Here is a 57,671-nt window from a genome sequence, read left to right on the forward strand (position 1 = left end):
CATTAAGGAACAGTTGGGCGATACCTATAAGAAGACATTGAAAGATGCTGACGTTACAGAGAAAGATATTCGTACTTATATGGAGCGTGTGCTGACAGTTTATCAGGATATGCTGCTTAAAGTGACTGATGATGAAGTTGTCAAAGAATTCGAAGCGACTAAAGGCGACTTTACGGTTGCCACACTGCGTCATGTGCTAATTGGTCTGACAGATGCAGACAACAAAGAGCGTACCAGCGAAGAAGCGCTTAAAATAGCGAAAGAAGTTAAGGCGAAGCTGGATGGCGGTGCTGATTTCGCAGCCATCGCTAAGGAATATTCTGACGATACTGGCTCTAAAGAGGCAGGCGGAGAATATAAAGATAAAGCTGTAGGCACTTATGTGGAGGAGTTTAAGAAGGCTGCTCAGACCTTGCCTCTAAATACCATCAGTGATCCTGTAGAAACTTCTTACGGTTACCACATCATCAAGGTGGAGTCCCGTACAGACAAGACTTTTGACCAGTTAACGGATGAGCAAAAAGAAGGCATTAAGAGCTCAATTGTATCCAAGAACCTAGAAACGTTCATGGAAAAGGATCTGGAAGGCATTATTGAGAACATCAATCTGCCAAAAAGCTCTGCTGCCGCCGATGAAACCGGAACAAATAGTGGAACAGAAGCCACTACAGCTCCAAGCGCATCCCCAAGTGCTTCTCCAAGTGCTACAGATGCCGCTGAATAAACATCGGTAAATATGGACAAGCTTACCTTAGAAAAGCCATCTTCACTTAAAGTGAAGATGGCTTTTTATTTCGCAGAAACGGTTGTAGAACTACCTTTATCTTGATGCAGATATTAATACATGTCAGCTTATGTATAAGGATCTGGGAAGAGATGAATACTATGGTCAGATATTACGATAAATCACTGGGATTATCCTTTCCCATAATGGACAGTAGTAAGACCATACTTCTTAAGAAAGCGGGGCACATGTGAAATGAAAGCTACTGGAATTGTTCGCCGTATTGATGACCTCGGACGCGTGGTTATTCCCAAAGAAATTAGACGTACTCTTCGTATTAGAGAAGGAGACCCACTGGAAATATTCGTCGATCGGGACGGTGAAGTCATCCTCAAGAAATATTCTCCGATTGGTGAGTTGGGTGACTTTGCAAAAGAGTACGCGGAGTCATTGTTCGAAGGTACTGGACACATTACGATGATTGCTGATCGTGACACCTTCATTGCCCTTGCAGGCGGCTCCAAAAAAGATTATTTGGAGAAACAGGTAGGAGTGCTGCTGGAGAAAGTCATGGACAGCCGTAAGACTGTGTTAGAAACCAATGAAGGCAGTTATGAAATTGCTAAAGATCATCCGGATTTGGTGTCCTCATATGTAGCCTCACCGATCATTTCCGGTGGAGATCCTATTGGTTGTGTAGTGATGGTGAGCAAGGATGATTCGGCGAAGATGGCGCAAATGGAAATAAAAATGGCCGAAACGGCTGCCGCTTTCCTGGGCAAACAAATGGAGCAGTAATCTTAATTTAGACCCCGCTTTCCTTTTGGTAAGATATACAAAGGGCAAACGGGGTTTTGTCGTTTACACAAAACCGTTTCTACTTGTGGGCATACATACGTTATAATATAGAAATTCATCCCATCAAAGTTGTAGAAGCAGGTATTATATGAAATCTAATACACAAACATCACGATTGCTGCAAGGCGCATTTATCCTTAGTGCCGCGGCCATTATCTCAAAGCTTATTGGCACACTTCAAAAAATTCCGCTGCAAAATCTAGGCGGAGATGCTGTATTTGGTATATACAACACAGTGTATCCCTTGTATACAATGCTGTTAACGGTAGCTATGCTAGGTCTGCCTGCGGCGATCTCCAAATTTGTCGCCGAAGCTTCGGCTGGGAGACGCGATGAAGAAGGCCGCCGGATTCTACTATTATCCGCGCTAATTACAGGCATCAGCGGCTTGATTATCGGCGCCATCACCTATGCAGGTGCACCCATCATTGCCGAATGGGTAGGTAACTCACATGTAATGCCTGCCTTGCGGACAAGCGCCTGGGGTTTGGCAGTTGTCCCTGTCATGTCAGCCATACGCGGGTATTTTCAGGGGCTGCATAATATGGTTCCTACTGCCGTGTCACAGATTGTAGAGCAGTCTGTACGGGTTACAGTGATGATTGTTCTTCTTTTATATCTCACTTCGCAGGGAGCAGGAGCTGAGAGCATCGCTGCTGGCGCGCTGCTTGGTTCTGCCGGAGGGGGAGCTGCAGGGCTTGTAATTATGCTGCTGTACTTGAGACGTCACCACCGGAGGGTAAAACAGGAAGCTGCTGCTGTCGAAAGTCAGCGTGTAAGAGCGCTGGATGCAGGACATGGGCTAGGTTCCAAGCAAGGGTTTATGGGCATTAAAGCAGGTACACTGCTGGCTTATGGAATTCCCGTAATGCTAGGTGCACTGGCTATGCCTCTTATCGGTCTTGTAGATGTATTCACTGTGCCTCGACTGCTGTCGTCTGAAGGAAGTGAAGTAGCTGCGATGGCCCAGTTTGGTGTGTACAATCGGGGTTTGCCACTTGTGCAGATTATAACGATGATTGCCACCTCACTGTCTGTTGTGTTCATTCCAGCTTTGGCGGAAGCGAAGTACAAGGGAGATATGAAGCTGATTGAGACCCGCTGCAGCTTGTCGCTGCGTTGGTTCTGGCTGTTAGGTCTAGCGGCCTCAGCGGGCCTTGCAGTGCTTGCTGAGCCGATTAATATGGCTCTTTACGGCGATACCGCTGGTAGCAGCACAATGACTTGGCTGGCTTTTACCGCTGTTGGCGGTACAGTCAGCATCATCTCTGCTGCGCTCCTGCAGGGCCTCGGCTACGTGCGCGCCCCGGCCCTGCACCTTTTGGCCGCCGCGCTGCTCAAGGCGGCCCTGAACCTGCTGCTGGTTCCGCAGCAGGGCATTACCGGCGCGGCCATCGCTGGCGTGGCTGCGCATTCGTTCGCAGCAGCGCTTAACGTGCTGCTGCTGTACCGCCAGGGCCATCTGCGGCTTCGCCTCGCAGATGCCCTGGCACGGCCCGCGCTGCTCACAGCGGGCCTGGCTCTTGCCGCCGCAGCTGCCAGCTGGGGCACTGGCGCCGCGGCTACGGCCGCTGGCATCGGCGGCGGACGCACCGCCAGCTTGGCGCAGAGCCTGCTCGGGGTGCTCGCAGGCTGCGTTGTCTTTGCCGTAGGCGCGGTGGTGCTGCGGCTGCTCAGCGAAAGCGAGCTTCGCCAGCTTCCGGGCATCGGCCCGTCTCTGGCGGACAAGTTCAAAAAGCTGCGATTATTTCCATAATTAACCCGCTTAAAAGGAGGAACAGATATGAGTGCAACATTAACAGTTGTCGGTCTCGGGTCAGGTAATCCCGATCGGCTGACACTAGGAATTATAAAAAAACTGAAGGCAGCATCCGTTGTCTACGTTCGTACCCAAGAGCATCCAGTCATGGCTGCTCTCACCGAGCTTGAAATCGCCACGCAATCCTTTGATGGACTGTATGAAACATTAGCTTCGTTTCCTGAGGTTTATGCTGCAATTACTTCAAAATTGATTGAAGAGGCTCGCTCCGCCGCAGACGGTACAGATATTGTCTATGCGGTTCCGGGGCACCCCATGGTTGCAGAGTCAGCTGTTTCACAGCTGCGTCAGCGTTGCCCGGAAGAAGGAATAGAACTGCAAATATTAGGCGGGGAGAGTTTTCTGGACGAGGCGTTTGTGCGACTGGGGTTCGACCCTATTGAAGGCTTCCAGTTATTAGATGCTTCAGGCATTCGCAGCGCTCAGCTTCAACCTGAATTGCATACTCTGATTGGCCAGGTTTATGACAGCTTTACAGCTTCGGAGACAAAGTTATGTCTGATGGAGCTGTATCCGCCCGAATATGAAGTGGTGGTGGGTCATGCCCTTGGCGTGGAGAACGAAGAAAACATTGTGACTGTTCCTCTATACGAATTGGACCGGCTTGAGGGTTATGGCAATTTGTCTCTGGTCTATGTACCTGCGAATCGTGAGGAGAAGCTAAGAAATCGTACTTTCGCTCGCTTGCATGAGATTGTCGATATTTTGCGCAGTCCGGACGGTTGTCCGTGGGATCGGGAGCAGACTCATGAATCTTTGCGTAAAAATCTAATCGAAGAAACCTACGAAGTGCTTGAGACGATTGATGAGGATGACCCAGACCATATGAAAGAGGAGCTGGGCGACCTTTTGCTGCAGATCATGCTGCACTCCCAAATGGAAGAGGAGCTGGGCACGTTTAACGTATTTGACGTCATAGAAGGACTGAATGATAAGCTTATCTTCCGCCATCCCCATGTATTTGGTGACAAGAATGCGAATGACGCTGAAGAAGCTCTGATCAATTGGGAGGGCATGAAGGCAGAGGAGAAGCGGCGTAAAGGCGTGAAGCCAGAGGAATTATCCGCCCTCAGTGGGGTTCCGCGTGATTTGCCCGCTCTTATGAAGGCGTACAAGCTTCAGAAAAAAGCATCCAAGGTGGGCTTTGATTGGGACAACGCTACGGATTGCTTAGCTAAGGTTCGTGAAGAAGTAGAAGAGCTGCAAGAAGCCATCGATACTGATGCAGCCGCCGAGGATCAAATCCTGGAGCTGGGCGATCTATTATTTGCTGTTACCAATGTTGCCCGATTTATTGGCGCAGATCCGGAAGAAGCTTTAACCCGGACCAACCGCAAATTTGTGCGTCGGTTTCAGTATATCGAGCAAAGTCTGCGAGCCAAGGGTATGAGTGTAGAAGATAGCAGCTTGGAAGAGATGGAAGAGTTGTGGCAGGAGGCAAAGACTGAGGAACGAAAAGTATAGTAATTTTCTCAGACTATGTACGGTATACGGACCTTAAGATGAGGCAATGCTGTGAAAGTAGCATTCATCTCTGATTTAGATTATGGCGAGTAGTTTAATAGTGCTATAGAATAGATTCTGCGACGATTTCTGAGAAATAACTGTTTCTTTTTTTAAAAAACGACGATTCGTGGCAGGATTTTAAGATGACATCAAGAATATCATAAAGACGAAATGACGGCTTGCCCCATAATATGGCGGTGAATCTCGTTTCATTTATTTTTTCGTATCCTAGGAGGAACTTTAAATTATGAACAAGACAGATTTGGTAAACAACATTTCCGAGAAAAACGGATTGGCAAAAAAAGATGTAGAAGCAGTATTGAACGGATTCTTGGGTGAGATCACAGAAGCTTTGGCAAAAGGCGATAAAGTTCAACTGATCGGTTTCGGTACATTCGAAACTCGTAAACGTGCAGGACGTACTGGTCGCAACCCGCAAACGGGCACAACGATTGAAATTCCAGAATCAACTGTACCGGCATTTAAAGCTGGTAACAAGCTTAAAGAAGCCGTTAACTAATGCGTCTTGACAAATTCCTGAAAGTGTCCCGATTAATCAAGCGCCGTACAGTGGCCAAGGATGTGTCCGAACAAGGCCGGGTGCTGATTAACGGGCGGGAATCTAAGCCAAGTAGTGCAGTTAAGATCGGTGACGAGATTACTGTGCAATTTGGACAAAAGCTTGTAACGGTCAAAGTCGAAAAGCTAGTCGAAACGACACGCAAGGACGAAGCCGCTGGTATGTATACTCTACTTCGGGAAGAGCCTGTTGCCAAAAGCACCGGCTTGGACTGGTAGGAGTAACATAGTTAATAGTAAATAAGAAGGAATAACTTTACATATTGTAGAGTTGTGCCTTCTTTTTTCTTTTTTTATCTCTCTTATTTTAGTGGATTGGAATGTTCTATAACTTCTTCTACTGCCATAGATTAGAGGTAAGAAGGAGGGGTACATGCTATGATCGAGCCAGGAAAGGTAAATAAACAGCATGATCTGCACATGCGCAGTCGTAAACAGCTAGAGTTGACGGGCGTGCAAAATGTGGAGAGCTTTGATAGCGAGGAATTTTTGCTTCGTACAGAACTCGGCCATCTCACCATTCGCGGGAATCATTTACATATCAAAAATTTAAGTCTGGAGAATGGACTGTTGTCCTTGGAGGGCAATGTACATTCCCTGATTTATCTAGATCCCGGATCGCAGGGCAAAAATAAAGGTCTACTCGGTAAGCTATTTAAATGAATCCTGCAGTTCAGTGGCTGACGCTGTTCTACATGATATTGGCCGGGGTGACAATGGGACTGGCCTATGACAGCTACCGGGTGCTGTCGCTCAAGTTCAATTTTCCCAAATGGCTGAATGCCATGCTTGACCTGCTGTATTGGCTTTGTGCTGCTTTGTTTGTTTTTAGAATGCTCTATGCCGGAAATCAGGGGCAATTGCGATTTTATGTCTTTTTAGGTTTATTTCTAGGAATATGGATCTATTTTTTGATCTTCAGTGTTACGGTGCGGCGTTTTGTGTTAATGTTAATTCAATCGGTTCAGTATATGTGCAGATTGCTATGGAGACTTGTGGAGATTCTAATAGGTAAACCTCTTCGCTGGCTTTGGCGCCTTATTATAGGGTTGCTATTGCTGCTAGGTCGTATTCTATTATTCATCCTTAAGCTTCTGCTGCGTCTAACGAAGCCAATTTGGGTATTACCAGTAAGGTGGATTTCTCCATGGTTATCTCGGCTTAAGCATAGCGCCTGGATCGTGAAGATTACTGGATGGATTACCAAATGGCGGAAACGCTGACCTTTGAATTAGGGGGTACGCTGCATGAACAGATTCACTGCGGAAGAGAAAAGTAATCCCAGCAAAAATTCGGCCGCAGGCGCGAAGAGAAGAAGAGTTATGTGGATTCTCTTTGTGGCAGTATTTTTTGGCTGGGCGGGTTATACTTACTTCAATCAAAGTGCGGCAATTACGGACAAGGGCGAGCAACTCGCCAAGAAACAAAAGACTAGTGAGAGTGTCACAGCATCTTTGAATCAACTGAAATATGAAGTGTCCAGACTTAATGATGATGAGTATATTGGCCAATTAGCGCGTAAATGGTACAATATCTATCCTCAAGGGGAAACTCCTATTCGAACAGAGCAATCAGAGCAATAATACTGGCTAAAAGAGGCTTTTACTCTGTTGCCTTGCTTTGCTCTTTACTGTATAATCAAATCACCGCAGACAGGATGACCTTAATATTCGTCTGTATATTTTTAAGGGAGGATCATTTTATTCTATGGCAATTGAAGTGGGCACCAAGTTAGAAGGCAAAGTGACAGGCATCACGCATTTCGGAGCATTTGTGGATCTGTCAGGAGGTGTCACAGGTCTCGTTCACATCTCGGAAATCGCCGATAATTACGTCAAGGATGTTAACGATCATCTGAAGATTAGTGATGTAGTAACCGTCAAGGTGATCAACGTCGATAAGGACGGCAAGATCGGACTTTCCATCAAGCAGGCTGTTGACAAGCCAGCATCGGAAGTACGTCCGCCTAGAGCTCCAAGACCAGAACGTCCTAGCGGCGGAGACCGTTTCGGCGGCGGTGGCGGCAGTGGTGGAGGCGGCGGTGGATTCAATCGTGAACGGGGTGGGCGTCCATTTAAGCCTGCAGCCGGTAAACCTTCATTCGAGGATAAAATGTCGCGATTCCTGAAAGACAGCGAAGAACGGATATCTTCGATTAAGAAGAACACAGAAGGAAAGCGCGGAGGCCGTGGAGCCAAACGCGTATAATCCAATACCTGTACATCATAAATAACCGCAAGGGCATTTCGCCCTTGCGGTTTTTTTGTCGTGTCATATAAACTTGCCGACAGCATCCATGTCATTCTCACATAACTCTAGGGCAATCGCTGGCGAATGACCGCCAGGCTTGCGCCTAAAACTGCACTGGAAACAAGCTTAAGGAGAAGCAACCTACTGCGCCGCAAGGGATCGATCTATTTTTTTAGGAATAATGAACAAAGGCTTTTTTGTCGGAAATTTCTTATGACTGTCCCTCCATTTCTGACAAACTTTCTCAAATGACCCGCTATATAATGAGAACCATAAATTCTTAAACGGGTGGTGTAGGGAAATGAGTAAAAGCAATGTGGTGAATTTGCCAGAGTGGACAAGAGTGGGAAGCGAAGATAAGAAGCAGAGACAAGCCTTAGGCACGCGTATTATAGCTTGGGGTCAGAAGCAGCGATATATTCAGCTTATTACAGCGAAGAAGTGGATGCTTCTGTTAAGCTTTATGGGGTTTCTGCTAGGTAGAGCTATGATTCTGGACGAGCTGTCCCCTTTTGCTGTCGCATATTTTGCCGTCATTGTGTTTATGCGTCGAGACTCTATGTTACCTGTAGCGGGTGCTATTATAGCTGGAAGTCTCTTCACTCCGTTTCCGGGCGCCTTGGTTACTACGGCTGAACTGATTATCTTTTTTCTTGTTTATAGAGGGCTTGAAAGTTTCGAACGAATAGATTTTTCCTATGCACCCCTTATGGTCTTCGTATCTTCGTTTATGGTTGGCCTGTTCAAGATTGTTCTCGGACCGTCTCTTTCCTGGTACCCTTTTATGATGACTACTTTAGATGCTTTACTCGGGTTTGTACTTACGCTTGTGTTCATTCAGGCACTTCCTCTACTAACTTACAAACAAAAGAGCAGATCGCTGAGGAACGAGGAGATTTTATGCCTTATTATTCTGTTAGCCTCCGTAATGACAGGCCTTGTGGGCTGGACACTTAATGGTTGGTCATTAGAACATATATTGTCTCGTTATTTAATTTTGCTCTTTGCTATGGCAGGAGGCGCTCCGCTCGGTGCAGCTGTTGGGGTAGTGACGGGGTTGATCCTCAGTCTGGCTGATATCAGTGCTATCTATCAGATGAGCCTGCTTGCTTTTTCCGGAATGCTAGCGGGAATGATGCAGGGTGGGCGAAAGGGTGCGGTATCTATCGGCATGCTGCTGGGATCAACGATCCTTTCCGTCTATTTTACGGGTCCGGGTGATATGATGGCCTCAACATGGGAGACCTGCGCAGCAGTAGTGCTGTTTCTATTAACGCCTAAGGCGATGATATCAGCGATTGCAAAATATGTACCGGGCACGTCAGATCATAGCCGATCTCAACATGAATATGCCCGCAGGGTCAGGGATCTGACTGCAGAACGGGTCACTCAATTCTCACAGGTATTCCAACAGCTCTCCAGTAGCTTTGGTCAGATTCCACGTGCCGGAGAAGTGGGCAAATCGGATCGTGAAATGGAAGATTTTATGAATACGGTCACAGAAGGCGCCTGCGCTGGCTGCATTCGCCGTACCCACTGCTGGGATGCAAAATTCTATCAGACATATAGATACATGACAGATATGATGACAACTGTTGAGGAATGCCCTGATATTACGGCTGCTCAGCTGCCACCGGAATGGAGCCGTATTTGTGGCAAAACCGGAGAAGTGCTTGAGGTCATGAAGGGACAATATGATCTCTACCAACATGATATGCGGTGGAAAAGACAAATATACGATAGTCGCCAATTTGTTGCTGAGCAGTTGTCAGGCGTGTCACAGGTTATGGAAGACTTGGCCAAGGAAATTAAGCGCGAGGGACAGGCCATGTATCGGCAGGAAGCGCAAATCCGCGAGGCTCTTGAGAAATTGGGACTGTCTATTCATGGCATTGAAATTTTAAGTCTGGACCCAGGACGCGTAGAAATAGAAGTAGTGCACGCTTATAATCGCGGTTTTGATGAATGCCGTAAAATGATTGCCCCACTCCTCTCCGACATTCTGGATGAGAATATTGCTGTCATGAGTGAGACGGCGGTTCATCCCCGGGAAGGACTCTCAATGGTTACCTTTGGTTCAGCCAAAGCCTTTGAGGTAAACACGGGTGTGGCAGTTGTTTCAAAAGGTGGGGATATGCTGTCTGGCGATAGCTTCAGCACCGTAGAGCTTGGAAATGGCACTTTTGCAGTATCCATTAGTGATGGTATGGGGAATGGTGAACGGGCAAGGATGGAGAGCAGTGCCGCACTCGGCATGTTAGAAAAGCTGCTGCAATCCGGAATGGATGAGAAGCTGGCTGTAAAGTCGGTCAACTCAATTCTTTTATTACGCTCCCCTGATGAATTCTATGCTACTGTCGACATGGCTTTAATCGATCAATATTCTGCGCAGACAACGTTTATGAAGATTGCTTCAGCACCAAGCTTCATCCGGAGGGGGAGTGAGGTCATTCCAATAACCTCTAGCAATCTGCCTATAGGAATCATTAAAGATATTGATGTGGATCTAATCAGTATGCAGCTTCGCCCCGGCGATATTTTAATTATGATGACCGATGGTATTTATGATGCGCCTGGATATGCCGTTAATAAGGAGATATGGATGAAACGGATGATCCAAGAGCTTGAGGGTGATGATCCTCAAGATTTAGCGGATAGCCTGTTGGAGAAAGTAATCCGTTATCAGGGCAATGAGATCCTTGATGACATGACTATTGTCGTCAGCCGTCTTGATCATTTCCATCCGGAATGGTCCAGCCTGCATATGCCGGGCATCGGTCGTATGGAGCGCCCGCGTACGGTAAGTTAGTTATTTTAGGTTTAGTAGGTTTTAATGTTGGGCACGCGCGAAGCGTCGTGTTGCTTGTATAGTTTAAGGCACGCGCAAGATATAGTGCTGCTTGGGGGCACGCGCGAAGCGTCGTGTTTCTTGTGAGTTTGTAGCACGCGTAAGGCGTCGTGCTAATGGAGGCAGTCGAGGCGAGTCCGTGATGTGTAACTCGCCGGCCTCTACTATTCTCGTTTCAATGGTCGGCTGACTTGGGACGAAATCTGTAGATCTAAACTGTTTACTAGTGAAGGTATGGAACGGAGAGAAAGTTTGGAGCTGTAGAAGCGGAGCGTTCGCCTTTGTCCTCGGATTCCAACCGCGAGAGGCGGTTCTAATCAAGGAATCTGAGGACAACAGCGATCGAAAGCCCAAACATTTCTCGCAGTTCCCCTATTCACTACCCCCCCTATTTGATCGAAATTCCCACACTTAATATCGACCGTTTGAAATCTCTCATTTCTGGATATGCTAGAAACAGAGGTTCAAACAAAGGGGGAGTTGAGGGTTATGAAGCAAATTATGCTCATTACTGACGGTTGTTCGAATGTAGGAGAAAGTCCGGTGTTGGCAGCGGCGCATGCCCTGCAGGAGGGAATCACCGTAAATGTGGTCGGTGTAGTTGATTATGGTACGATCGGTGAAATCGGCAGCCGGGAGATTGCTGACATTGCCAAGGCCGGGGGAGGCCTTAGCCGAATAGTCGGAACACCACAACTGGCGCAGACGATTCAGATGATGACACGCAAGACCGTGGTTCAGACGATCCAGCAGGCGGTTAATAAAGAGGTAAAAAAGATACTAGGCGACGGCTCACTGGATCAGCTGCCTCCTGTTCAACGTTCACAGGTTGTTACAGTTGTAGATGAACTGACAGAAACAACGCCTCTGCGCATTGCACTTCTTATCGATGCCAGTGCCAGTATGAAGCCTAAACTGGGTGCTGTGGAAGATGCAATCCGCGATTTGGCACTCAGTTTAGAAGCACGGGAAGGCAAGAGTGAGATCGCTGTGTTTCATTTTCCCGGAAATAACAGCAGTGAAGATGCCAAGCTTGACCTGGATTGGACGCATGACATGTCAGGTATTCGTACGCTATTCTCTAAATTACACATGAGAGGCGCAACACCGACTGGCCCAGCTATTTTCAAGGTGCTTGAACATTATCGTTATGATACACTGGATGAACATCGTGGACGCCGACTAAGCGATAACCACGACGAAAGAGAAGGGATGATTGGTGGGTATGTCGTCTAATCCGTCCTATCCTACTGGTACCTTAATTAACGGCAAATGGCGGGGTAACCGTTATGTCGTTGAGCGGATGCTGGGAAGGGGCGCGAACGGAACCGTATATCTTGTGCAAAGAGAAGGCAGACGGGAAAGGTACGCGCTAAAAATCGGATACGATACACTTGAACTTCAATCGGAGATCAATGTACTGACCTCGCTGCAATCGCGACGAAAGCGGAATGAACATCGGGCTCGTCGTGAGAATCCATTGTCTTCTTATTTTTTGGAAGCGGATGATTTTGCGAATGGGGATAATATCCCCTTCTATGTGATGAGGTATGTTGAAGGCAAACCGCTGCATCATTTTTTATCGAAAAACGGTCCCGATTGGTTAGGCCTGGTAGGTCTTGGTCTGCTTGAAAAGCTGCGCACACTGCATGAATGTGGATTTGTGTTCGGTGATTTGAAGCCCGAGAACGTCATGGTATCAAAGTACGGCGAAGTCGAGCTGATCGACTTTGGGGGCACAAGCCCTATTGGTCGTAGCGTGAAGCAGTTTACCGAATGGCATGATCGTGGTTTCTGGAATGCGGGCAGTCGAATCAGCGATGAGGGTTACGATCTTTTCGCATTTGCTGTGCTGTGTCTTCGTTTGCTCAATGAAGAAGGGCTCAAAAAGGCAGCCTTACAGCTGCCGCAGACGAGAAGTGTGGACGAATTATTTAAGCTGGCTAGAAATTTACCCAACAAGAAACTATCCTCCTGGATTTGTATGGCGTTAAAAGGGGGGTTCTCAGGCTCTGCGGATGCTACTGAGGTCTGGCGAAACCATATTTATAACTCGCGCAGAAAGCGCCCGGATAGTATGGACACCCCGCGGTGGTTAAAAAATGCATTCGCATTGTCTTTGTTTTTGCTCGCCTTTACGATTTATTGGGTATTCCGCTTTTGAACTCATACATATAGTTGGAGAGAGAGGGGGGCGCATATGGAGCAAATGAATGGACTGGTGGAGTCTGTATTGGAGTCAGCAGCCGAGCATGAGCTGTGGGCGCCCCATGACACCATTGTAGTCGCAGTTTCCGGCGGCCCGGATTCTGTGGCTCTTTTGCATGTTTTACATGAAATATCTTTAAAATTTATACCGCTTACCTTAATATGTGCTCATGTGAATCATGGATTTAGGCCGGAGTCGAAGGAAGAGGCAGAGCTCGTACGTGGTATGGCTGAAGAATTGGGATTGCCCTTTGAGTTTGCGGAATTCGATATTCCCTCCTTGGCTAAAGAGAGTGGACTTGGTCCTGAGGGTACTGCACGTGAGAAGCGGTATGAATTTCTGATTGATACGGCACACCGATATGGGGCGCGTTCTGTTGCTCTGGCTCATCATGCTGATGATCAGGCAGAAACTGTAATTATGCGTCTATTACGCGGAAGTGGCTTATCTGGACTGTCGGGTATCAAGTGGAAAAGAACAGAAAAAAAGGTGGAACTCATTCGCCCATTCCTACGTATTAACAAAACAGCACTTTTAGGGTTATGCCAAAATGAAGGTTTTACTTATGCTGAGGATGCCACCAATCTGCTGACGAAATACAAGCGGAATGCCATTCGTTTGGAAGTTCTTCCTTTTCTGGAAAAGTATAATGGCAGAGTGAGGCAATCCCTCGTACAGCTTGCGGAAATTGCGGGAGCTGAAGATGAGTATATGGAGACGTCTGCGGCAAAATGCTTTGAAGAGCTAGTTTCGGAAGGGGATGGGAAATACACCTTTAACAGAGCTTCATTTGCTGCCATACCCTCCGCTTTACAACGGCGTTTGATTAAACTAATATTAAATTATCTGTCGGCGGATTTATCTGCCCTTGATTTCCCCAAGATTGAAGCTGTACGTCGGGGAACGCTGCAGAGCTATCCCACCACCTGGAGCTTGGATTTGGGTGGAGGCCTGACTTGTATGCGGCAATATGATAGTATCTTGTTCTCGTCCAAGCCCACGACGCCACAGGCAAGCTATACATATCGTCTGTTTTTACCGGACTCTGAGCTTAAATTGGAGGAAATAGGTAAGGTGATGTCGATGGCGGTACTGGAGAGAGAAAACTTTTTTGTACAGGGGGAGGATTATGGGAAGATGTCGGCTTGGTTTGACCGTGATGAACTGGTCTTTCCACTGACGATACGATCCCGATTGCCTGGAGATACCATAAGGATCATGGGATTAAACGGAAGCAAAAAGGTAAAAGATATTTATATTGATGATAAAATACCTGCTTCCGAACGGTCATTGATTCCCCTCGTTTGTGATGGTTTGGGCAATATCGTCTGGATTCCGGGCGTAAGACGCTCGATGCATGCCGCAGTAGGGCGGCACACGACCTCCGTACTTCTATTGTCTCTGGCAGAGCTGGATGACCACGAAGTCACGTAATGGTCGAAGTAAGTCTTTCATAGTATAACTTAGGAGGTTTCGCAAGTTGCAAAACGATATTCAAGAAGTATTGATCACCGAAGAGGAACTTCAGCAGAAAATTAAGGAGCTCGGTCGAACACTGAGCGAAGAATACGCAGGTCGTACCCCTTTAGTAATTTGTGTACTAAAAGGTGCGTTTATATTTATGGCAGATTTGGTTAAAGCCATTACAGTACCTGTTGAGATGGATTTCATGGCAGTGTCCAGCTATGGAGCATCCACCAAGTCCTCTGGAGTAGTCAAAATTATTAAGGATTTGGATGTATCGGTAGAAGGCCGCGATATCTTGATCGTTGAAGATATTATTGACAGTGGTCTTACACTCAGCTATTTAATTGAGTTGCTCCGCAACCGGAATGCTGCTACTATCTCTGTGGTTACCTTGTTTGATAAACCATCAGGCCGCACTGTTAATCTTGAAGCCAGCTACACAGGCTTCGTGTTACCTGACGAATTTGTAGTAGGCTACGGATTGGATTATGCCGAGCGGTATCGGAACCTCCCATATGTTGGAGTACTGAAACCTGAGATTTATTCCAATTGAACTAAGGACTGCCTCGATCATACGGATCGGATACCCACAACTTCCTTTATTTGAGGTGTCCCAAGAGGCTATGGTACAATAACTTGAGTGTTGTGAGAGGAGGTAGGGGATGAATCGGTTCATCCGGAATTCTGGTTTTTATTTGATTTTATTTTTAGTCGTGGTGGGTATTGTCCAGTTTGTGAGCAATGGAAATGAAGCCGCCGATTTCCCTAGATACGACGAGTTACGGCAGGAGATCAAGAACAACAATGTGAAGGATTTGACGGTTCAGTTTGAGGGTAATGCCTTTCTGGTCACAGGCGAGTATAGAGAGCTGCCTGCCGATACTAAATCAAAAAGCTTCTCCACATATATTCCTCCTACAGATGCCGCTATCAATGAACTGATTCAAGCCAGTGATGTTAATGGGATTGAATTAACTCAGAAGAAAATGGAAGGTACCAGCATTTGGCTGACATTCCTTTCTTCAATTATCCCGCTGGTAATTATGTTCATCTTGTTCTTCTTCCTGTTTAACCAGGCGCAAGGTGGCGGCGGTAAAGTCATGAATTTCGGCAAGAGCAAGGCTCGGTTATATAATGAAGAGAAGAAGAAAATCAGCTTTGAGGATGTAGCAGGGGCGGACGAAGAGAAGCAAGAGCTTGTCGAAGTCGTTGAGTTCCTAAAAGATCCACGCAAATTTGCAGCTGTTGGCGCACGTATTCCTAAGGGCGTATTGCTTGTAGGTCCTCCGGGAACAGGTAAAACATTGCTTGCCCGTGCGGTAGCAGGTGAAGCTGGCGTTCCTTTCTTTAGTATTTCCGGTTCTGACTTTGTGGAAATGTTCGTGGGTGTCGGTGCTTCTCGGGTACGTGATTTGTTCGAGAATGCTAAGAAGAATGCTCCATGTATTATCTTCATTGATGAAATTGATGCTGTGGGTCGTCAGCGTGGCGCCGGTCTTGGTGGCGGACATGACGAGCGTGAACAGACGCTTAACCAATTGCTGGTTGAGATGGATGGATTCGGTGGTAACGAAGGCATTATTATTGTAGCGGCGACTAACCGCGCTGATATACTTGATCCGGCATTGCTTCGTCCAGGACGTTTTGACCGTCAAATTACGGTTGACCGTCCTGATGTGAAAGGCCGTGAAGCTGTACTTAAGGTTCACGCTCGTAACAAACCGCTTACGAAAGATGTAAGACTGGATGTTGTTGCTAAACGCACAACCGGATTCACAGGTGCTGATCTGGAGAATTTGCTGAATGAGGCAGCTTTGCTAGCTGCACGTCGTAACCGTAAAGATATTTCCATGATTGAAGTGGATGAAGCTATTGACCGTGTTATCGTAGGTACTGAGAAACGCAGCCGTGTGATCAGTGACCGCGAGAAACGTATTGTAGCTTATCATGAAGCAGGCCATACTATTGCAGGTTACTTCCTTGAGCACGCCGATATGGTGCATAAAGTTACTATTATCCCACGCGGACGTGCAGGCGGATATGTTATTATGCTTCCGAAGGAAGATCGGATGATCGTTACCAAGCAGGAGCTTTTGGATAAGGTTACTGGATTACTGGGTGGACGTGTTGCTGAAGAATTGTTTATTGGTGAGATCGGTACGGGTGCATACAGTGACTTCCAACAGGCTACGCGCATCGTGCGTGCCATGATTATGGAGTACGGTATGAGCGATAAGCTTGGACCTATGCAGTTCGGATCTTCTCAAGGTCAAGTATTCTTGGGTCGTGATATTGGGCATGAACAGAATTACAGTGACTCCATTGCTTATGAGATTGATCAGGAAATGCAGAACTTTATTACTTCGAGTTACGAACGTTGTAAAGATCTGTTGATCAAACACTCCAAAGAAATGCACTTGATTGCCAATACATTACTTGAGAAAGAAACACTTGAGCTTGATCAGATCACACAACTGATTGAACAAGGATTCCTTTCCGAGGATGGTAAACCAGAGGGTGGCGAAGGTGTTGCCCATGAAGTTGGCGAGCCTGTCATCGACAATATCGGTGATGTGCGAGTTCGCATTCAAGGCAAGCCTGAGGATGAACAGTCCACACTTCCTGACCTGTCGAAGGATATCCCGAATAACCCTGATTCTGAGGGTAATGACGGTTCCGGTGATGACAACAAAGGTGGGGGCACTAGCCTTACCTAATTGGGTCCACCATTCATATGATGTAAATTTATCCGGAGAACGTAACTGTTCTCCGGATTTTTTATTTTAATTTTTAAGGGATTCTATGCCTTAAAGCCTGTCCAGTTACATTGACAGAGGCTGGAACGTTGTGTACATTAGTGATTAATATTACTTACTATTTATATCAGCATGTTCATTTTTTCACCATGATGGCGCATGCCATTTGATAACATCATGTCGGCGAAAAGCCGCGAGGATTTAAGGGGGAGAACAATCGGTGGAAGCTCTGGCGCTTGAGCGCAAGCAGGAACAGAATCGAGAACTTCGTATACGTCTTGAACAGCTTAAAAAGGAACGAAACGCAATCATTTTAGCTCATTATTATCAACGTGATGAAATTCAGGAGGTTGCCGATTTCCGGGGCGACTCTTTTTTACTCGCTCAGAAGGCTGCAGAGACAGATGCAGAAGTTATTGTATTCTGCGGTGTTCATTTCATGGGGGAAAGTGCAAAAATTCTAGCCCCGAACAAAACCGTCCTTATTCCTGATGAACGTGCAGGCTGTCCAATGGCAGATATGGTCAATGTAGACGGTTTGCGTAAGCTAAAAGCTCAACATCCAAATGCTAAAGTAGTCACTTATATCAACTCGTCCGCCGAGATTAAAGCAGAAACCGATATTTGTTGTACCTCTGCTAATGCTGTGAAAGTAATCGAATCCCTTGACGCCGAAGAGATTATTTGGGTCCCAGATAAGAATCTTGGTCAATATGTACAAGATCAGACGGGCAAGAAGCTGATTATTTGGGAAGGCTATTGCAACACTCACGACATGTTGACCGTCAAAGATGTAGTAGAAATGAGAGCAAAATATCCAGATGCGGAATTTGTAGTTCATCCAGAGTGTCGTCCTGAAGTAGTCGCCATGGGTGACTATGTAGGCAGCACTACATCAATTCTGGAGTATTGCCGGAAATCGGATCGTAAGCAATTTATCGTTGGAACGGAAGATGGTACCGGATATCAGCTTCGTAAGGATAGTCCAGATAAAGAATTCCATTTTGCTACCAAATTTCTTGTTTGTCCTAATATGAAAGTTAATAATCTAAAAAAACTGGTGAAATGCCTGGAGACGATGAAGCCACAAATCTATGTACCGCCTGCTGTCGCCGACAAAGCCAGAACATCCCTAGAGCGCATGCTACAAGTCCGGTAGCATGCGCTACTCTTTCGTTGAAACAGGTGAAAAGCGGTCATGATTCCACAATATTTGGTTGATTTTGATCTTCGGGATATTCCTACGGTAAAGACAGATTGTATTGTTATTGGTTCAGGGATTGCCGGGTTATTCACAGCTATTAAAGCCAGTGAAGATCGGCGTGTCATAATGATCACAAAGAAATCAGTAATGGAAAGTAATACTCGCTATGCACAGGGGGGGATCGCAGCTGTTATAGCTGAGGATGATTCCCCTGCTTACCACCGGCAGGATACCTTAATGGCCGGAGCAGGTCTTTGCTCCTCAACAGCTGTCGATGCACTTGTTAATGAAGGGCCGGAAGGCGTTCATGAGTTAATTCGCTTAGGAACTCTGTTTGATAAGGAAGATGGGGTACTGGCTTTGACTCAGGAAGGTGCACACAGCCACCGCCGTATTTTGCATGCTAATGGGGATGCTACAGGTTATGAGATTGTTCGTGCATTGGCGGAACAGGTAGCCGAACATGAGAATATTGAGGTCTGGGATGATCATTATGTTATCGATCTCATCACTGAAGGTGGAGAATGTGTAGGCGCATTATTGCAACGGCCCGGTGGTGGAAGGTTGTTCCTGCAAGGGGATGCGACCATTTTGTGCTCTGGTGGAGCAGGACAATTATATCGATACACTACCAACCCAGAAGTAGCTACAGGAGATGGTGTAGCGATCGCCTATCGCGCTGGGGCTCATATACGAGATATGGAATTTATTCAATTTCATCCTACAGCACTTAGTTACCCGGGAGCTCCTAGATTTTTAATCTCCGAAGCTGTGCGTGGGGAAGGAGCAGTCTTGCGCAATATTAATGGAGAACGGTTCATGGAACGTTATCATGACCTGCTTGAGCTAGCTCCGCGGGATATTGTAGCACGAGCTATTGTAAGTGAAATGGAACATACTAAATCAACGTTCGTTTATTTGGATATTACACATGAATCTCCAGAGATGGTGAAGCATCGGTTTCCCACAATATATGAGACATGTATGGGCTATGGACTGGATATTACAAGTGATTGGATTCCAGTGGCTCCCGCTGCGCATTATATGATGGGGGGGATTAAGACCGATCTGAATGGAGAGAGCACCATCCCACGTCTGTTTGCTTGCGGAGAGGTTTCCTCCACAGGCCTGCATGGCGCTAACCGTTTAGCTAGTAATTCATTATCTGAGGCCATTGTATTCGGACAGCGTATTATTGATCGGATTCATGAGCTTTCCCCGCTGGACCGTGATGTTTTATCGGTTAAGAGTAACGAGGGACGTGTAGATTCGCCAACTCAAGCTATTGTGGAACGTCGTTTGAAGCTACAGAAGGTAATGGTTCGATATGCCGGACTACGTCGTAACGAAGAGATGTTACTTAAAGGACTAGATGAATTAAAACGACAGCTGCCAATCTTTGGATCAGCATTGTCCAAACGTGAGGAATATGAATTTGCTAATATGCTGACCTGCTGTTTGCTTGTGACAGAGTCTGCTCTGGCACGGGAAGAGAGCCGTGGGGCGCATTACCGTGAGGATTATCCGCAGCGGGATGATGATCAGTGGCGTAAGCACCTGCTTCAAATTCGCGAACTGGGAATAGTGGAGGAATTAAGCGATGATGTTTAATGGTTACAATGAAGAGCTAGTACAATCCATCAAGGCCTGGTTGCGGGAAGATGTTGGTTCCGGAGATGTAACCACGCAGATGACGATTCCAGTGGGCCATGAGTCCAAAGGGATTATTCATGCCAAGGAAGACGGTATAATTTGTGGCATTCCAATTGCAGAGCTGGTTTTTGAAATTGTGGATCCGGCGCTTAGTTTTACAGCACTTGTCGAGGAAGGTCAAGCTGTAACCAAAGGGACTGTAATTATTGAGGTTGAGGGCAGCACACATGCGATTCTAACAGGTGAGCGGCTTGCGCTTAACTTGATGCAGCGTCTTTCGGGTGTGGCATCACGAACAGCTTCTTTCGTGCAGGTGTTGGAGGGATTACCAACTCGTCTAGTGGACACACGTAAGACAACACCAGGTCACCGGATGCTGGAGAAATATGCTGTTCGTATTGGTGGAGGCTTTAATCACCGTTTTGGGTTATATGATGCAGTTATGATCAAGGATAATCATATCAAAGGCGCAGGTGGTATTCGGCAGGCTGTAGGTCGTGCCCGGAAGAACATCCCGCATACGATGAGCATCGAAGTGGAGACCGAGAATTTAGAGCAAGTCGAAGAGGCGCTGGCAGCAGGTGCTGATATTATAATGCTCGATAACATGTCTAACGATATGATGAAGCAAGCCGTGGCTAGGATTAAATCGAAAGCTCCGCATGTTAAGACAGAGGCTTCTGGCAATGTATCGTTAGAAACCTTACGCGGGATTGCTGAAACGGGTGTGGATGTGATTTCTGTCGGGCGCCTTACGTACTCCTTCTCCAGTCTGGATATCAGTCTAGACCTTAATGCCAAGAAGGAAGGGCCTTTGTCATGATGCTTGCTGTCGATATCGGTAATACCAATATTGTTCTCGGTGTATATAGAAAACGCGAATTGCTGCATCATTTTCGGCTAAGCACTGCGCGTCAATCGACCGTGGATGAATATGGAGTAATGATACACAATCTTTTTCACATGTCAGGTATATCTGTCAAAGACGTTGAAGGTGTAATTATATCTTCGGTTGTTCCGCCACTAGTTAAGACTATTGAGGATATGTGTATTAAATATATAGGGAAAGACCCATTGATTGTTGGACCAGGGATTAAGACGGGGCTTAACTTACGTTATGAGAATCCGCGTGAAATTGGCGCAGACCGGATTGTTAATGCAGTTGCTGCGATTGAACAATACAAATGTCCACTTGTCGTTGTTGATTTTGGTACGGCTACGACTTTTGACTGCATAGATGCAGGTGCTAATTATCTTGGTGGGGCGATTGTCCCCGGTCTAGGCATTTCAACGGAGGCATTATACCAGCGGGCATCTAAGCTGCCGCGAATTGAATTGGAGAAGCCTAAAAAGGTCATCGGGCGTAATACGGTGCACGCGATGCAGGCCGGGATTATTTTTGGCTATGCGGGTCAGGTTGAGGGCATTGTTAAACGAATTAAAGTCGAGATGAACGCTCCCGAACTGAAGGTTATTTCGACCGGAGGCCTCGCCTCCCTAATTGCGGGTGAAACGGACTGTATCGATGAAGTAAATCCTATGTTAACGCTAGAAGGATTAAGAATTATTTACGATCGTAACCAATAAAGATAAAGAAGCCTAAAAGGCGAAGAGATAGGAGGGCTATGCACCCAATGGAAAAAAAGAAGGATCGACTAATCCGCGGCACGGCTCTTAATGGTAAAGTGAGAGCGTTTGCTGTCCGCACAACTGAATTGGTTGAAGAACTGAGACGCAGACACGATACGTATCCAACGGCTACAGCCGCAATGGGACGTACAGTTACCGCTGCAGCCATGATGGGCGCTATGCTCAAGGGTAGTGAGAAGCTGAGTATTATGGTTAAAGGGAATGGACCGATCGGACAAATCGTTGCAGAATCCAATGCATTGGGAGAAGTGCGTGGTTATGTGCATAATCCTCACATTCATTTACCGAGCAATAGCATGGGGAAGCTGGATGTAGCTGGAGCGGTGGGAACTGAAGGGTTCATTGATGTTATAAAAGATTTAGGTATGAAAGAGCCGTACAGAGGTAGTATTCCTATTATCTCCGGGGAGCTTGGCGATGATTTTACCTATTATTTTGCGGTTTCTGAGCAAACTCCAGCTGCGGTCGGCCTAGGTGTACTGGTAGATACCGATGAGTCAGTAATTGTGGCTGGAGGATTTATTGTTCAGCTTCTTCCTGGTCTGACTGATGCGGAGATCACAGAGATTGAAAAAGCTGTAGGGGCGATGCCTTCTGTAACAGCGCTTCTCGATCAGGGGCTGGAGCCAGAAGAAATGCTGCGCTACCTGTTGCCGGATGCAGTGGTTATGGATGAACTGGATATTAACTTTGCTTGTCAGTGTTCGCGTGAGCGGGTAGAGCAGACATTGGTTAGCTTAGGACGGGATGAACTGGAGAGATTAATTGCAGAAGATGAACAGGCTGAAGTCGTATGCCATTTTTGCAATGAGGCTTATGTTTTCAATAAGGACGATTTACAGGTCATTTTAGAACAAGCGAATTCGTAGGGTATTGGGATGATGACGAGACAGGAACGTGCACTTCGCAATACGGTTATTATTCTAGCTGTTGCAACTTTAATGCTCGGGGGTCTATTATTCTGGAGTTTGCGCGCCATGGCCCTTCTTAAAGGAGATACAACAGACAATGAATCACCGGATGTAGCGACTGCAGGCGGACAACCGATAACGGATCAGCAGTGGATGGATGAGCTCAAAAAAAAGCATGGAGAAGAAGTGTTAATCAGTATGCTTAACCATATTGTCGTGAACATGGAAGCTAAGGCATTAGGAATTACCGTGACAGACGATGAGGTTAAGCAGGAACTGGCACGCACTATAGTTGGGTACGAATCAGAAGCGCAATATTATGCTCAAATGCAATCTCAGCTCGGATTATCTCGTCAGGAAGTGTTCGCAGAGACAGATTATCGTCTGTCCTTACAAGCGATAGCCACGGTGGGCATTACAATCAGTGATGCCGATATAGATGCTTATTTAGAGCAAAATGCCGAGCGCTTCATTCCAAAAAAGGAAATGCAGCTTTCTATGATCAAGGTTTCATCCTATGAGGAAGGGCAGCAGGTAATGGATCGCTTGGAACAGGGTGAGAATTTCGCTGATTTGGCTAGGGAAGTGTCTAATGATGATGAGAGTCGGCAGCACGGAGGCAGCTTAGGTAAAGTAGAGGAAGACGACCCTTTTTGGCCAGAGGGAATGTTAAAGACTGCCGCTGGATTGGATGTGGGTGATATAGCCGGTCCGATCGAGACAGGGGAAGACTTCGCCATTATCCGCTTGGAGAGTATTCACTCTCCAGAAATGCCGGATCAGAAAGAAATTCGGGCGCTTGTACGTCAAGAGCTGGCTTTGGAGCAAGCCCCTCCCTTGCAGCAGGTGGAAAGCGATTTACGCAATAAATATGAGGTATCAATAAATATTGACAATAGCCTGCAAGATTGATAATATGATATTAACGTAAACCCTACCGTTTTAGTCGGAAATAACTGACGGTGGTCAACAATTTAAACTCCATACACAGAAGCATAAAGTCATAATTTACGTTCTTATATCGCATTTATCATTCTAAGGAGGTTTTTGCTCATGGCTAAAGTCGTTAACAACGTAACAGAATTGATCGGAGGTACTCCGCTCGTTCGTTTGAATCGTCTGGCACAGGAAGGCTCCGCAGATATTTATTTGAAATTGGAATATCAGAACCCGGGATCAAGCGTAAAAGACCGGATTGCAATCAGCATCGTGGAAGAAGCTGAGCGTGAAGGTCTACTGAAACCGGGAGGTACGATTGTAGAAGCTACTAGTGGTAACACTGGTATCGGCCTGGCACTTGTAGCTGCTGCTAAAGGTTATAAGGCAGTTATCGTAATGCCGGAAACAATGAGCTTGGAGCGCCGTAATCTCCTTCGCGCATATGGAGCGGAATTGGTGCTGACCCCAGGATCGGAAGGTATGAATGGTGCGGTTAAGAAAGCAGACGAAATTCTGAAAGAGAACCCAAGCTATTTCCCATCCGAGCAATTCAAGAATAAAGCGAACGTGAAGATTCACCGTGAGACTACTGGACCTGAAATCATTGACGCTATTGAATCCATCGGCGGTCCTTTGGATGCTTTTATTGCAGGTATCGGAACAGGCGGAACGATCACTGGTGCGGGTGAAGTGCTGAAAAGCCGATATCCTGATATTAAGATCTATGCTGTGGAGCCTGCTGCTTCCCCAATCTTGGCTGGAGGCAAACCAGGCCCTCACAAAATCCAGGGTATCGGAGCTAACTTCATCCCTGAGATTTTGAACCAAGATATCTATGATGAAATCATCCACGTTGAGAATGATGAAGCTTTCGAAACTGCACGTCGTGTAGCTAAAGAAGAAGGCGTCTTGTCTGGTATTTCTTCAGGTGCTGCTGTATTTGCCGCTCTTAAAGTAGCTAAAGATTTAGGCCCTGGCAAAAAAGTAGTAGTCATTATCCCAAGTAACGGCGAACGTTACCTGAGCACACCACTTTACAATTTCGAAGCGTAATTGTTTGCAATAACGTAAATCTATAAGAGTCTTCATACCACTTTTTTGGTGGTGATGGAGACTCTTTTCGTTGATTTAAAAGGCATTTGGTACTTTGCATATATGGCAGGCTAGACGTGGTAATTTTATTATTGTTGAAAAAAGCTCTGGTTTTTACAGGAAACGAAAAAATCATAATAATTTCCTATCGCTGAGGGCTTTTCAATAATGCCTTAAGTACAGTATACTGACAGGCAATATACTACTGACGATTGGACAAAACTAAGCAAATGCTTACGAAGCGAGTTTTGTCTCAAAAATTAAACTGTAAGATGATGCTAGACAAAACTTTTAGGAGGATGGCTTTGGAAATCATAACAACCTGGAACGAGTGGGAACAATGGGCTGCTGAAGACTGGAGCATGTTTCCCTTGATTATAAAATCCCCCCGGTGCACCAACGAATTACCCGCGTCCTGGGAGAAAGCCTGGGAGTTAGCTTCCCAGTATTCTGTAGTTTTAGAAAGTGGTAAGGGTGGCCGTTATACGTACTTGGGCTTAAATCCTGTTTCGATATTGAAAGGCAAGGAGGATAACGCGGAAGTATTTAGCTTCCCTACTGAATCTTTGGAATCAGCATCAGTGAACGAGGAGAGGACACCTGAGGCAACAACACTGCAGGGACAACCGCTGGAGCTACTGCAGCAATGGATGTCGGATTTTACGTCGCCTAAGTTAAAGGATGAAGATGTTCCTCCTTTCTCTGGTGGATGTATTGGATTCCTTGGTTATGATGTGGTTCGTTCTTTGGAACGGTTGCCTTCTTTTGCCCAAGATGATCCTGGTTTTCCTGATTATCTTTTTATGAGGTTTGACGAGATATGGGTTTATGATCACGAAGAGCATGTGCTGTATTGTGCTGTCCACGTTCCAGTTCCAGCAGACTGTGGGCTGGAGGATCTGCAAAATCTCTATCTTGGCAGTATAGAACAGGCTGGACAAATGGTAGAGCAGTGGCAGCTGATATCTTCAGCTGCAGGATTGGATGATGAGGCTGTGGGCAGCATTGAGGCCCTTACAGTTTCATCAGGAGAGTGGCCGGGCATGGCTTCGGCTTTTTCGCCTGAGAAGTTTCAGCAGGCAGTGGTGGACGTTCAGGAATACATCCGCCAAGGCGATGTCTTCCAAGTGAACCTCTCGCTGCGCCAGGAGGCGCAGCTGAAGTCCTCGCCGGAGGATGTTTACGAGTGGCTGCGCAAGCTCAACCCGTCCCCGTACATGGGGCTCTTGCGGTCGCCCGGCTTCGCGCTGTCCAGCGCTTCACCGGAGCTGCTCGTCAAGCTGCACGGGGACAAAGTGAGCGCCCGGCCCATCGCCGGCACCCGGCGCCGGGGACTCACTCCCGCGGAGGATGCCGCCATGGAGGCGGAGCTTCGCGGGAGCGAAAAAGAGATCGCCGAGCATATTATGCTTGTCGATCTGGAACGCAACGACATCGGACGTGTCGCTGCATACGGTTCCGTCAGCGTGCCGGAGCTGATGACGGTGGAGCGCTACTCTCATGTGATGCATCTCGTTTCGCAGGTAGAGGGCCAGATTGCGCCGGATAAAGACGCTTATGCGGTTATCGCAGCTTTATTCCCGGGGGGAACCATCACGGGGGCTCCCAAGGTAAGGACAATGGAGATTATCGAAGAACTGGAGCCGGTTCGACGTGGACCCTATACAGGTTCGATGGGTTTTATTGACTATAACGGCAATATGGAATTAAATATTATTATAAGAACGCTGGCTGTAAAAGACGGGGTCGGATATATTCAGACAGGTGCCGGCATAGTGATCGATTCCGATCCCTACCGTGAATACCGTGAATGCCATAATAAAGCCAAAGCGGTAGTGAAGGCAGTACTCTGTAGTGAACTGCAGCAGGAACTGCCAGCTACCAGCGGAGCCGAAGGGGGAGTAGCACTGTGATCTTGGTCATCGATAATTATGATTCCTTTACGTATAACCTCGTACAGTATTTAGGTGAGCTTGGAGAAGAGGTTAAAGTGCACCGCAACGATGAAATTACTATCGAAGAGATTGAAAAGCTGGCCCCTGACCATATTCTAATTTCACCAGGCCCATGTACGCCAAATGAAGCGGGAATTAGTCTGGAATTGTTGCATCATTTCAAGGGGATCATTCCGATCTTCGGCGTATGCCTTGGACATCAAGCGATTGGACAAGCATTTGGTGGCAATGTCATCCGTGCTGAGCGTTTGATGCATGGGAAGACATCGCCTATTTACCATAACGGGACCTCAGTTTTTGAAGGTCTGGAGTCTCCATTTACAGCTACCCGATATCATTCACTGATTGTAGAGCGGGAGAGTCTCCCAGATTGCTTGGAGATTACGGCTGAGACTGAAGAGGGGGAGATTATGGCATTGCGCCATAAAGAATATCCTATTGAAGGTGTGCAGTTCCACCCGGAATCTATTATTACGGATCATGGTCATACGATGCTGCGTAATTTCTTGAAACGGAGAGCCGGAGAAACGGCATGAAATATATAGGATTTAACAATGGTGTCATTGACGCCCGAGAAGCCGTGGTTTCTGCCTTGGATCACGGCTTTTTGTACGGCATTGGCTTGTTCGAAACCTTTCGGACCTATGGGGGAGTTCCCTTTTTGCTGGAGCGTCATTTGAAGCGTATGGCAGAGGGGTGCAAGGAACTGGGCATTCCATTTGAGGCAGAAGCGGCACATCTACTTGACTGGATTAAGCGCGTGATGGACAAAAATGAATTAAAAGAAGCTTATATACGCTATACCGTAACAGCCGGTGAGGATATTCTCGGATTACCTGCTGGTGATTATCAAAAGCCCAATCATTTGTTGTACATCAAAGCGCTGCCGAAAGTACCAGATAAGCTTTACAGTGAAGGCAAAGAGCTGCAGCTGTTGTCCTTGCGCCGTAATACTCCTGAGGGAACAGTGCGACTCAAGTCGCTGCATTATATGAATAACATTCTGGCTAAGCGTGAGCTTAGAGGGTATGCTTCTGCGGCAAATGGTGCTGAAGGACTAATGCTGTCGGCAGAAGAATTTATTGCGGAGGGCATTGTCAGCAACATCTTTTTTATTAAAAACAACAGGCTCTATACCCCAGATCTCACCACAGGCATTCTTCCGGGAATTACCCGGGAAATGGTGCTGAAGCTGGCTCTTAGTGCAGGCCTTAGTGTTGAAGAAGGAACATATCACTGGGAGCAGTTGAAAGCTGCTGATGAAGTGTTTCTTACCAATTCCGTACAAGAAATTGTTCCTGTTACCGGGGTGTGGCACGGAGATGCAAGATTTACTATAGGTACTGGCCAGTGTGGAACAATTACTGCTGGCTTGATTTCATTATATAGAGATAGGACGGCGATTGCGAAATGAGACCAGTCCTCTTTAAGCGGACATACCGTTGTGGAAATACAGACTTGGAGTTAGGAAATCGAACATTGATTATGGGCATCCTTAATGTTACCCCTGATTCTTTTTCAGATGGAGGACTTTGGGATTATCCGGACAAAGCTGTTGAGCATGCGCTGCGTATGGCTGCAGAGGGTGCTGATATTATTGATATCGGCGGTGAATCTACTCGTCCTGGTCATCAACCGGTGGGACTTGAAGAGGAGTTAGCCCGTGTATTGCCTGTGATTGAGAGTATTCATAAGGCGGCACCTCATCTTCCGTTATCCATCGATACCTATAAAGCTGAGGTAGCCCGCCAAGCTTTAGCTGCGGGTGCTCATATCATTAATGACATATGGGGTTGTAAGGCCGATCCGGAAATGGCGGCAGTGGCCGCTGCTGCTGACTGTCCTATTATTTTGATGCATAACCGGCAGGACCGTAATTATACGAATCTGAGTTCGGATATGTCGGCTGATCTTAAGGAAAGTATTGATCTTGCGTTAGCCGCAGGTGTTAAGCCGGCCAATATCATATTGGATCCAGGTATCGGCTTTGCTAAGGATTATAATGAAAACCTGCAGGCAATGATGCTTTTAGACGGGTTGACTGAGTTAGGCTATCCGTTGTTACTGGCGACATCCCGCAAAAAATTCATCCGCACGGTACTTGATTTGCCGTCTGATGATGTTGTGGAAGGCACCGCAGCTACAGTAGCTTTTGGCATTGCTCAGGGTTGCCAGATCGTCCGTGTACATGATGTATCTCTAATTAATCGAACGGTTAAGATGTGTGATGCGATGTTGTATGCTGCACCTCCAGTGGTGTGTGAATAGCTATATTTTACGAAAAAGGGCGGATTAATCATGGATAAAATGACAATGCATCGCATGGAATATTACGGATACCACGGTGTATTTGAGGAAGAGCGTAAGCTGGGACAACGTTTTTACATTGATTTAGAGCTAGAGCTTGATTTGCAGGGTGCGGGCTTGAATGATGATTTGAGTCAAACTGTGAATTATGCTGAAGTTCATGAATTAGTCAAAAACATTGTCGAAATAAAGTCTTTTAAGTTGATCGAAGCTTTGGCAGAATATATTGCATCCTCCGTACTGGACACTTATACTGTTATCAATGCAGTAACGGTTAAGGTAACTAAACCTCATCCGCCTTTCGACATTCATTTTCAGGGAGTGACTGTAGAGCTGCGCAGAACTAGAAAGTGAGAACAAGGTCCATGAATATACATTCCACCTCTGAAGAATCAGAGGCTTATATTGCTTTAGGGGCTAATTTGGGTGACCGCGAGGGCACACTGTCAGAGGCTTTGAACAGACTGGACGCTCATGATGAAATATCGGTGGTCCGCTGCTCCAAAGTTTACGAGACAGAGCCAGTAGGTTATTTAGATCAGCCGCAGTTTCTCAATATGGCAGCAGCTTTGCGAACGACACTTGCGCCCGAGTCCTTGCTGGAAGTGATGTTGGGGATTGAAACGCAGCTGGGTCGTATCCGGGATATCCGCTATGGACCGAGAACGGTAGATTTGGATTTGTTGTGGGTTGAGGGTCAGGTACTCGATACACCACATTTAACGTTACCGCATCCACGCATGTTAGAGCGTGCTTTTGTATTGTTTCCGCTCAGTGACATCGTTCCACAGAATGAACAATCTTCCGGACTTCGCAAGCTGATTACAGCAGCGCTTCAAGACATAGACGGGAAGGAAGGAATTCGGTTGTGGACAACAAGCGTTTGGGACGGAGGGTCAGGGCATTCCGTAAGCTAAAAGGGTATACTCAACAGGATCTTGCGGATCTTGCCGGAATTTCCTTGGCTGTGCTTGGTGCAGTCGAGAGGGGTAACAGACGATTAGAAGATCAAATTTTAGATAAAATTGCGAATGTTCTAGGGGTTACAACAGAAGAGCTTGTGGATCCCAACTCATAATTTCCAAGAATTAAAAGGCAGGAAGTGATACGAATGCTGAAGATTGGCGATATTGAGATGAAAAATCAGGTTGTTCTGGCACCTATGGCTGGCGTGTGCAATCCGGCTTTTCGTCTGATCGCTAAGGAATTTGGTACAGGTCTGGTCTGTGCGGAAATGGTAAGCGATAAGGCCATTATTCACGGAAATACACGTACTCGCGAAATGTTGTTTGTAGATGAACGGGAGAAACCGCTTAGTTTGCAGATTTTTGGCGGGGATAGAGCGTCACTGGTGCAAGCAGCTAAAGTCGTTGATAAAGAAACCAATGCTGATATTATCGATATCAATATGGGATGCCCAGTGCCAAAAGTGACTAAATGTGATGCGGGAGCCCGCTGGCTTTTGAATCCCGACAAAATCTATGAAATGGTCTCTGCGGTTGTCGATGTTGTCGATAAACCGGTAACCGTGAAAATGCGGATTGGCTGGGACAGTGAGCATATTTTTGTCGAAGATAATGCGCGTGCGGTTGAACGTGCCGGGGGTAAGGCTGTCAGCGTACACGGTCGTACCCGGGAGCAGCTTTACACAGGCCATGCGGACTGGAACTACATCAAGATGGCAAAAGAAGCAGTTTCCATTCCCGTTATCGGCAACGGAGATGTTAATACACCTGAAGATGCTCGGGCTATGTTGGATCAGACTGGCTGCGATGGTGTAATGATCGGGCGTGGAGCACTCGGTAATCCTTGGATGTTGTATCGTACCATTCAATATTTGAGCACCGGCGAGCTTATGCCTGAACCTGGCTTGGATGAGAAGATTAAGGTTGCTATTCTTCATATGGATCGTCTGGTAGCTCTTAAGGGAGAAGCTGTAGCTGTCCGTGAGATGCGTAAGCATATGGCTTGGTACTTAAAAGGCTTGAAGGCTGCCGCTAGAGTGAAGGATGTTCTTATGACAGAAACAAAACGCGATGGAATGGTGAGGATATTGAATGATTTTGTCGTTCAATTAAAGCATGAAGAAGAGAGCAAGGGCATTGAAATGTCTTCTTCTGCTGTATAATCGCCTTTTTTCTGCTGATATTTGAACACATCTGACTTTATATGTGGTGTCATTGACATTTTGTAGCGGTTCCAATATAATTTCACAGTATAAAATCGCCGTTACAGTAAGAGCAATGCAGCAGGGAGGGTTCTTATCCTTCTAGATTAGCATATAGTATGGTGTTTTCAATAATTGTATACGACAGGAGAATCGGTTGAGATGAGCGATAAAGAAGTCATCCTTACGCCGGACGGGCTAAAACGTCTGGAAGATGAGCTGGAGACCCTCAAATCCGTAAAACGCCGTGAGGTTGCTGAACGGATTAAGGTAGCGATTGGCTACGGAGATATCAGTGAGAACTCGGAGTATGAAGACGCGAAGAATGAGCAAGCTTTTATCGAAGGACGCGTTCTCACTTTGGAGAAGATGCTTCGCAACGCGCGTATCATCAATAGCGACGAGATCGTTACTGACGTAGTAAGTATTGGTGTTACTGTAAGTGTCGAGGATTTGGAATATGGGGACACTATGGAGTATACGATCGTAGGTACAGCAGAATCTGATCCACTGAATAACAAGATTTCCAACGAAAGTCCGGTAGGCAAAGCTATTATCGGAAAAAAAATAGGTACGGTAGTTGATGTTTCTACACCTGCAGGAGTTATTCAATATAAAATTCTCGATATCAGAATGAAGTAATATACAGACCTTAATGTCTGTAAATAGATGTGCTGCCATATGTATTAGTCATTTCACTGTACATAGGTAGATAAGGGAACATGTTTGGGAAAGCTTCCTTAGGGAAGCTTTTTTCAAATCATCCAGAAACGATAGGTAAACAAACTGCTTATATTTTGAGCTGGAACGGGACTGTCCTCTAACTATGGAGACGGAGCCGTTTCTTCTTGTGTATATGATATTACTGAGTTATAAGGGGATGAATCGCATGACCGAGGAAATGAACAATGTGGACAATGCAGAGAACGAACTTAGTGAGCTTTTGCAGATCCGCCGTGCCAAACTGGACGAGCTAAGAGGGCTTGGTATTGATCCTTTTGGCAAAAAATACGAGCGCACAGCTAACGCTGGCGATATCGTAGCTAAGTATGATGGACTTTCCAAAGAGGAATTGGACGAGCTTTCTGTTGAAGTGAGCATTGCTGGGCGTATTATGGCAAAACGCGTTATGGGTAAAGCCAGCTTTGCACATATCCAGGACCTTAGCGGAAGAATTCAGCTTTATGTTCGTCAAGACAGCATTCCTGAAACTCAATACACGGCGTTTAATGTTCTCGATCTGGGAGATATTATCGGCGTTCGTGGAACAGTATTCAAAACCAAAACAGGCGAGACCTCCATCAAAGTGCATAATCTTGAAGTCTTGTCCAAATCCCTGCTGCCACTTCCTGAAAAATATCATGGTCTTAAAGATGTAGAACTGCGTTATCGCCAGCGCTATGTTGATTTGATTATTAATCCGGAAGTTCAACAGACCTTTATTGCCCGTTCAAGAATTATTCAATCGATGCGTCGCTATTTGGATTCACTTGGTTATCTTGAAGTTGAAACACCTACACTTCATACGATCGCCGGCGGAGCAGCTGCGCGTCCGTTTATTACTTACCACAACACACTTGAAATGCAGCTGTATATGCGGATTGCTATCGAGCTTCACTTGAAACGCCTTATCGTTGGCGGTTTGGAAAAAGTGTACGAAATCGGTCGTGTCTATCGTAACGAGGGAATGTCGACTCGTCATAATCCAGAGTTCACTATGATTGAGTTGTACGAAGCATATGCCGACTACAAGGACATCATGAATCTCACGGAGAATATGATTGCACATATTGCCCAAGAGGTATTAGGTACACAACTGCTGGATTACCAAGGCAAAGAGGTAAATCTGTCTCCAGGATGGCGTCGTGTAACTATGGTTGATGCTGTTAAAGAAGTAACCGGTGTTGATTTCAGCGTTCACATGACAGATGACGAAGCACAAGCTTTGGCAAAAGAACATCGTGTGCCTGTTGAGAAACATATGACGTTCGGTCATATCCTTAACGCTTTCTTCGAGCAATTTGTAGAGGAAACTCTAATTCAGCCAACCTTTGTAATGGGACACCCTGTTGAGATTTCACCACTTGCGAAGAAAAACGATGAGGATCCACGCTTTACCGATCGTTTTGAGCTGTTTATTGTGGGTCGTGAGCACGCTAATGCATTTAGTGAATTGAATGATCCGATTGACCAACGTCAACGCTTTGAGGCACAGATCCAGGAGAAAGAGCAAGGTAATGACGAAGCTCATGAGATGGATGATGATTTCATCCGCGCCCTGGAATATGGTATGCCACCTACTGGCGGACTGGGAATCGGCGTAGACCGTTTGATCATGCTGCTTACCAATTCTGCATCGATTCGCGATGTATTGCTGTTTCCACATATGCGTAACCGTACTGAATAGTATCTATAGAACACGGGGCTTAAGGGAGCTGTCTAAGGGCAGTTCTCTCAGCTACTGTTGATTAGAAGCAGTGCTTTCACTTCATCGCTCCTATAGAATGTAGAGATTTAATATTAGTTTCAAAAAACTCTTGCAATGCATCTTCATACATGATATATTCTAATTCCGGCCAAGAAGTACACATGCCGAGCTTGAAAAAGAAGTTAAAAAAAGAGCTTGACATTAAATAGCCGAACATGATATAGTATAAGAGTTGCTGCTGAGACATTAAACGGCGCCAACGAGAACTTGATCTTTGAAAACTGAACAACGAGTGAGTAGGAAATCACGTAAGTGAAATCCAAAATTAGAGAATTAATTTTCTCGTCAGATGTTTCAAAATGAGCATATCGCTCTTTTCAATACTAATTGGAGAGTTTGATCCTGGCTCAGGACGAACGCTGGCGGCGTGCCTAATACATGCAAGTCGAGCGGAGTCATTTTGAAAGCTTGCTTTCAAAATGACTTAGCGGCGGACGGGTGAGTAACACGTAGGCAACCTGCCCTTCAGACTGGGATAACTACCGGAAACGGTAGCTAATACCGGATAATTTCTTTTTTCTCCTGAGAGAAGAATGAAAGACGGAGCAATCTGTCACTGAGGGATGGGCCTGCGGCGCATTAGCTAGTTGGTGGGGTAACGGCCCACCAAGGCGACGATGCGTAGCCGACCTGAGAGGGTGAACGGCCACACTGGGACTGAGACACGGCCCAGACTCCTACGGGAGGCAGCAGTAGGGAATCTTCCGCAATGGGCGAAAGCCTGACGGAGCAACGCCGCGTGAGTGATGAAGGTTTTCGGATCGTAAAGCTCTGTTGCCAGGGAAGAACGTCCGGTAGAGTAACTGCTACCGGAGTGACGGTACCTGAGAAGAAAGCCCCGGCTAACTACGTGCCAGCAGCCGCGGTAATACGTAGGGGGCAAGCGTTGTCCGGAATTATTGGGCGTAAAGCGCGCGCAGGCGGCTATTTAAGTCTGGTGTTTAAACCTTGGGCTCAACCTGAGGTCGCACTGGAAACTGGGTGGCTTGAGTACAGAAGAGGAAAGTGGAATTCCACGTGTAGCGGTGAAATGCGTAGATATGTGGAGGAACACCAGTGGCGAAGGCGACTTTCTGGGCTGTAACTGACGCTGAGGCGCGAAAGCGTGGGGAGCAAACAGGATTAGATACCCTGGTAGTCCACGCCGTAAACGATGAGTGCTAGGTGTTAGGGGTTTCGATACCCTTGGTGCCGAAGTTAACACAGTAAGCACTCCGCCTGGGGAGTACGGTCGCAAGACTGAAACTCAAAGGAATTGACGGGGACCCGCACAAGCAGTGGAGTATGTGGTTTAATTCGAAGCAACGCGAAGAACCTTACCAGGTCTTGACATCCCTCTGAATCTGCTAGAGATAGCAGCGGCCTTCGGGACAGAGGAGACAGGTGGTGCATGGTTGTCGTCAGCTCGTGTCGTGAGATGTTGGGTTAAGTCCCGCAACGAGCGCAACCCTTAACTTTAGTTGCCAGCAGGTTAAGCTGGGCACTCTAGAGTGACTGCCGGTGACAAACCGGAGGAAGGTGGGGATGACGTCAAATCATCATGCCCCTTATGACCTGGGCTACACACGTACTACAATGGCCGGTACAACGGGAAGCGAAGCCGCGAGGTGGAGCCAATCCCATCAAAGCCGGTCTCAGTTCGGATTGCAGGCTGCAACTCGCCTGCATGAAGTCGGAATTGCTAGTAATCGCGGATCAGCATGCCGCGGTGAATACGTTCCCGGGTCTTGTACACACCGCCCGTCACACCACGAGAGTTTACAACACCCGAAGTCGGTGGGGTAACCCGCAAGGGAGCCAGCCGCCGAAGGTGGGGTAGATGATTGGGGTGAAGTCGTAACAAGGTAGCCGTATCGGAAGGTGCGGCTGGATCACCTCCTTTCTATGGAGAATCGTTCTCTGCAATGAGAACATTCAAATCGGAAGCTAAGCTTCCAAAACTCAGGTTTAGGCCTGTTACTCACTCGTTGCTCAGTTTTGAGAGTTTAAGCTCTCAAGTAAGACTTGATCCTTGAAAACTGGATACCGAAACGAATTTGCGTTTTAGAACATCTTTTAGCAACTTGTGTAAACAAGTAAATGTTATTAGTGAGATTTTTCTTCGGAAGAATCAAGGTTAAGCTAATAAGAGCACACGGAGGATGCCTAGGCGCCAGGAGCCGACGAAGGACGTGGCGAACAACGAAACTGCCTCGGGGAGCTGTAAGCAAGCTTTGATCCGGGGGTGTCCGAATGGGGAAACCCAGCTGTGGTAATTCGCAGTTACTCATTTCTGAATACATAGGAAATGTAGAGGCAGACCAGGGGAACTGAAACATCTAAGTACCCTGAGGAAGAGAAAACAATAGTGATTCCGTCAGTAGCGGCGAGCGAACGCGGAACAGCCTAAACCTAAGAGCTTGCTCTTAGGGGTTGTGGGACGTCTCACATGGAGTTACAAAGGAATATGGTAGGCGAAGAGGTCTGGAAAGGCCCGCGATAGAGGTAAAAGCCCTGTAACCTAAACTGTGTTCTCTCCGAGACGGATCCCGAGTAGTGCGGGGCACGTGAAACCCCGTATGAATCCAGCAGGACCATCTGCTAAGGCTAAATACTACCTGGCGACCGATAGTGAAACAGTACCGTGAGGGAAAGGTGAAAAGCACCCCGGAAGGGGAGTGAAATAGAACCTGAAACCGTGTGCTTACAAAAAGTCAGAGCCCTATTAATGGGTGATGGCGTGCCTTTTGTAGAATGAACCGGCGAGTTACGTTTAACATGCAAGGTTAAGCCGAGAAGGTGGAGCCGCAGCGAAAGCGAGTCTGAATAGGGCGAATTAGTATGTGGACGTAGACCCGAAACCGTGTGATCTACCCCTGTCCAGGGTGAAGGTGCGGTAACACGCACTGGAGGCCCGAACCCACGTACGTTGAAAAGTGCGGGGATGAGGTGGGGGTAGCGGAGAAATTCCAATCGAACTCGGAGATAGCTGGTTCTCCCCGAAATAGCTTTAGGGCTAGCCTCGGTATAAGAGTAGTGGAGGTAGAGCACTGATTGGGTGCGGGGTCCGCAAGGATTACCAAGCTCAGTCAAACTCCGAATGCCATATACTTATTGCCGGGAGTCAGACAGTGAGTGCTAAGATCCATTGTCAAAAGGGAAACAGCCCAGACCATCAGCTAAGGTCCCCAAGTGTGTGTTAAGTGGGAAAGGATGTGGAGTTGCACAGACAACCAGGATGTTGGCTTAGAAGCAGCCACCATTGAAAGAGTGCGTAATAGCTCACTGGTCGAGTGACTCTGCGCCGAAAATGTAACGGGGCTAAACACACCACCGAAGCTATGGCTAGATGCTTTGCATCTGGGGTAGGGGAGCGTTGTGTAGGGGTTGAAGGTGTACTGAAAAGAGCGCTGGACACTACACAAGTGAGAATGCCGGTATGAGTAACGAAAAGATCAGTGAGAATCTGATCCGCCGAAAGCCCAAGGTTTCCTGAGGAAGGCTCGTCCGCTCAGGGTAAGTCGGGACCTAAGGCGAGGCCGAAAGGCGTAGTCGAAGGACAACAGTTTGAAATTACTGTACCACCGTAATCCGCTATGAGCGATGGGGTGACGCAGGAGGGTAGTGACGCGGACTGATGGATGTCCGTCTAAGCAGTGAGGCTGATGTGTAGGCAAATCCGCACATCATTAAGGCTGGGCTGTGATGGGGAGCGAAAATTGTAGTAGCGAAGGTCATGATCTCACACTGCCAAGAAAAGCCTCTAGCCAGGAGAAGGTGCCCGTACCGCAAACCGACACAGGTAGGCGAGAAGAGAATTCTAAGGCGCGCGGAAGAACTCTCGTTAAGGAACTCGGCAAAATGACCCCGTAACTTCGGGAGAAGGGGTGCCCCGGTAGTGTGAATAGCACGAGGGGGCCGCAGTGAAAAGGCCCAAGCGACTGTTTAGCAAAAACACAGGTCTGTGCGAAGCCGCAAGGCGAAGTATACGGGCTGACGCCTGCCCGGTGCTGGAAGGTTAAGGGGAGTGGTTAGGGGTAACCCGAAGCTATGAACCGAAGCCCCAGTAAACGGCGGCCGTAACTATAACGGTCCTAAGGTAGCGAAATTCCTTGTCAGGTAAATTCTGACCCGCACGAATGGCGTAACGACTTGGGCGCTGTCTCAACGAGAGATCCGGTGAAATTTTAATACCTGTGAAGATGCAGGTTACCCGCGACAAGACGGAAAGACCCCATGGAGCTTTACTGCAGCTTGATATTGAATTTGGGTACGATCTGTACAGGATAGGTGGGAGCCGTAGAAATCGGAGCGCAAGCTTCGGTGGAGGCGCCGTTGGGATACCACCCTGATCGTATCTAGGTTCTAACCTAGTGCCCTTACCGGGTACGGGGACCGTGTCAGGCGGGCAGTTTGACTGGGGCGGTCGCCTCCTAAAGAGTAACGGAGGCGTTCCAAGGTTCCCTCAGAATGGTTGGAAATCATTCGCAGAGTGCAAAGGCATAAGGGAGCTTGACTGCGAGACCTACAAGTCGAGCAGGGACGAAAGTCGGACTTAGTGATCCGGTGGTACCGCATGGAAGGGCCATCGCTCAACGGATAAAAGCTACCCTGGGGATAACAGGCTTATCTCCCCCAAGAGTCCACATCGACGGGGAGGTTTGGCACCTCGATGTCGGCTCATCGCATCCTGGGGCTGAAGTAGGTCCCAAGGGTTGGGCTGTTCGCCCATTAAAGCGGTACGCGAGCTGGGTTCAGAACGTCGTGAGACAGTTCGGTCCCTATCTGTCGTGGGCGCAGGAAATTTGAGAGGAGCTGTCCTTAGTACGAGAGGACCGGGATGGACGTACCGCTGGTGCACCAGTTGTTCCGCCAGGAGCATGGCTGGGTAGCTACGTACGGACGGGATAAGCGCTGAAAGCATCTAAGCGTGAAGCCCCCCTCAAGATGAGATTTCCCAATTAGTAAGACCCCTTGAAGACGACGAGGTAGATAGGTTGGAGGTGGAAGTGCAGCAATGCATGGAGCTGACCAATACTAATCGGTCGAGGGCTTATCCTATATGTAGAATGCAGATTCGTTTCGGATTCAGTTTTCAGGCATCAAGCCTGTAACACGCTTAGAAATTCATTCTCACTTCTGGTGAAGAACCGAATTTCACGCGGCAGCGTCTGTTTCACAGATGCATGTTTGGTGGCGATAGCGGAGGGGTTCCACGCGTACCCATCCCGAACACGACCGTTAAGCCCTCCAGCGCCGATGGTACTTGGACCGAAGGGTCCTGGGAGAGTAGGACGTTGCCAAGCACGCAAGACCACTGTTGAGTAATCGACAGTGGTCTTTTTGTTAAGTAAATAAAGAATTCATTGGGCTATATTTTGAGATACTAAGATGGAGATAAGCGTGGTTTAAAAGGTGAACAGAGGAAAACTGTAAATTTTTAACACACTAAATTGTCCTCTCAGCACGGACTAACGTCCAATAATTCGCTTACTCGGCGGCCGTTTTTTGAATACCTACTCTGATGATGTAATGTTCTTGACAGTCCAAATGCCCTTTGCTAAGATGGCAATAATATATTTTTGGATAAGCATCTCAAACCTTAATTGAAGATCTACACTTGTTCAGCCCCCAGATGTACAGAATTGTCTGTCGTGAATGGACTGGAGTCAAAGGTTCTTCTTTCATAAAGTTTGTAGGCGGGTATAATTTAAAACAACCGAGGAGGAATGACCCAGGTGTGGAAAGATAAGTTTGGTAAAGAAGGTCTAACTTTTGATGATGTGCTGCTGGTTCCGCGTAAATCTGAGGTACTGCCTAAAGAAGTGGATTTGACCACAGTTCTAAGTAAGAATGTGAAGTTGAATATTCCACTTATGAGTGCAGGTATGGACACAGTCACAGAAGCAGCCATGGCCATTGCAATTGCTCGTGAGGGTGGCATCGGGATTATACACAAGAATATGCCTGTAGAGCAGCAAGCGGAAGAAGTAGATCGTGTGAAGCGTTCCGAGAGCGGAGTTATTACGAATCCATTCTCACTTACGGCAGAACATATGGTATCTGATGCAGAGCTTTTAATGGGTAAATATCGCATTTCCGGAGTGCCGATTGTAGACAGTGACAATAAACTTGTCGGTATTCTGACTAATAGAGACTTACGCTTTATTCATGATTTCAATATTCAAATTAAAGAAGTTATGACACATGAGAATCTTGTAACAGCTGCTGTGGGTACAACCCTTCAGGAAGCAGAAGGTATCCTGCAACGTCATAAGATCGAGAAGCTTCCCCTTGTGGACGAGAATAATATTCTTAAGGGCCTCATCACCATTAAGGATATTGAAAAAGCTATTCAATTCCCTAACGGAGCCAAAGATGCACATGGCCGTCTACTTGTTGGAGCAGCTGTTGGTATCTCTAAAGACACCTTCGAACGTACTGCAGCATTAGTAAAAGCTGGTGTGGACTTGATCGTCGTCGATTCTGCACATGGTCACCACATTAATATTATTGAAGCGGTTCGCCAAATTCGTGAGTTGTATCCTGATCTTACGATTGTTGCTGGTAACGTAGCTACAGGCGAAGCAACCCGTGAACTTATTGAAGCTGGTGCATCTGTAGTTAAAGTAGGTATTGGACCAGGATCGATCTGTACAACACGCGTTATCGCTGGTATCGGCGTACCTCAGGTTACAGCCATTTATGATTGTGCGACAGTTGCTCGCGAGTACGGAATTCCTATTATCGCTGATGGCGGTATTAAGTATTCTGGGGAGATCACTAAGGCTATCGCAGCTGGTGCTCATGCTGTAATGATGGGAAGTATGTTTGCAGGTACAGAAGAAAGCCCGGGGGAATCCGAGCTTTATCAAGGCCGTAAATTTAAAGTATATCGTGGTATGGGCAGCATGAGTGCCATGAAACAAGGCAGTAAAGACCGTTATTTCCAAGATGATGATAAAAAGCTCGTTCCTGAAGGAATTGAGGGACGTATTGCTTTTAAAGGGCCTCTTTCTGACACTGTTCATCAATTGATCGGCGGATTGCGCTCAGGTATGGGCTATTGCGGTACAAAGTCATTGGAAGAACTGCGTAACGATACTTCTTTCATCCGCATCACAAGTGCTGGACTTCGTGAGAGCCACCCGCATGATGTGCAAATTACAAAAGAAGCACCAAACTATTCCGTATAATGGACTAACCGTATTATTTTTTGGACAGACAGGACTATTTCGTCCTGTCTGTCTTTTTTTGCGGGTACCCCTGTGTTAGAATAGAACAAGCTATTGATATGAGATTTAAAGGAGAGTCGTAATCATTGAAGCACAAACGAAAATTTAATGGTAAGCAAATTGTAATTAAGACAGCGACTGTAGGTCTGCTTTTAAATATGTTAATGAACCCAGTAATTCCAGCATTGGCTGAAGCGGGCAAAACTCCGGTTACAACCGAAGGTGCCGCAACTACTACTGAAACTGCACCCAAGACCAACGCAGTTAAGATCCCTTCTGTGGAATCTCTTAACTTGGAATTGAGTTCTGCTATTCTAATAGAACCAACTACAGGCCAAGTACTTATGGCTCTAAATCCAGATACACCACTCCCGCCTGCGAGTATGACCAAGATGATGACTGAATATCTTGTATCTGATGCCGTGAAAAAAGGAGACATCTCTTGGGATCAGAAAGTTATCATTCAAGAGAATGCTTCCAAACAGGTCGGATCACGAATTTTTCTGGCAGCTGGAGATGAACATACGGTTAAAGAGCTATACATAGCGATGGCCGTAGGATCGGCGAATGATGCCACAGTTGCTTTGGCAGAATTGGTATCGGGTTCAGAAGAACAATTCGTAGAACTAATGAATCAGACTGCACAGAAGATGGGCATGAAAAATACCTATTTTATTAACTCAACTGGACTTGATCGGGCAGACATGCCGAAGAAATTCCGTCCTGATCTTGATAAAGAGACTGTAATGTCAGCTAGAGATGCAGCTACTCTTGCTAAATTTATAGTTACTGACCACCCGGACTTCACTGAATTTACAACGATTCAGTCTTATAAATTCCGTGATCGGGATACAGCGCCGATCATTAACTACAACTGGATGCTGGAAGCTAACAAAAGTATCCCCAACTTTAAGGCATATGCTTATCCAGGTCTAGATGGACTGAAGACTGGCCATACCACAAATGCAGGTAACTGCTTTACAGGTACTGCGGTGCGTGATGGAATGCGTCTAATCAGTGTTGTTATGGGTGCTAATTCAGAGGCACATCGATTCACAGAAACAAAAAAAGTGCTCGACTACGGATTTAACAACTTTGAAATCAAACAGGTTGTAGCTCCGAAGGCTGTTATTGCTGGCACGGAAACAGTTCCGGTACTGAAAGGCAAGAATAAAGATGTTTCTATAGTTACTGATGAAGGAGTTTCTTTCATTGTTCCTAAGGGAACGGTTTCTCCTGAAGTTACTACAACTGTTGTAACAAATGACCCTGCAACTTTGGTTGCTCCTATAGCTCAATCCTCTAAAGTAGGTAAAGTTACCTATTCCTACAAGGCTGAAGGCATGCAAGCAGCACAGGAGAAAACAGTTAATCTGATCACTGTAGAGGAAGCTGAGAAAGCTGGCTGGTTCAAGTTGTTCCTTAGAGCGATTGGTGATTTCTTCGGTGATTTATTTTCAGGGATCAAGAACTTGTTCTAATGCAGTTTGGTGTCGAAATCAGCAGTAAATCCGAGTAAATGGGTTGTAGATTTCCCTTCATTGGGGTAAAATTACAAGTTAGATTAAGATAGATCATTCGGGGGGTTAGGACATGGAAACAGGTACATCGCGAGTTAAAAGAGGCATGGCAGAAATGCAAAAAGGCGGCGTCATTATGGACGTCATGAATGCAGAACAAGCAAAAATTGCTGAGGCTGCTGGTGCAGTTGCTGTTATGGCTCTGGAACGCGTACCTTCTGACATTCGTGCAGCTGGCGGTGTAGCACGGATGGCCGATCCTACAATTGTAGAAGAGGTTCTCAAGGTGGTAAGTATCCCTGTTATGGCTAAGGCTCGTATTGGCCATTATGTAGAAGCGAAAGTTCTAGAATCTTTGGGTGTTGATTACTTGGATGAGAGTGAAGTTCTTACTCCTGCTGATGAAGTATTCCATATTGATAAACGTGAGTTCACCGTTCCTTTTGTATGTGGAGCGAAGGACTTGGGAGAAGCACTGAGACGTATTAACGAAGGTGCCTCCATGATCCGTACAAAAGGTGAACCAGGAACAGGCAACATTGTTGAGGCCGTGCGTCACATGCGCTTTATCAACAGTCAAATCCGTAAAGTAACGAATTTGTCCAAGGACGAGCTATATAATGAAGCAAAGAACCTGGGAGTTTCCTACGAGCTGTTGCTCGAAGTACATGAGCTTGGAAAACTGCCGGTTGTTAACTTTGCCGCTGGGGGTGTAGCTACTCCTGCCGATGCTGCTCTTATGATGCATTTGGGTGCTGATGGTGTATTCGTAGGCTCGGGTATTTTTAAATCGGACAATCCTGAGAAATTTGCGCGTGCGATTGTTGAAGCCACTACACACTATACTGATTACAAACTGATTGCTGAAGTATCCAAGAACCTTGGTGCACCAATGAAGGGGATTGATATTGCAACTCTCACCCCGGCTGAACGTATGTCGGAGCGTGGCCGTTAATAGAGAGAAGGTTGTAGGATGAAGATAGGAGTATTGGCGCTGCAAGGCGCTGTTACGGAGCATATTGTTAGTATAGAGAAGACCGGTGCAGAAGGCGTGCCTATCAAGCGTGTGGAGCAGCTAGAAGAAGTTGAAGGCCTGATTATCCCCGGCGGAGAAAGTACAACGATTGGAAAGCTAATGAGGAAATATGGCTTCATAGAAGCCATCCGTGATTTTTCTGATCAGGGTAAGCCTATTTTTGGCACATGTGCGGGTATGATCGTGCTGGCCAAAAAAATTGCCGGTGGTGAACCGGGGCATTTGGAGCTGATGGATATTATCGTAGCCCGGAATGCATTCGGCCGCCAACGGGAAAGCTTTGAATGTGATCTGGAGGTTAAAGGCATTGATGAGCCGGTTCGTGCTGTGTTTATACGTGCACCGCTTATCAACGAGGTAGGACCGGGAGTTGATGTGCTTACAGTCTATAATGATGAGATTGTAACCGCGCGCGAAGGCAACTTGCTGGTGTGTTCTTTTCATCCAGAACTGACCGATGATTTCAGACTGCACCAATATTTTGCCGATATGGTAGAGGCGAATAGGGAAGTCCAACAACAAAATCGCATATAAAGAACATCCTGACTCTTTCAAAGCTGTAATCAGCATTTTGAAAGAGTTTAGGCTGTTTTCAGGAGGGAAACTTTGTGTTAGATGTAAAAATACTACGTAGTGATTACGCAAGAGTGGAAGAGGCTTTAGAAAAACGGGGCAAATCACTGGACTTAATTGCTGATTTTCCACAACTTGATTTGCGTCGACGTGAATTACTGCAAGAAACCGAAGGTCTTAAGAACCGTCGTAATACAGTTTCAGGTGAAGTAGCAAAAAAGAAAAAGAACGGCGAGCCAGCAGATGATCTAATTACAGAAATGCGTACAGTATCTGACCGAATTAAAGAGCTTGATGATGAAGTACGTGAACTGGAAGCACAGATTGCTGATCTTACTATGAATATCCCTAATATTCCTCATGATTCAGTTCCAGTAGGGAAATCCGAGGATGATAACGTTGAATTACGCCGTTGGTCGGAGCCTAAAGAGTTCGGATTCACTCCGAAATCACATTGGGAGCTTGCGCAGCAGCTTGATATTATTGATTTTGAAGCTGCGGCAAAGGTTACAGGATCCCGGTTTGTTTTCTATAAAGGACTCGGAGCACGTCTAGAACGGGCGCTGATTAACTTTATGATGGATCTTCACAGTGGTGAGCATAACTATGAGGAAATGCTGCCGCCTTACATTGTAAACAAAGACAGCTTGTATGGTACAGGACAACTGCCTAAATTCGAAGAGGATCTGTTCAAGCTACGGGATACCGAATACTATTTGATTCCTACAGCTGAAGTACCGGTAACGAACTACTATCGTGAAGAGATTTTGACGGCAGCTGACCTGCCTAAATACCATGTAGCTTACAGCTCTTGTTTCCGTTCTGAGGCGGGCTCGGCGGGCCGTGATACTCGCGGTTTGATTCGCCAGCATCAATTCAACAAGGTAGAGTTGGTGAAGCTCACCACCCCTGAATCCTCTTATGAGGAATTAGAAAAAATGACAGCAGATGCTGAAAGTGTGCTGCAGCTGTTAGGACTGCCTTATCGTGTACTTGGGTTATGTACGGCTGATATGGGCTTTACATCGGCTAAGACGTACGATTTGGAAGTGTGGTTGCCTGAGAGTGGGATGTACCGTGAGATCTCCTCTTGCTCAAATACAGAAGATTTCCAAGCACGCCGGGCAAATATTCGTTTCCGTAAGGATCCAAAATCGAAGCCTGAATTTGTTCATACGCTGAACGGCTCTGCTTTGGCTGTTGGACGTACGGTTGCAGCAATTCTTGAGAATTATCAGCAAGAGGATGGCAGTGTTCTGATTCCAGAATGCCTACAACCTTATATGCGCAATGTAAAATCGATACAACCAAAAACTATTTAAAGATATAGTTGCTTTTTCTTTGCATTGTATGGTACAATCCTAATGCATGTGAAATTTAAATGCATTTGGAGAGGTACCGAAGCGGTCATAACGGGGCGGTCTTGAAAACCGTTAGGGTGCAAGCCCACATGGGTTCGAATCCCATCCTCTCCGCCATTCCTTTATGAACTTAAAGAATAATTAGATAGAAACCGTTCCCTCTGGGGGACGGTTTTTTTGTTTTGTTTGGTAGACCTAGTTCTATTGAGAATAAAAAGCTTCATTTCTCCGCAATGTATTAGAGAAGGAGGATGATCATAATCATGGATAGATCATTAGAAGTTGATCAGCATAAGCTTGTCTCAGCCTGGCAGGAGCGTTTGCCGGCGTTGATGGATGATGGGGATAGTTTCAGTGTGCTGGCGGATAATGGGGATCCCAATAGCTTGCTGATTCATTTTAATGCGGCAGGTCATCAAGGCTATTCACTGGATTTTCGCTGCAAGTATGTAGATAGCAGAGAAGTGGCAGTGGATCTGTTGGATGTGGAACAGAGCGGTCTCCATATTGATGAGCGTAGTGATGCCGTACAGCAGCTAGCACAGCAATACTCACGGCAAATTCATGAATGTGCTCAGGCTCTTCAGAACTTGACCAATCCTTAGGAGGAATGAAAATGTCGAAACCAAAAAGTATCCCTGTTCCTGGGGCAGAGCCAACAAGTGGTGAGCGGAGAAAAGACCATACTCCTTCAGGTCCAGAACCACTTTCAGGTTCTAAAAAGGTGAAACAAGCGAACCATGTTGACCACCATAATCCACAAGGTTAACAAATAAAAACGTTAAGAATTTTAAAGAAGTGTTTCTTGATTTTTACAAATGGTTTATCATAGGAGGGGGAGAGATTTCTTTTACAATGGGAGAGGAGAACAATAATGAACAAAAAGTGGGGTTTGTCGGCCGCTGCATTGCTGCTTACAGCAGCAGTAATTCTGCCGGGATGTGCAAGTAAACAGGAGGCGCCAAAAGAGGCCTTAAAATCAGCCGCTACTAAAGCGACTACAATGTCATCTTATGAGATGAAGAGTAAATTCACGATCAACGATCTTACGATCGAGACTTCTGACGCTGAATCTGCTGCAATGACTACACAGGTACTTAGTATGCTTAAGAATGCTGATATTACCATTGATGGGGTATATCAAGCAGAGCCAATGCAGACAGAACTAACTATGGTTCTGAATCTGAAAGGCGATATGAGCATGAGCTTTAATGTTCCTATGGTAATGACTGCTGAGAAGTTGTATGTTAAGATTCCATCTATTCCTTTCGTACCGATTCCTGAGACAATCCTCAATAAGTTTGTAGAGGTTGATCTGAAGGCGTTGGCAGAGCAGGAGGGTGCAGAATTTAACCCAAGTACGATGGATACTCAAAAAATGCAGAAGCTGTCTAATGAAGTGGTGGACACTGTCCTAGCTGAATATGACGAAGAAAAATATTTTAACGAGATTGATCCCAAAGATGCTAATTTACCAGAAGGTGTGGAAGCTAAACAAGTCGTTCAGTTCCAAGTGACTAACGATAATGTTAAAGAAGCAATCACTATCTTGGTGAATAATGCCCTGCCAAAAATCATTGATATCGTAAGCAAGGAAGAATACAAGGATATGCTGCAGATTAAAGATGCAGATCTAGCTAAGGCTAAAGAAGAACTGACATCAGGTGAAGCTAGAACTGAATTGGATAAGGGCTTAGCTGATCTTGATAAGTACCTTACCATCAACCAGTTCCACTATAATACTGCGATCAATAAGGACGGATACGCTGTGTATCAGGATTTATTGATGGATGTTAAAGTAAATGATCCGGAAGATGGCACAAAAGTGGCCTTCTCAGTAAATGGAACGGGCCAATACAGCAAGATCAACGAAAAGCCGGTATTCAAGATTGGTATCCCTCAAGGTGATGATGTAATTACAATGGATCAACTTGGAGAAGAATTCGGTGGTTTGGGAACTTATTAATCCCAGTTCGCAAGATAAAGACCCGCATGAGGCGTATATTATACGCCCATGCGGGTCTTTTTTCAGGAAAAAAAGTAGACTGATTCCTGCGACAATGCAGAATCCTATTTCTGTTCCTCTGTCAGCACATCTTCAGTTAAGATTGCGTAGGTTTGGTGATCCTGCCACTGTCCATTTATTTTAAGATACTGACGGGCAACCCCTTCAGGTTTAAACCCACTCTTCTCCAGGACTCTTCGGGAAGCTTCATTATGCAATAAAATAGCTGCCTGAACTCTATGTAGACCTAAGGCTCGGAAAGCATAGCCAAGGACTAATCCGACCGCTGCTGTCATATAACCTTGTCCTTGCATCCGATGATCCATTAAATATCCTAAATCAGCATATTGTGCTACACCTCGTGAGACGTTGGACAATGTGATCTGACCGATTAGCTGTCCATCCAGCAGATAAATGCCGAACATATAAGCTCTGTCCTGTAGGGCGTCCTCAATACGCTGATTGATGATCTGTTGCTGACTCTCCAGGGTAAAGAAGTGCTCATCACGTTTTGGCTCAAACGGTTCGTGGGTTACCCGGTTATTTAAACGAAGCTCCAGCAGGCGCTGTGCATCCTTAAGCTCAAGTGGAGAAATATAGATCCCTTGAGAGGTATGATATAGAGTAAGGGTCATTTAGGAGTCCTCCTTTTGTTTAATTGGCTTTTTACGTAAACGGCGAAAGAAGGAGGTGAGTAGATCTGCACATTCTTCTTGTAAAACATCCTGTATTACCTCAGTTCTATGATTAAATCGCGGCTCTTCAAGCAAGTTCATGAGGGTCCCGGCACATCCAGCTTTAGGGTCAGGCGTTCCATATACCGTGAGAGGCACTCTGGACTGCACTATTGCTCCTGCACACATCGGACAAGGTTCTAGGGTGACGTACAGCTGGCAATCCAGCAGACGCCAAGAATTCAGGACATTGCTGGCCTCGCGAATGGCTACCATCTCTGCATGGGCTGTCGAATCCATTGTCGTTTCTCGTAAATTGTATCCACGTCCTATAATTTCACCATGTCGAACAATGACAGCGCCAATAGGAACCTCACCTAATGCCTCAGCTTTACGTGCTTCTGCGATCGCCTGCCTCATCCAATATTCATGAACCGCTTGTATATCTTCTGGCGATTCATCGGCTTTAATATTCAAGATCATCTTCCCTTCTTCTGTAACCATTGTACAACGAACAAATATTCGTTCTTAACAAAATGTGCATAACTCTGTGGATAACAGCCTACTTATACACATTTTTGTACACATCGGACTTTAATAATTTGTTTATATGTGCATAAGATGTGGATGGTTTCTTATATATTGTAGAGAAACACCTTTTGAATTTCAATATTTCGTGAATTAATAGGCTTGTTTTAAATGTCCTTTTCAAATGAGGGGGCAAAAGGTATGATGTTTATTATAGGCTCCGCAAGGATTTACCAGTGGATAAGAGGTGAATAACAGTTTGTCCATAAAGACAAAACTATCTGCTATTATTTTTGGAGCGGTACTGCTAATTTTAGCATTAAACCTGACATTTAACCTTTATGCCGCTCAGAATAATCTAAGAAATGAAAACGCAAATAATATGCAGATCACCGCTATGCAAATGGCTGTTTCTGTAGAACAAAGTAACTATAGCTCTAACTATGTAGAATATCAAATTGCGCATAACTTAAGAATGGCTGCCATCTTTGCCTCTAAGGAATTGGGTCCGGATTATAAGAATATAACCAATGCTCAACTTAAGGCCCTAACTTCCAAGTTGGGCGTGTCTAATATTTCAATTCTGGTAAAGACTGATAATGATATCGTGGTGACAAAGGCATCAAATCCTATTGATATTGGAATGTCCACTCAAGGTTGGGGGTACTGGTACCTTGCCCTTTTGGAGTTATTTGATAATCAGGAAGTCACTGTGGGACAAGGTCAGGCATTGGATCATTTTTGGTCAGGCCCATTTGAATATTCAACCTACAATCCCGATTTCATTGAGAAGTGGGGTTATTATCATGATGAAGAGAGCAACTACATCATAAATCCTGTTATTCTCAATACTGCGGCTAGTGAATATGTCAAAATCACCAATCCCGATCAAATTGTAGAACGAACCAAAGAAGTTAATCCTGGGATTTTAGAGCTTACAGGATTTAATCCAACAACATTTGGTTTAGCGAGTATGGCGGGTGATGGAAGCGATGCATTTAAAAAGAAACTTGGCAACCGCCCAATTAAGTTCGGTACCTATACTTATGGTAATGTGGAGCAAGATAAAGCGGCCATTCTATTAGCTCAGCAGAAGCAGAAGCCAGTTACACTGGAGACGAGAGTACATGGAAAAAGAGTACTCAAAAGCTTCATTCCTATCCAGACTGCTAAAATGGAACCTTATGTAATCGGTGTAGTTTTGGATTACTCTGTGATTTCATCCGTAGTTCATGAACAATTAACTAATTATTTGACTACGTCTCTGTTGTTGCTGGCATTATTTTTGCTATGTAGTTACATACTTTCAGGTTTTGTTACCCGTCCAATTCAGGCTATACTTGCTAAAGTCAATGATGTAGCGCGAGGTAAGTTCGAACCTCCATTAAGCGTAACCTCTCGTGATGAGCTAGGTCAATTAGCCTTGCGGATTAACGCTATGACTTCTCATCTTATGCAACGCACCAATCGTCTTAAGCAGACGCTGGAAGAGAACCGGGCGGTTAAGGAGCATTTGGAATCCGTAATTAACGGTACGTCGGATGCGATTCATACGTTGGATATGGAGGGACGAATCACTAGCACTAACAGAGCCTTTGAGGAGCTGTACGGATGGAGTGCAACAGAAGTGATAGGCAATATGCCATATCTTGTACCCGCAACAGCGCTTAAGCAAGAGGAAGAGCGGCTTGACGCGTTAAGAAATGGTGCAGTTCTGCCGCCGATCGAGACAGTGAGACTTAAACGGGACGGATCATTAGTTGAAGTTAGCGTTAGTACCTCGATAATTCGAGATGAAGAGGGTTATCCCCATTCCTTTATTCACGTTTCTCGTGATATGACGGAACGCAATCGAATGGAGGAGCTGCTTAGACGCTCTGAGAAACTAACTACAGTCGGCCAATTGGCCGCAGGAGTAGCTCATGAGATTCGTAACCCTCTTACCACGTTAAAAGGATTTCTACAGCTTCAACAGGAGAAGGAGCTCTTGGTTCCGCTTCATGTAGAGCTGATGTTATCCGAGCTGGAGCGGATTAATCTTATCGTCAGTGAATTTTTAATCTTGGCTAAGCCGCAAGCCGTTCATTTTCAGGAGAAAGATCTTCGCTACATATTAGGTGATGTAGTTTCTCTATTGGACAGTCAGGCTCATCTACATGATATTCAATTTAGTACGAAATTCTCTGAACAACCTGCTACTGTACATTGTGAAGAGAACCAGCTGAAGCAGGTATTTATTAATATTGTTAAAAATGCAATTGAGGCTATGCCTGAGGGTGGCGTCATTTCAATGGAACTGTGGAACTCTGTGGATTGCGTCTTTATTGTAATCAAAGATCAGGGTGAAGGGATTCCAGAGGACGTGCTGCCTAAGCTGGGTGAACCGTTCTTCACGAATAAGGAATCGGGGACTGGTCTTGGGTTAATGATTAGCCAGCGTATTATTCAGGCTCATAAGGGTCATTTGGAAATACAAAGTGAAGTTGGCCGGGGGACAACCGTTATGATTAAGCTGCCTGCAGCTGGAGGGGTTACACCTTGGCTTAACATTAAGGATGAACGGAGTGAAGAACAACGTGAGAATTAATAAATTCATCAGTGAGACAGGATACTGTTCACGCCGAGAAGCAGACAAGCTTGTGGATGCCGGCAGAGTTACGATCAACGGAGAGCCTGCTGTGCTGGGCAGTCAGGCTGTTCCGGGCGATGATGTGCGAATAGATGGTATAGCGCTTGAAACCTCAAGCCAGACGGTCTACATTGCTCTAAACAAGCCGGTTGGGATTACATCAACCACAGAACAGCATATCAAGGGGAATATTATCGATTTTGTAGGTCATCATGAGCGTATATTCCCGATTGGTCGTCTCGATAAGGATTCGGAAGGATTAATCTTGCTTACTAATGATGGTGATATCGTTAATAAAATTTTGCGGGCGGAAGGCCGGCATGAAAAAGAATATGTGGTTACCGTGGACAGACCCATTACGCCTTCATTTATTACCGGCATGTCGAGCGGTGTGAAAATATTAGGTGAGAAGACGCTGCCCTGTGAGGTCACGCGTATTACGGAGCGTGTCTTCCGTATTATTTTGACAGAGGGCAAAAATCGCCAGATTCGTCGTATGTGCAGCGCTTTTGGCTATGAGGTGCGAAAGCTGCAACGCATTCGGATTATGAATATTCGCCTGGGGGCATTGCAAACGGGAGAATGGCGGGAGCTGTCTGCTGATGAGAAGAAAGAGCTTGGAGCTACGCTGAACTACGAGTTACTGTAGGAATGTTATTACAATGTTACAGGTCCATATAGAATGTAGTACTCGCAACAAAAAAAGAGCTGTCCGGGGTCTAAGACCTTTGGACAGCTCTTTTTATTACCTTACGAAATCACTTATTCAGCAGAGGGAACAATCCCTGTGAACTCTTTGGATTCTTGATATTTGCGAATGATGGAAACCTCTACCCGGCGATTCTTGCTTCGGCCGGTAGCTGTGTCATTATCCGAAATAGGATGATATTCGCCGTATCCAATCGCACTAAATTTGCGCGGATTTAGATTTGTGTTCTGCAGCAAAATCTTCATGAACTGAAGTGCCCGATCCGCACTCAGATCCCAGTTGGATGAATAGTTGCTATTGGAAATCGGAATATCGTCGGTGTGCCCTTGCACTACTACATCATAATCCGGGAATTGCTGCAGCATCGTTGAGATGGATTTAGCTAATTGCCGCGAATCATCCTTAACAATGGCTTGGCCAGAGGCGAACAATGCGTTATCACTGATCGTAATCATTAGCTGAGATTGATTAAGCTTCGTACTGAGCAGATCAGTTAGGCCGTTGCTCTTAATATATTGATCGAATTGTTTCTTAAGCTTCTCTAAATCCTCTTGTTCCTTTTGTCGTAGCTTTGCCATTTCTGCTTCTTCAGCTTTCTTGGAGGTAGAGCTACCCATCTTATCATTTTTGCCCAGATCTTCTTGAGTCTTACTAGGCATTGCTGCCCGCTCTTCAAGAATACCTGTACCGCCATTAAGTGCGGAACTGAAGGCTTGACTCATCTCTTCAAATTTCTTGGCATCCGTTGCGCTCATAGAATACATAACGATGAACAGAGCCACCAGAAGAGTCATGAGGTCGGAATAAGGTAACAGCCACGATTCATCGGCATGTTCTTCATGCTCTTCGTGTCTAGTCTTTTTGCTCACCTGATCCACCGTCCTTCTCATTTAACTTAACGCGTTGCGAAGGTGTTAGGAATACAGCAAGCTTCTGATTGATGGCAATAGTAGATACACCGGACTGTATGGACAAAAGACCTTCGACCATCATCATTCGAACTTCGATTTCTTGTTTGGAGAGACGTTTCAGCTTATTAGCAATAGGATGCCATAATACGTAACCTGTAAAGATACCAAGCAAAGTGGCGATGAAGGCAGCCCCGATTGCCGCAGCCAATTTGTTCATATCACTCATATCAGCCAGAGCGGCGATGAGGCCGATAACCGCCCCGAGCACCCCAAGGGTAGGAGCATACATACCTGCCTGTGAGAAAATGAGCGCTCCTGCTTTATGTCTATCCTCTGTGGCGTGGATATCCTCCATGAGGACATCACGGACAAAATCCTGATCATTTCCATCAATGATCATCCGCATGCCATTCCTGAGGAAGTTATCTTCTATTTCATCGACCTTTGATTCTAGAGCCAACAGACCTTCACGCCGTGTGATAGAAGCCCATTCCATGAACATAGTGATTAATTCGGGTTTACTGATTAATTTCTTTTTGATAAAAATCATTTTGAACAGACTTGGAATCTTTTTGACCTCGTTGAAAGGAAAGGCCATGAAAATAGACGCTGCCGTACCCACCAAGATAATAACGTAAGCAGCAGGTGTGGCCAAAGCATGAAGTGGAGCGTGCTTGAGGATCATGCCCCAGATTACAGCAACCAAACCAAAAATTAAACCAATTATTGTTGAAATTTCCATTTTGCACCTCGTCCGTGAGATTTAAGATGTGTTCCGACAATGCCGCGTATATCATCCTTGAAACAGCGGCAGGGCACTCTGTGCGAAACCGAATTAACGTATATTCTTATTTATCGACATCATTCGGTTTTTTGTGAAGTCATTTTTTCGGCTATAATGGATAAGGTAAGTAATTATTCATCTGTGAAGAAAACGGAGTGATATACGTGGGTGTAAAGCATGGTAGAGATTACGGTGAAATTCTAACAGATTTGACCGAAGCCGTCGGACGAATTTCCGATGGATATTTATTTTTTGAGATGGATCCGGACGAGTGGCAGGAACTACCCCAAGAATCAAAGCTGGAGGTATGGGAAGCATTGGCTGAGGATCTTTTCTTCGCGCTGGGTAATGAACCTATGATTGAAGTGGGGAGCGGCGTAATTATTTACGATAAGGACACGCACCGCATTAATATTTTAGTTGGCGAAGAGGATTTGGCTTCAGTAGTTTTGATTTAGGCAGAGGAGACGTCTGGACGTAATTTGCCCGTAGTTAGTAGCCCGTGTTAAAATTGATAAAGCCGAGTTATAATCGCTGGGATTTGTGAATACATTAAATCGAAAATATCGCCTTTATCCTGGCACATCCCTTGGACCTCAGAAGCTAAGGGATGTTTTGTTTAACGCCTAAGTCAAGTAAAGGGAACTGCGCACTTTACTGCAATTTTTTGTAAGGGAGGAAACGAATTGTTATTTACGGAAGAGGAACTGCGTGAGGAGATCACCAAGCTGGAGGGCTGGAAGCTGGATAATAATGTTATGGTGCGAAAATATATGTTCAGCCAATATATGAAGGGCATTGCGTTCGTTGATGAAGTAGCCACGATTTCAGAAGCCTTCGATCATCATCCACATATTACGATTGATTATAAAACAGTTACCCTGCGACTTGAATCTAATGAAGAAGATGGGATTACGGCTCTAGATCTTCGAGCGGCGCATGAATTTAATGAAGCCTTTGAAAAAAATCATTAGTTTAGCCAAAATCATAAAATAAACGCCCGTGCATAGATAGTCACCTATCTCATACACGGGCGTTTTTAGTTGCTTGATGGGTTACTTTTTCTCTGAGAGCCAGAGTGCGACGTTGGCGATCTCTTCAGGGGCTAGCTTCTCCTTAAAGGAAGGCATTTGACCACGTCCTTTGGTGACGATGCTGTAGATTTCCTCAGCGTCATGCTGGCCGCCTTCATTCTGAAGACTTGGTCCAACTCCACCTTGAAGCTGATCGCCGTGACAGGTGATACAGCTGGCTTTCACGGTTGCTTCTGCCTTTGCTGCGTCCAGTTGAACTACCGGCATCGTGGGCTTATTTTCTTCCGCTACCTCTTCTTTACCCGGAAGTGTAAACATGAGTACTACCGCAAAGGCACAGGCGGCAAAAAACAAACCGCTCATGATCCATTTCTGCATCCCAATTCGTCCCTTCTATGTAAGCTGCTCCCTACATTATAGCTTATGGTGAAGCGTTATCATAGGGTTTGTGACAAAAAAATGAACGAGAATACAATCATTCTTATGAAATTTCTGGTATTTAATATCATTTGTCATAGACCATGCAATAAAAAGGTTTGTCTCCTGTAGGTGTGCGGCGTTCATACGTATCTGTAATCGTAAATCCACATTTTTGATAAGTTCGAATGGCGCGTTGGTTCCAGGTCAGGACTTCGAGATCTATCTCACGATCAGGATAACGATTCAAGGCTGTCTGGACGATGGCATCCACGAATAGTTTGCCTAAACCATGGCCGCATAGATCGGGGCGCATCCCAACCCCTAAACGGACGACTCCTTCCATAGGGAACAACTGTGCGAATCCGCATAAAACCTCATGTTCATTTAATATGGAGATATATTGTTCCTCCCGGAGCTGCGGATCGCCAAACTCGATGCCAAGGGCCTGCATCTGCTCCCACGGCATCCAGCCATAAATATTATATGGAGGCGTATAGCTCCACTTACAAATAGCTTCTCCGTGAATTGCCTCCATAGGAACTACATGAAAAGTTACCGAGGGATTTATCATAAGGTCAACGATCTCCTTTCACGAGGACATTGCTATATTACTAATTATATACAAAATGGGGGAGGTTCGACTCAGAAAATTTATATGAGGGGAATGTTTTACAAATTATGAGAGGGGTAAATAAGTAATAAGACAAAAAAACAAGCTCTCCTCCAAGAATTACCTTGGAAAAGAGCCTATGTACGTTATTTATTGCACATCATCATTGTCTTCCGATTCAGCAGCAACCGATTTGTAAGCATCTGTGCTCATAATGCGCTTGGCACCAACGTAGCGTTTCACGTAGTAGCTATCACTCAGAGAGCTAATGGTAACACCGCGTGAGGTAGAAGCGTGTGCGAACTTACCTTCACCGACATAAATGCCGACATGGGAGACACCTTTGCCACTTGTATTGAAGAATACAAGATCTCCGGCTCTTATATCATCACGGGAGATTGCTGTGCCCATTTGATATTGGGAACCTGATTGGTGTGGAAGGTTAATGCCAATCTTATCAAACACATACATTGTAAATCCGGAGCAATCAAATCCGTTAGTGGATATACCGCCGGATACGTATTTAGTACCGATGGCCTTGTCAATCACTTTATCCATTTTGGAATCTGCGAAAGCGCTTCCTGCTCCGATGGTGAGGATGATGGAAAAGCTTAGTACTGCTGCTGCTAACTTCTTCTTCAAAAGTGTATACCCCTTCCAAATGCCTACGAGGTTAGCTTAAGGGTTCGGTTGAAGGTCCCCTATGACCCCTCTATATAATGGAGGTCAATTCACCCAAAGTTGGTTCCCCCGTTTTCCTAATAGTTAGGAAACTCGGCTCATACTGTTGATTAGGATTAGCTTGTAATCAATACATGACAAAACCTTTGTAAATAACAACTTAATGATTACAAAAATGTTACTAAAATCTCACTGCGCTAATTGTAACAAACAGAAAGCCGCTTGGCAATCGTTTTTAACATATTAATGCAGAAAAATTGGCATTTTTACGGTAGAAAGGCATATGTAAGCGTTAATAATGACCTAATTTTTAATATAATTGCAATTTTTATCAAATAAACGTGTTTCAATTGGGCTCTAATAGTGTAAAAATATATTATGGAAAAAAGAAAAACCCGAATTTGATTACGGGCATAATCAGATTCAGGTTCATATAGTTGTAATTATGAGGTTATAGTTGTGAGGAAGGTTTCAATCGAAGGCTACAGCTTGATAAGCTGAAGTACTCATTACTCTTTTAGCGCCAACATAACGATTGGCCCAGTAGGCCTGACTGAGTGAAGTGATGGTTACTCCACGCGAAGAGGACGATTGTGCGAATTTTCCGTTTCCAACATAAATGCCGACATGGGATACTCCATTGCCAAGTGTGTTAAAGAACACTAGATCACCAGAACGCAGATTGCTTTTGGATACAGCAGTTCCAACGCTATATTGAGCTTTTGATGTACGAGGTAAAGTAAGACCTACATTCTTGAATACATATTTTGTAAATCCAGAGCAATCAAATCCGGCAGTGCTTGTACCTCCGGTTTTATAGGCAACTCCAATAGTCTTTGAGATTACAGTGTCCATCTTAGAGTCGGCAAAGGCGCTTCCTCCACCAATAGATAATGCCATTACAAGTCCTAGCGCCGCAGCGACGCATTTTTTTCTTAAATTATGTCTTTTCAAAAGATGTACTCCTTCCAAGGCCTGCGAGGTTAGCTTAAGGGTTCGGTAGAAGATTCCCTATGATCCCTGTAAAGCGAGATCAATTCACCCAAAATATGGTTCCCCCACTTCCCGGTGCAAAGGAATTAGGCGTGTTAAGCACCAAGAGAATGACGTTTCGACAGTTACACTTACGATAAATACATTTAGTTATGTAGGAATCGTTTCAATTGATTACAAAATTGTTACTAATAGCACAGGACTTATTGTAACAGAGCTTTTATGATTTTGCAAATACTCTTCAGTTATCCGTAATGAGAAAAAGTCCCAGCTCCTGAATACAGGAATTGGGACCTTTTTATTATGTCAAATAAGGTTAATTTATTGTGGAAATGCTTTGCTACACCATAGATGATATTGTGCAGAGATTCCCCACATTTTTAAGAGCGTAGAAGGTAGTGGTGAGATTTGCCGTATTATAAGTGCCGGCAGGCCGGGACAGAACAGACCCGTCAGTCCGCACACTAGCAGTAAGAGCAAGCCTCCCGCACCAAGTACAATGGAAACACCTATAGCAGGAATCAGTGACCGCAAGCAGATGAACAGTGAGGAGAACATTCCTGTACCGCCGGTGTAACCAAACTGCATATATAGAAGAAACAGGCGC

General features: G+C 45.8%; 54 protein-coding genes, 1 tRNA gene, 3 rRNA genes and 2 riboswitches (2 of these 60 cut by a window edge). Of the genes, 49 read left to right on the forward strand and 9 right to left on the reverse strand.

Annotated elements, in window-relative coordinates; all coding sequences use genetic code 11:
- The 45 genes from NYE58_RS00265 to NYE58_RS00485 form a co-directional block, all read left to right on the forward strand.
- Nucleotides 1–724, forward strand: partial view of a peptidylprolyl isomerase gene (locus NYE58_RS00265; RefSeq protein ID WP_076307260.1) — the 3' portion only. It extends 329 nt beyond the left edge of the window; the window shows 724 of its 1,053 coding nt (coding positions 330–1,053); its start codon lies beyond the left edge, outside the window; its stop codon occupies nt 722–724.
- A gap of 255 nt (nt 725–979) precedes the next feature.
- Nucleotides 980–1,522, forward strand: coding sequence for a stage V sporulation protein T (gene spoVT, locus NYE58_RS00270; RefSeq protein WP_036678783.1), 543 nt, complete (start codon nt 980–982; stop codon nt 1,520–1,522).
- Nucleotides 1,523–1,670: 148 nt separating this feature from the next.
- On the forward strand, nt 1,671–3,338 hold the full coding sequence (locus NYE58_RS00275) for a putative polysaccharide biosynthesis protein (RefSeq protein WP_076277929.1): 1,668 nt from the start codon (nt 1,671–1,673) through the stop codon (nt 3,336–3,338).
- 27 nt (nt 3,339–3,365) lie between these two features.
- Complete coding sequence (gene mazG / locus NYE58_RS00280; protein ID WP_076277928.1) at nt 3,366–4,865, forward strand: nucleoside triphosphate pyrophosphohydrolase; 1,500 nt, start codon at nt 3,366–3,368, stop codon at nt 4,863–4,865.
- Nucleotides 4,866–5,154: 289 nt separating this feature from the next.
- Complete coding sequence (locus NYE58_RS00285; RefSeq protein WP_036678778.1) at nt 5,155–5,427, forward strand: HU family DNA-binding protein; 273 nt, start codon at nt 5,155–5,157, stop codon at nt 5,425–5,427.
- Nucleotides 5,427–5,705: an RNA-binding S4 domain-containing protein gene (locus tag NYE58_RS00290; RefSeq protein WP_076130073.1), complete on the forward strand. Its 279-nt coding sequence runs from the start codon at nt 5,427–5,429 to the stop codon at nt 5,703–5,705. The genes NYE58_RS00285 and NYE58_RS00290 overlap by 1 nt, the downstream gene beginning before the upstream one ends.
- 159 nt (nt 5,706–5,864) lie before the next feature.
- A complete protein-coding gene (gene yabP, locus NYE58_RS00295) occupies nt 5,865–6,149 on the forward strand; it encodes a sporulation protein YabP (RefSeq protein WP_036678773.1) in 285 nt (94 codons plus the stop codon).
- Nucleotides 6,146–6,709 (forward strand): spore cortex biosynthesis protein YabQ, encoded by a 564-nt coding sequence (gene yabQ / locus NYE58_RS00300; RefSeq protein ID WP_076277927.1) that lies wholly within the window; start codon nt 6,146–6,148, stop codon nt 6,707–6,709. Before yabP ends, yabQ begins: the two co-directional genes overlap by 4 nt.
- A gap of 24 nt (nt 6,710–6,733) precedes the next feature.
- Nucleotides 6,734–7,069: an FtsB family cell division protein gene (locus NYE58_RS00305; RefSeq protein WP_076130075.1), complete on the forward strand. Its 336-nt coding sequence runs from the start codon at nt 6,734–6,736 to the stop codon at nt 7,067–7,069.
- Nucleotides 7,070–7,193: 124 nt separating this feature from the next.
- Nucleotides 7,194–7,694: a S1 domain-containing RNA-binding protein gene (locus tag NYE58_RS00310; RefSeq protein WP_036678766.1), complete on the forward strand. Its 501-nt coding sequence runs from the start codon at nt 7,194–7,196 to the stop codon at nt 7,692–7,694.
- 343 nt (nt 7,695–8,037) lie between these two features.
- On the forward strand, nt 8,038–10,545 hold the full coding sequence (spoIIE, locus tag NYE58_RS00315; RefSeq protein ID WP_341000887.1) for a stage II sporulation protein E: 2,508 nt from the start codon (nt 8,038–8,040) through the stop codon (nt 10,543–10,545).
- Between the two features lie 528 nt (nt 10,546–11,073).
- Nucleotides 11,074–11,820 carry a VWA domain-containing protein gene (locus NYE58_RS00320; protein ID WP_076277925.1) on the forward strand — a complete coding sequence of 249 codons (747 nt, stop codon included), beginning with the start codon at nt 11,074–11,076 and terminating at the stop codon, nt 11,818–11,820.
- Nucleotides 11,810–12,748 (forward strand): serine/threonine protein kinase, encoded by a 939-nt coding sequence (locus tag NYE58_RS00325; RefSeq protein ID WP_036678862.1) that lies wholly within the window; start codon nt 11,810–11,812, stop codon nt 12,746–12,748. Before NYE58_RS00320 ends, NYE58_RS00325 begins: the two co-directional genes overlap by 11 nt.
- A gap of 36 nt (nt 12,749–12,784) precedes the next feature.
- Complete coding sequence (gene tilS, locus NYE58_RS00330; RefSeq protein ID WP_076219481.1) at nt 12,785–14,227, forward strand: tRNA lysidine(34) synthetase TilS; 1,443 nt, start codon at nt 12,785–12,787, stop codon at nt 14,225–14,227.
- Nucleotides 14,228–14,273: 46 nt separating this feature from the next.
- Entirely contained in the window at nt 14,274–14,813 is a 540-nt protein-coding gene (hpt, locus tag NYE58_RS00335; RefSeq protein WP_036678757.1) for a hypoxanthine phosphoribosyltransferase, read from the forward strand.
- Between the two features lie 109 nt (nt 14,814–14,922).
- Entirely contained in the window at nt 14,923–16,977 is a 2,055-nt protein-coding gene (ftsH, locus tag NYE58_RS00340) for an ATP-dependent zinc metalloprotease FtsH (protein ID WP_036678755.1), read from the forward strand.
- A 259-nt stretch (nt 16,978–17,236) separates the two neighbouring features.
- A complete protein-coding gene (gene nadA / locus NYE58_RS00345) occupies nt 17,237–18,175 on the forward strand; it encodes a quinolinate synthase NadA (RefSeq protein ID WP_036678753.1) in 939 nt (312 codons plus the stop codon).
- Between the two features lie 39 nt (nt 18,176–18,214).
- A complete protein-coding gene (gene nadB / locus NYE58_RS00350) occupies nt 18,215–19,831 on the forward strand; it encodes an L-aspartate oxidase (protein WP_076277923.1) in 1,617 nt (538 codons plus the stop codon).
- Nucleotides 19,821–20,696, forward strand: coding sequence for a carboxylating nicotinate-nucleotide diphosphorylase (gene nadC, locus NYE58_RS00355; protein ID WP_076220479.1), 876 nt, complete (start codon nt 19,821–19,823; stop codon nt 20,694–20,696). The genes nadB and nadC overlap by 11 nt, the downstream gene beginning before the upstream one ends.
- On the forward strand, nt 20,693–21,460 hold the full coding sequence (locus NYE58_RS00360) for a type III pantothenate kinase (RefSeq protein ID WP_036678745.1): 768 nt from the start codon (nt 20,693–20,695) through the stop codon (nt 21,458–21,460). The genes nadC and NYE58_RS00360 overlap by 4 nt, the downstream gene beginning before the upstream one ends.
- Nucleotides 21,461–21,507: 47 nt before the next feature.
- Nucleotides 21,508–22,392: an Hsp33 family molecular chaperone HslO gene (gene hslO / locus NYE58_RS00365; RefSeq protein WP_036678742.1), complete on the forward strand. Its 885-nt coding sequence runs from the start codon at nt 21,508–21,510 to the stop codon at nt 22,390–22,392.
- Nucleotides 22,393–22,401: 9 nt separating this feature from the next.
- Nucleotides 22,402–23,346 (forward strand): peptidylprolyl isomerase, encoded by a 945-nt coding sequence (locus NYE58_RS00370; protein ID WP_341000888.1) that lies wholly within the window; start codon nt 22,402–22,404, stop codon nt 23,344–23,346.
- 141 nt (nt 23,347–23,487) lie between these two features.
- On the forward strand, nt 23,488–24,426 hold the full coding sequence (gene cysK / locus NYE58_RS00375; RefSeq protein WP_341000889.1) for a cysteine synthase A: 939 nt from the start codon (nt 23,488–23,490) through the stop codon (nt 24,424–24,426).
- A 338-nt stretch (nt 24,427–24,764) separates the two neighbouring features.
- Nucleotides 24,765–26,378 carry an anthranilate synthase component I family protein gene (locus NYE58_RS00380; RefSeq protein ID WP_341000890.1) on the forward strand — a complete coding sequence of 538 codons (1,614 nt, stop codon included), beginning with the start codon at nt 24,765–24,767 and terminating at the stop codon, nt 26,376–26,378.
- Nucleotides 26,375–26,956 carry an aminodeoxychorismate/anthranilate synthase component II gene (gene pabA / locus NYE58_RS00385; RefSeq protein ID WP_036678733.1) on the forward strand — a complete coding sequence of 194 codons (582 nt, stop codon included), beginning with the start codon at nt 26,375–26,377 and terminating at the stop codon, nt 26,954–26,956. The genes NYE58_RS00380 and pabA overlap by 4 nt, the downstream gene beginning before the upstream one ends.
- The gene (locus tag NYE58_RS00390; protein ID WP_341000891.1) at nt 26,953–27,834 is read left to right on the forward strand and encodes an aminotransferase class IV; all 882 of its coding nucleotides are present in this window, start codon (nt 26,953–26,955) and stop codon (nt 27,832–27,834) included. The genes pabA and NYE58_RS00390 overlap by 4 nt, the downstream gene beginning before the upstream one ends.
- Entirely contained in the window at nt 27,831–28,688 is an 858-nt protein-coding gene (gene folP / locus NYE58_RS00395; protein WP_341000892.1) for a dihydropteroate synthase, read from the forward strand. Before NYE58_RS00390 ends, folP begins: the two co-directional genes overlap by 4 nt.
- Nucleotides 28,689–28,718: 30 nt before the next feature.
- Nucleotides 28,719–29,081: a dihydroneopterin aldolase gene (gene folB / locus NYE58_RS00400; protein ID WP_036678726.1), complete on the forward strand. Its 363-nt coding sequence runs from the start codon at nt 28,719–28,721 to the stop codon at nt 29,079–29,081.
- Nucleotides 29,082–29,092: 11 nt separating this feature from the next.
- The gene (gene folK / locus NYE58_RS00405; protein WP_036678725.1) at nt 29,093–29,644 is read left to right on the forward strand and encodes a 2-amino-4-hydroxy-6-hydroxymethyldihydropteridine diphosphokinase; all 552 of its coding nucleotides are present in this window, start codon (nt 29,093–29,095) and stop codon (nt 29,642–29,644) included.
- The gene (locus tag NYE58_RS00410; RefSeq protein ID WP_076099929.1) at nt 29,596–29,805 is read left to right on the forward strand and encodes a helix-turn-helix domain-containing protein; all 210 of its coding nucleotides are present in this window, start codon (nt 29,596–29,598) and stop codon (nt 29,803–29,805) included. The genes folK and NYE58_RS00410 overlap by 49 nt, the downstream gene beginning before the upstream one ends.
- A gap of 33 nt (nt 29,806–29,838) precedes the next feature.
- Complete coding sequence (dusB, locus tag NYE58_RS00415) at nt 29,839–30,855, forward strand: tRNA dihydrouridine synthase DusB (protein WP_076130084.1); 1,017 nt, start codon at nt 29,839–29,841, stop codon at nt 30,853–30,855.
- Between the two features lie 201 nt (nt 30,856–31,056).
- Nucleotides 31,057–31,536 (forward strand): transcription elongation factor GreA, encoded by a 480-nt coding sequence (gene greA / locus NYE58_RS00420; RefSeq protein ID WP_036678719.1) that lies wholly within the window; start codon nt 31,057–31,059, stop codon nt 31,534–31,536.
- A gap of 247 nt (nt 31,537–31,783) precedes the next feature.
- Nucleotides 31,784–33,301 carry a lysine--tRNA ligase gene (lysS, locus tag NYE58_RS00425; protein WP_076277918.1) on the forward strand — a complete coding sequence of 506 codons (1,518 nt, stop codon included), beginning with the start codon at nt 31,784–31,786 and terminating at the stop codon, nt 33,299–33,301.
- 405 nt (nt 33,302–33,706) lie between these two features.
- Nucleotides 33,707–35,264 (forward strand): 16S ribosomal RNA (locus tag NYE58_RS00430).
- 232 nt (nt 35,265–35,496) lie between these two features.
- Nucleotides 35,497–38,422, forward strand: a 23S ribosomal RNA gene (locus NYE58_RS00435).
- A 128-nt stretch (nt 38,423–38,550) separates the two neighbouring features.
- Nucleotides 38,551–38,667, forward strand: a 5S ribosomal RNA gene (rrf, locus tag NYE58_RS00440).
- The 16S, 23S and 5S rRNA genes sit together here, the layout of an rRNA operon.
- Before the next feature lie 432 nt (nt 38,668–39,099).
- On the forward strand, nt 39,100–40,557 hold the full coding sequence (gene guaB / locus NYE58_RS00445; protein WP_036679982.1) for an IMP dehydrogenase: 1,458 nt from the start codon (nt 39,100–39,102) through the stop codon (nt 40,555–40,557).
- A gap of 125 nt (nt 40,558–40,682) precedes the next feature.
- The gene (locus tag NYE58_RS00450; protein ID WP_036679981.1) at nt 40,683–42,077 is read left to right on the forward strand and encodes a D-alanyl-D-alanine carboxypeptidase family protein; all 1,395 of its coding nucleotides are present in this window, start codon (nt 40,683–40,685) and stop codon (nt 42,075–42,077) included.
- Between the two features lie 112 nt (nt 42,078–42,189).
- Nucleotides 42,190–43,071, forward strand: coding sequence for a pyridoxal 5'-phosphate synthase lyase subunit PdxS (gene pdxS / locus NYE58_RS00455; RefSeq protein WP_076148021.1), 882 nt, complete (start codon nt 42,190–42,192; stop codon nt 43,069–43,071).
- A gap of 18 nt (nt 43,072–43,089) precedes the next feature.
- Nucleotides 43,090–43,686 carry a pyridoxal 5'-phosphate synthase glutaminase subunit PdxT gene (gene pdxT / locus NYE58_RS00460; protein ID WP_076220098.1) on the forward strand — a complete coding sequence of 199 codons (597 nt, stop codon included), beginning with the start codon at nt 43,090–43,092 and terminating at the stop codon, nt 43,684–43,686.
- Nucleotides 43,687–43,760: 74 nt separating this feature from the next.
- Nucleotides 43,761–45,047, forward strand: coding sequence for a serine--tRNA ligase (gene serS / locus NYE58_RS00465; protein ID WP_038568043.1), 1,287 nt, complete (start codon nt 43,761–43,763; stop codon nt 45,045–45,047).
- A gap of 67 nt (nt 45,048–45,114) precedes the next feature.
- A tRNA-Ser gene (locus NYE58_RS00470) sits at nt 45,115–45,203 on the forward strand.
- Nucleotides 45,204–45,349: 146 nt separating this feature from the next.
- On the forward strand, nt 45,350–45,691 hold the full coding sequence (locus NYE58_RS00475; protein WP_036679977.1) for a hypothetical protein: 342 nt from the start codon (nt 45,350–45,352) through the stop codon (nt 45,689–45,691).
- A gap of 11 nt (nt 45,692–45,702) precedes the next feature.
- Nucleotides 45,703–45,855: a small acid-soluble spore protein P gene (locus tag NYE58_RS00480; protein WP_076138623.1), complete on the forward strand. Its 153-nt coding sequence runs from the start codon at nt 45,703–45,705 to the stop codon at nt 45,853–45,855.
- Between the two features lie 105 nt (nt 45,856–45,960).
- Nucleotides 45,961–47,052 (forward strand): hypothetical protein, encoded by a 1,092-nt coding sequence (locus NYE58_RS00485; RefSeq protein ID WP_076130388.1) that lies wholly within the window; start codon nt 45,961–45,963, stop codon nt 47,050–47,052.
- Between the two features lie 104 nt (nt 47,053–47,156).
- Here NYE58_RS00485 and NYE58_RS00490 read toward each other — a convergent pair whose 3' ends face one another.
- Nucleotides 47,157–47,726, reverse strand: coding sequence for a GNAT family N-acetyltransferase (locus NYE58_RS00490; protein ID WP_076277997.1), 570 nt, complete (start codon nt 47,724–47,726; stop codon nt 47,157–47,159).
- On the reverse strand, nt 47,727–48,248 hold the full coding sequence (gene tadA / locus NYE58_RS00495; protein WP_341004221.1) for a tRNA adenosine(34) deaminase TadA: 522 nt from the start codon (nt 48,246–48,248) through the stop codon (nt 47,727–47,729).
- 304 nt (nt 48,249–48,552) lie between these two features.
- On the opposite strand from tadA, the gene NYE58_RS00500 reads away from it, so the two are divergent.
- Both NYE58_RS00500 and rluF read left to right on the forward strand, forming a co-directional pair.
- Nucleotides 48,553–50,880: a sensor histidine kinase gene (locus NYE58_RS00500; RefSeq protein ID WP_076277999.1), complete on the forward strand. Its 2,328-nt coding sequence runs from the start codon at nt 48,553–48,555 to the stop codon at nt 50,878–50,880.
- The gene (rluF, locus tag NYE58_RS00505) at nt 50,870–51,571 is read left to right on the forward strand and encodes a 23S rRNA pseudouridine(2604) synthase RluF (RefSeq protein WP_341004222.1); all 702 of its coding nucleotides are present in this window, start codon (nt 50,870–50,872) and stop codon (nt 51,569–51,571) included. Before NYE58_RS00500 ends, rluF begins: the two co-directional genes overlap by 11 nt.
- 113 nt (nt 51,572–51,684) lie before the next feature.
- Here rluF and motB read toward each other — a convergent pair whose 3' ends face one another.
- On the reverse strand, nt 51,685–52,500 hold the full coding sequence (gene motB / locus NYE58_RS00510; RefSeq protein ID WP_076130384.1) for a flagellar motor protein MotB: 816 nt from the start codon (nt 52,498–52,500) through the stop codon (nt 51,685–51,687).
- A complete protein-coding gene (motA, locus tag NYE58_RS00515; protein WP_036679967.1) occupies nt 52,484–53,284 on the reverse strand; it encodes a flagellar motor stator protein MotA in 801 nt (266 codons plus the stop codon). Before motA ends, motB begins: the two co-directional genes overlap by 17 nt.
- A 206-nt stretch (nt 53,285–53,490) precedes the next feature.
- Here motA and NYE58_RS00520 point away from each other — a divergent pair, with 206 nt between their 5' ends.
- Both NYE58_RS00520 and NYE58_RS00525 read left to right on the forward strand, forming a co-directional pair.
- Nucleotides 53,491–53,784: a hypothetical protein gene (locus tag NYE58_RS00520; protein WP_036679966.1), complete on the forward strand. Its 294-nt coding sequence runs from the start codon at nt 53,491–53,493 to the stop codon at nt 53,782–53,784.
- 228 nt (nt 53,785–54,012) lie between these two features.
- A complete protein-coding gene (locus NYE58_RS00525; RefSeq protein WP_076130383.1) occupies nt 54,013–54,300 on the forward strand; it encodes a 4a-hydroxytetrahydrobiopterin dehydratase in 288 nt (95 codons plus the stop codon).
- Nucleotides 54,301–54,381: 81 nt separating this feature from the next.
- On the opposite strand, the gene NYE58_RS00530 is transcribed toward NYE58_RS00525, so the two are convergent.
- From NYE58_RS00530 to NYE58_RS00550, 5 genes are all read right to left on the reverse strand, one after another.
- Nucleotides 54,382–54,738, reverse strand: a complete 357-nt coding sequence (locus NYE58_RS00530; protein WP_036679962.1) for a c-type cytochrome — start codon at nt 54,736–54,738, stop codon at nt 54,382–54,384.
- 127 nt (nt 54,739–54,865) lie between these two features.
- Nucleotides 54,866–55,351 (reverse strand): GNAT family N-acetyltransferase, encoded by a 486-nt coding sequence (locus NYE58_RS00535; RefSeq protein ID WP_076220343.1) that lies wholly within the window; start codon nt 55,349–55,351, stop codon nt 54,866–54,868.
- A gap of 189 nt (nt 55,352–55,540) precedes the next feature.
- On the reverse strand, nt 55,541–56,032 hold the full coding sequence (locus tag NYE58_RS00540; protein ID WP_341000893.1) for a C40 family peptidase: 492 nt from the start codon (nt 56,030–56,032) through the stop codon (nt 55,541–55,543).
- Between the two features lie 5 nt (nt 56,033–56,037).
- Nucleotides 56,038–56,180, reverse strand: a riboswitch (cyclic di-AMP (ydaO/yuaA leader).
- A gap of 362 nt (nt 56,181–56,542) precedes the next feature.
- Nucleotides 56,543–56,971 carry a C40 family peptidase gene (locus NYE58_RS00545; protein ID WP_076130394.1) on the reverse strand — a complete coding sequence of 143 codons (429 nt, stop codon included), beginning with the start codon at nt 56,969–56,971 and terminating at the stop codon, nt 56,543–56,545.
- Nucleotides 56,972–57,028: 57 nt separating this feature from the next.
- Nucleotides 57,029–57,167: riboswitch (cyclic di-AMP (ydaO/yuaA leader) on the reverse strand.
- A gap of 218 nt (nt 57,168–57,385) precedes the next feature.
- A protein-coding gene (locus NYE58_RS00550; protein WP_076187222.1) for a hypothetical protein crosses the window boundary here: on the reverse strand, nt 57,386–57,671 show its 3' portion. 545 nt of this gene lie beyond the right edge of the window; only the last 286 of its 831 coding nucleotides appear in the window; its start codon lies off the right edge, out of view; the stop codon is at nt 57,386–57,388.

Origin of the sequence: Paenibacillus sp. FSL L8-0708 (assembly GCF_038009325.1) — a bacterium.
GTDB lineage: Bacteria > Bacillota > Bacilli > Paenibacillales > Paenibacillaceae > Paenibacillus_AQ > Paenibacillus_AQ odorifer.

Coding starts and splice junctions, on each gene's coding strand:
- spoVT (WP_036678783.1), top strand. CDS start 980: ATGAAAGCTACTGGAATTGTTCGCCGTATTGATGACCTCGGACGCGTG.
- NYE58_RS00275 (WP_076277929.1), top strand. CDS start 1,671: ATGAAATCTAATACACAAACATCACGATTGCTGCAAGGCGCATTTATC.
- mazG (WP_076277928.1), top strand. CDS start 3,366: ATGAGTGCAACATTAACAGTTGTCGGTCTCGGGTCAGGTAATCCCGAT.
- NYE58_RS00285 (WP_036678778.1), top strand. CDS start 5,155: ATGAACAAGACAGATTTGGTAAACAACATTTCCGAGAAAAACGGATTG.
- NYE58_RS00290 (WP_076130073.1), top strand. CDS start 5,427: ATGCGTCTTGACAAATTCCTGAAAGTGTCCCGATTAATCAAGCGCCGT.
- yabP (WP_036678773.1), top strand. CDS start 5,865: ATGATCGAGCCAGGAAAGGTAAATAAACAGCATGATCTGCACATGCGC.
- yabQ (WP_076277927.1), top strand. CDS start 6,146: ATGAATCCTGCAGTTCAGTGGCTGACGCTGTTCTACATGATATTGGCC.
- NYE58_RS00305 (WP_076130075.1), top strand. CDS start 6,734: ATGAACAGATTCACTGCGGAAGAGAAAAGTAATCCCAGCAAAAATTCG.
- NYE58_RS00310 (WP_036678766.1), top strand. CDS start 7,194: ATGGCAATTGAAGTGGGCACCAAGTTAGAAGGCAAAGTGACAGGCATC.
- spoIIE (WP_341000887.1), top strand. CDS start 8,038: ATGAGTAAAAGCAATGTGGTGAATTTGCCAGAGTGGACAAGAGTGGGA.
- NYE58_RS00320 (WP_076277925.1), top strand. CDS start 11,074: ATGAAGCAAATTATGCTCATTACTGACGGTTGTTCGAATGTAGGAGAA.
- NYE58_RS00325 (WP_036678862.1), top strand. CDS start 11,810: ATGTCGTCTAATCCGTCCTATCCTACTGGTACCTTAATTAACGGCAAA.
- tilS (WP_076219481.1), top strand. CDS start 12,785: ATGGAGCAAATGAATGGACTGGTGGAGTCTGTATTGGAGTCAGCAGCC.
- ftsH (WP_036678755.1), top strand. CDS start 14,923: ATGAATCGGTTCATCCGGAATTCTGGTTTTTATTTGATTTTATTTTTA.
- nadB (WP_076277923.1), top strand. CDS start 18,215: ATGATTCCACAATATTTGGTTGATTTTGATCTTCGGGATATTCCTACG.
- nadC (WP_076220479.1), top strand. CDS start 19,821: ATGATGTTTAATGGTTACAATGAAGAGCTAGTACAATCCATCAAGGCC.
- NYE58_RS00360 (WP_036678745.1), top strand. CDS start 20,693: ATGATGCTTGCTGTCGATATCGGTAATACCAATATTGTTCTCGGTGTA.
- hslO (WP_036678742.1), top strand. CDS start 21,508: ATGGAAAAAAAGAAGGATCGACTAATCCGCGGCACGGCTCTTAATGGT.
- NYE58_RS00370 (WP_341000888.1), top strand. CDS start 22,402: ATGATGACGAGACAGGAACGTGCACTTCGCAATACGGTTATTATTCTA.
- cysK (WP_341000889.1), top strand. CDS start 23,488: ATGGCTAAAGTCGTTAACAACGTAACAGAATTGATCGGAGGTACTCCG.
- NYE58_RS00380 (WP_341000890.1), top strand. CDS start 24,765: ATGGCTTTGGAAATCATAACAACCTGGAACGAGTGGGAACAATGGGCT.
- NYE58_RS00390 (WP_341000891.1), top strand. CDS start 26,953: ATGAAATATATAGGATTTAACAATGGTGTCATTGACGCCCGAGAAGCC.
- folP (WP_341000892.1), top strand. CDS start 27,831: ATGAGACCAGTCCTCTTTAAGCGGACATACCGTTGTGGAAATACAGAC.
- folB (WP_036678726.1), top strand. CDS start 28,719: ATGGATAAAATGACAATGCATCGCATGGAATATTACGGATACCACGGT.
- folK (WP_036678725.1), top strand. CDS start 29,093: ATGAATATACATTCCACCTCTGAAGAATCAGAGGCTTATATTGCTTTA.
- dusB (WP_076130084.1), top strand. CDS start 29,839: ATGCTGAAGATTGGCGATATTGAGATGAAAAATCAGGTTGTTCTGGCA.
- greA (WP_036678719.1), top strand. CDS start 31,057: ATGAGCGATAAAGAAGTCATCCTTACGCCGGACGGGCTAAAACGTCTG.
- lysS (WP_076277918.1), top strand. CDS start 31,784: ATGACCGAGGAAATGAACAATGTGGACAATGCAGAGAACGAACTTAGT.
- pdxS (WP_076148021.1), top strand. CDS start 42,190: ATGGAAACAGGTACATCGCGAGTTAAAAGAGGCATGGCAGAAATGCAA.
- pdxT (WP_076220098.1), top strand. CDS start 43,090: ATGAAGATAGGAGTATTGGCGCTGCAAGGCGCTGTTACGGAGCATATT.
- NYE58_RS00475 (WP_036679977.1), top strand. CDS start 45,350: ATGGATAGATCATTAGAAGTTGATCAGCATAAGCTTGTCTCAGCCTGG.
- NYE58_RS00480 (WP_076138623.1), top strand. CDS start 45,703: ATGTCGAAACCAAAAAGTATCCCTGTTCCTGGGGCAGAGCCAACAAGT.
- NYE58_RS00485 (WP_076130388.1), top strand. CDS start 45,961: ATGAACAAAAAGTGGGGTTTGTCGGCCGCTGCATTGCTGCTTACAGCA.
- NYE58_RS00490 (WP_076277997.1), bottom strand. CDS start 47,726: ATGACCCTTACTCTATATCATACCTCTCAAGGGATCTATATTTCTCCA.
- tadA (WP_341004221.1), bottom strand. CDS start 48,248: ATGATCTTGAATATTAAAGCCGATGAATCGCCAGAAGATATACAAGCG.
- motA (WP_036679967.1), bottom strand. CDS start 53,284: ATGGAAATTTCAACAATAATTGGTTTAATTTTTGGTTTGGTTGCTGTA.
- NYE58_RS00530 (WP_036679962.1), bottom strand. CDS start 54,738: ATGCAGAAATGGATCATGAGCGGTTTGTTTTTTGCCGCCTGTGCCTTT.
- NYE58_RS00535 (WP_076220343.1), bottom strand. CDS start 55,351: ATGATAAATCCCTCGGTAACTTTTCATGTAGTTCCTATGGAGGCAATT.
- NYE58_RS00545 (WP_076130394.1), bottom strand. CDS start 56,971: ATGGCATTATCTATTGGTGGAGGAAGCGCCTTTGCCGACTCTAAGATG.